At 49.5% G+C, this 57395-nt stretch carries 53 protein-coding genes, 1 pseudogene and 1 CRISPR repeat array (1 of these 55 running past the window's edge); of the genes and pseudogenes, 26 read left to right on the top strand and 28 right to left on the bottom strand.

The genetic code is table 11. The features are described 5' to 3' along the window. The 3 genes from ACJ2PR_RS13640 to ACJ2PR_RS13630 all read right to left on the bottom strand — a co-directional run. Positions 1 to 154: the beginning of a glycoside hydrolase family 10 protein gene (locus ACJ2PR_RS13640; protein ID WP_446877403.1), read on the bottom strand. It extends 1058 nt beyond the left edge of the window; 154 of the gene's 1212 nt are visible here — the first part of the coding sequence; the start codon lies at positions 152 to 154; its stop codon lies off the left edge, out of view. 312 nt (positions 155 to 466) lie between these two features. Beyond that, positions 467 to 1600, bottom strand: coding sequence for a cob(I)yrinic acid a,c-diamide adenosyltransferase (locus tag ACJ2PR_RS13635; RefSeq protein WP_446858074.1), 1134 nt, complete (start codon positions 1598 to 1600; stop codon positions 467 to 469). A 76-nt stretch (positions 1601 to 1676) separates the two neighbouring features. Continuing rightward, positions 1677 to 1859, bottom strand: coding sequence for a hypothetical protein (locus ACJ2PR_RS13630; RefSeq protein ID WP_446877402.1), 183 nt, complete (start codon positions 1857 to 1859; stop codon positions 1677 to 1679). Positions 1860 to 1889: 30 nt separating this feature from the next. Between ACJ2PR_RS13630 and fraC the strand changes: the two genes are divergently transcribed. The 7 genes from fraC to ACJ2PR_RS13595 all read left to right on the top strand — a co-directional run bounded on the left by fraC (position 1890) and on the right by ACJ2PR_RS13595 (position 8839). Continuing rightward, positions 1890 to 2423 carry a filament integrity protein FraC gene (gene fraC, locus ACJ2PR_RS13625; protein ID WP_446858072.1) on the top strand — a complete coding sequence of 178 codons (534 nt, stop codon included), beginning with the start codon at positions 1890 to 1892 and terminating at the stop codon, positions 2421 to 2423. Positions 2424 to 2483: 60 nt separating this feature from the next. Beyond that, complete coding sequence (locus ACJ2PR_RS13620) at positions 2484 to 3491, top strand: DUF5357 family protein (protein ID WP_446877401.1); 1008 nt, start codon at positions 2484 to 2486, stop codon at positions 3489 to 3491. A gap of 42 nt (positions 3492 to 3533) precedes the next feature. After that, positions 3534 to 4157, top strand: coding sequence for a transglutaminase-like domain-containing protein (locus ACJ2PR_RS13615; protein WP_446877400.1), 624 nt, complete (start codon positions 3534 to 3536; stop codon positions 4155 to 4157). A gap of 254 nt (positions 4158 to 4411) precedes the next feature. After that, positions 4412 to 5212, top strand: a complete 801-nt coding sequence (locus ACJ2PR_RS13610) for an ABC transporter permease (RefSeq protein WP_446858069.1) — start codon at positions 4412 to 4414, stop codon at positions 5210 to 5212. A 116-nt stretch (positions 5213 to 5328) separates the two neighbouring features. Beyond that, positions 5329 to 7266 (top strand): ATP-binding protein, encoded by a 1938-nt coding sequence (locus ACJ2PR_RS13605; protein WP_446877399.1) that lies wholly within the window; start codon positions 5329 to 5331, stop codon positions 7264 to 7266. A gap of 24 nt (positions 7267 to 7290) precedes the next feature. Then, entirely contained in the window at positions 7291 to 8157 is an 867-nt protein-coding gene (gene larE, locus ACJ2PR_RS13600; protein ID WP_446877398.1) for an ATP-dependent sacrificial sulfur transferase LarE, read from the top strand. A 31-nt stretch (positions 8158 to 8188) separates the two neighbouring features. Next, entirely contained in the window at positions 8189 to 8839 is a 651-nt protein-coding gene (locus ACJ2PR_RS13595) for a Uma2 family endonuclease (RefSeq protein ID WP_446877397.1), read from the top strand. Positions 8840 to 8841: 2 nt separating this feature from the next. On the opposite strand, the gene miaB is transcribed toward ACJ2PR_RS13595, so the two are convergent. Beyond that, positions 8842 to 10197: a tRNA (N6-isopentenyl adenosine(37)-C2)-methylthiotransferase MiaB gene (miaB, locus tag ACJ2PR_RS13590; RefSeq protein ID WP_446877396.1), complete on the bottom strand. Its 1356-nt coding sequence runs from the start codon at positions 10195 to 10197 to the stop codon at positions 8842 to 8844. A 797-nt stretch (positions 10198 to 10994) separates the two neighbouring features. Here miaB and ACJ2PR_RS13585 point away from each other — a divergent pair. From ACJ2PR_RS13585 to ACJ2PR_RS13555, 7 genes are all read left to right on the top strand, one after another. Beyond that, a complete protein-coding gene (locus ACJ2PR_RS13585; protein WP_446858064.1) occupies positions 10995 to 11513 on the top strand; it encodes a phycocyanin subunit beta in 519 nt (172 codons plus the stop codon). Between the two features lie 72 nt (positions 11514 to 11585). Beyond that, positions 11586 to 12074 carry a phycocyanin subunit alpha gene (gene cpcA, locus ACJ2PR_RS13580; RefSeq protein WP_446858063.1) on the top strand — a complete coding sequence of 163 codons (489 nt, stop codon included), beginning with the start codon at positions 11586 to 11588 and terminating at the stop codon, positions 12072 to 12074. 181 nt (positions 12075 to 12255) lie between these two features. Further along, entirely contained in the window at positions 12256 to 13119 is an 864-nt protein-coding gene (locus tag ACJ2PR_RS13575) for a phycobilisome rod-core linker polypeptide (protein WP_446869707.1), read from the top strand. Between the two features lie 159 nt (positions 13120 to 13278). Continuing rightward, positions 13279 to 13521 carry a phycobilisome linker polypeptide gene (locus ACJ2PR_RS13570; protein ID WP_446858060.1) on the top strand — a complete coding sequence of 81 codons (243 nt, stop codon included), beginning with the start codon at positions 13279 to 13281 and terminating at the stop codon, positions 13519 to 13521. A gap of 133 nt (positions 13522 to 13654) precedes the next feature. Beyond that, positions 13655 to 14497, top strand: a complete 843-nt coding sequence (locus ACJ2PR_RS13565) for a phycobilisome rod-core linker polypeptide (RefSeq protein WP_446877395.1) — start codon at positions 13655 to 13657, stop codon at positions 14495 to 14497. A 72-nt stretch (positions 14498 to 14569) separates the two neighbouring features. Continuing rightward, complete coding sequence (locus tag ACJ2PR_RS13560; RefSeq protein ID WP_446858058.1) at positions 14570 to 15313, top strand: phycobilisome rod-core linker polypeptide; 744 nt, start codon at positions 14570 to 14572, stop codon at positions 15311 to 15313. 125 nt (positions 15314 to 15438) lie between these two features. Continuing rightward, complete coding sequence (locus ACJ2PR_RS13555; protein ID WP_446877394.1) at positions 15439 to 16200, top strand: phycobilisome rod-core linker polypeptide; 762 nt, start codon at positions 15439 to 15441, stop codon at positions 16198 to 16200. A gap of 560 nt (positions 16201 to 16760) precedes the next feature. Here ACJ2PR_RS13555 and ACJ2PR_RS13550 read toward each other — a convergent pair. From ACJ2PR_RS13550 to ACJ2PR_RS13540, 3 genes are all read right to left on the bottom strand, one after another. Then, positions 16761 to 17810, bottom strand: a complete 1050-nt coding sequence (locus ACJ2PR_RS13550; protein WP_446877393.1) for an agmatinase family protein — start codon at positions 17808 to 17810, stop codon at positions 16761 to 16763. Between the two features lie 111 nt (positions 17811 to 17921). After that, positions 17922 to 18428 (bottom strand): universal stress protein, encoded by a 507-nt coding sequence (locus ACJ2PR_RS13545; RefSeq protein WP_446877392.1) that lies wholly within the window; start codon positions 18426 to 18428, stop codon positions 17922 to 17924. Between the two features lie 132 nt (positions 18429 to 18560). Continuing rightward, positions 18561 to 19088, bottom strand: coding sequence for a universal stress protein (locus ACJ2PR_RS13540; RefSeq protein WP_446858054.1), 528 nt, complete (start codon positions 19086 to 19088; stop codon positions 18561 to 18563). A 338-nt stretch (positions 19089 to 19426) separates the two neighbouring features. Here ACJ2PR_RS13540 and ACJ2PR_RS13535 point away from each other — a divergent pair, with 338 nt between their 5' ends. Next, entirely contained in the window at positions 19427 to 20752 is a 1326-nt protein-coding gene (locus tag ACJ2PR_RS13535) for a PhoH family protein (RefSeq protein WP_446877391.1), read from the top strand. 548 nt (positions 20753 to 21300) lie between these two features. Continuing rightward, positions 21301 to 21624 (top strand): toxin-antitoxin system HicB family antitoxin, encoded by a 324-nt coding sequence (locus ACJ2PR_RS13530; protein WP_446871728.1) that lies wholly within the window; start codon positions 21301 to 21303, stop codon positions 21622 to 21624. 267 nt (positions 21625 to 21891) lie between these two features. Here ACJ2PR_RS13530 and ACJ2PR_RS13525 read toward each other — a convergent pair whose 3' ends face one another. Then, positions 21892 to 22182, bottom strand: coding sequence for a hypothetical protein (locus ACJ2PR_RS13525; protein ID WP_446877390.1), 291 nt, complete (start codon positions 22180 to 22182; stop codon positions 21892 to 21894). Positions 22183 to 22373: 191 nt separating this feature from the next. Between ACJ2PR_RS13525 and ACJ2PR_RS13520 the strand changes: the two genes are divergently transcribed. From ACJ2PR_RS13520 to ACJ2PR_RS13500, 5 genes are all read left to right on the top strand, one after another. Continuing rightward, on the top strand, positions 22374 to 23480 hold the full coding sequence (locus ACJ2PR_RS13520) for a type IIL restriction-modification enzyme MmeI (protein ID WP_446877389.1): 1107 nt from the start codon (positions 22374 to 22376) through the stop codon (positions 23478 to 23480). A gap of 22 nt (positions 23481 to 23502) precedes the next feature. Beyond that, positions 23503 to 24378 carry a three-Cys-motif partner protein TcmP gene (gene tcmP / locus ACJ2PR_RS13515; protein WP_446877388.1) on the top strand — a complete coding sequence of 292 codons (876 nt, stop codon included), beginning with the start codon at positions 23503 to 23505 and terminating at the stop codon, positions 24376 to 24378. Then, positions 24375 to 25223 (top strand): DUF5131 family protein, encoded by an 849-nt coding sequence (locus ACJ2PR_RS13510; RefSeq protein WP_446877387.1) that lies wholly within the window; start codon positions 24375 to 24377, stop codon positions 25221 to 25223. The genes tcmP and ACJ2PR_RS13510 overlap by 4 nt, the downstream gene beginning before the upstream one ends. 68 nt (positions 25224 to 25291) lie before the next feature. Next, positions 25292 to 25861: a hypothetical protein gene (locus ACJ2PR_RS13505; protein ID WP_446877386.1), complete on the top strand. Its 570-nt coding sequence runs from the start codon at positions 25292 to 25294 to the stop codon at positions 25859 to 25861. Between the two features lie 199 nt (positions 25862 to 26060). Next, on the top strand, positions 26061 to 26282 hold the full coding sequence (locus tag ACJ2PR_RS13500; RefSeq protein WP_446877385.1) for a hypothetical protein: 222 nt from the start codon (positions 26061 to 26063) through the stop codon (positions 26280 to 26282). A 7-nt stretch (positions 26283 to 26289) separates the two neighbouring features. On the opposite strand, the gene bcsA is transcribed toward ACJ2PR_RS13500, so the two are convergent. The 5 genes from bcsA to ACJ2PR_RS13475 form a co-directional block, all read right to left on the bottom strand. Next, positions 26290 to 28860, bottom strand: a complete 2571-nt coding sequence (gene bcsA, locus ACJ2PR_RS13495) for a UDP-forming cellulose synthase catalytic subunit (RefSeq protein ID WP_446877384.1) — start codon at positions 28858 to 28860, stop codon at positions 26290 to 26292. A 6-nt stretch (positions 28861 to 28866) separates the two neighbouring features. Next, a complete protein-coding gene (locus ACJ2PR_RS13490) occupies positions 28867 to 31374 on the bottom strand; it encodes a cellulose biosynthesis cyclic di-GMP-binding regulatory protein BcsB (RefSeq protein WP_446877383.1) in 2508 nt (835 codons plus the stop codon). Further along, positions 31371 to 32594 carry a glycosyl hydrolase family 8 gene (locus ACJ2PR_RS13485; RefSeq protein ID WP_446877382.1) on the bottom strand — a complete coding sequence of 408 codons (1224 nt, stop codon included), beginning with the start codon at positions 32592 to 32594 and terminating at the stop codon, positions 31371 to 31373. Before ACJ2PR_RS13485 ends, ACJ2PR_RS13490 begins: the two co-directional genes overlap by 4 nt. Positions 32595 to 32724: 130 nt before the next feature. Then, positions 32725 to 35040 carry a tetratricopeptide repeat protein gene (locus tag ACJ2PR_RS13480; protein ID WP_446877381.1) on the bottom strand — a complete coding sequence of 772 codons (2316 nt, stop codon included), beginning with the start codon at positions 35038 to 35040 and terminating at the stop codon, positions 32725 to 32727. Further along, on the bottom strand, positions 35037 to 36674 hold the full coding sequence (locus ACJ2PR_RS13475; protein WP_446877380.1) for a carbohydrate porin: 1638 nt from the start codon (positions 36672 to 36674) through the stop codon (positions 35037 to 35039). The genes ACJ2PR_RS13480 and ACJ2PR_RS13475 overlap by 4 nt, the downstream gene beginning before the upstream one ends. A 504-nt stretch (positions 36675 to 37178) precedes the next feature. Here ACJ2PR_RS13475 and ACJ2PR_RS13470 point away from each other — a divergent pair. Next, on the top strand, positions 37179 to 37826 hold the full coding sequence (locus ACJ2PR_RS13470; RefSeq protein ID WP_446877379.1) for a hypothetical protein: 648 nt from the start codon (positions 37179 to 37181) through the stop codon (positions 37824 to 37826). Positions 37827 to 37983: 157 nt separating this feature from the next. On the opposite strand, the gene ACJ2PR_RS13465 is transcribed toward ACJ2PR_RS13470, so the two are convergent. Then, positions 37984 to 38817, bottom strand: a complete 834-nt coding sequence (locus ACJ2PR_RS13465) for a hypothetical protein (protein ID WP_446877378.1) — start codon at positions 38815 to 38817, stop codon at positions 37984 to 37986. Here ACJ2PR_RS13465 and ACJ2PR_RS13460 point away from each other — a divergent pair. Next, positions 38816 to 39028 (top strand): hypothetical protein, encoded by a 213-nt coding sequence (locus ACJ2PR_RS13460; RefSeq protein WP_446877377.1) that lies wholly within the window; start codon positions 38816 to 38818, stop codon positions 39026 to 39028. The two genes, ACJ2PR_RS13465 and ACJ2PR_RS13460, sit on opposite strands and share 2 nt — an antisense overlap. Positions 39029 to 39445: 417 nt before the next feature. Then, positions 39446 to 41200, top strand: coding sequence for a cellulase family glycosylhydrolase (locus tag ACJ2PR_RS13455; protein ID WP_446877376.1), 1755 nt, complete (start codon positions 39446 to 39448; stop codon positions 41198 to 41200). Between the two features lies 1 nt (position 41201). Here the strand turns inward: ACJ2PR_RS13455 and rpaB are convergent, their stop codons facing one another. Next, positions 41202 to 41933 (bottom strand): response regulator transcription factor RpaB, encoded by a 732-nt coding sequence (rpaB, locus tag ACJ2PR_RS13450; RefSeq protein ID WP_446858038.1) that lies wholly within the window; start codon positions 41931 to 41933, stop codon positions 41202 to 41204. A gap of 175 nt (positions 41934 to 42108) precedes the next feature. Here rpaB and radA point away from each other — a divergent pair, with 175 nt between their 5' ends. Continuing rightward, positions 42109 to 43575: a DNA repair protein RadA gene (gene radA / locus ACJ2PR_RS13445; RefSeq protein WP_446858104.1), complete on the top strand. Its 1467-nt coding sequence runs from the start codon at positions 42109 to 42111 to the stop codon at positions 43573 to 43575. 261 nt (positions 43576 to 43836) lie between these two features. Here radA and ACJ2PR_RS13440 read toward each other — a convergent pair whose 3' ends face one another. From ACJ2PR_RS13440 to ACJ2PR_RS13415, 6 genes are all read right to left on the bottom strand, one after another. Further along, positions 43837 to 44739, bottom strand: coding sequence for a carbohydrate ABC transporter permease (locus tag ACJ2PR_RS13440; RefSeq protein WP_446877375.1), 903 nt, complete (start codon positions 44737 to 44739; stop codon positions 43837 to 43839). Positions 44740 to 44917: 178 nt separating this feature from the next. Next, positions 44918 to 45544 carry a hypothetical protein gene (locus ACJ2PR_RS13435; protein ID WP_446877374.1) on the bottom strand — a complete coding sequence of 209 codons (627 nt, stop codon included), beginning with the start codon at positions 45542 to 45544 and terminating at the stop codon, positions 44918 to 44920. A 432-nt stretch (positions 45545 to 45976) separates the two neighbouring features. Beyond that, on the bottom strand, positions 45977 to 47044 hold the full coding sequence (egtD, locus tag ACJ2PR_RS13430) for an L-histidine N(alpha)-methyltransferase (RefSeq protein WP_446877373.1): 1068 nt from the start codon (positions 47042 to 47044) through the stop codon (positions 45977 to 45979). A gap of 138 nt (positions 47045 to 47182) precedes the next feature. Next, positions 47183 to 48472: an SUMF1/EgtB/PvdO family nonheme iron enzyme gene (locus ACJ2PR_RS13425; protein ID WP_446877372.1), complete on the bottom strand. Its 1290-nt coding sequence runs from the start codon at positions 48470 to 48472 to the stop codon at positions 47183 to 47185. Beyond that, positions 48441 to 49223, bottom strand: a complete 783-nt coding sequence (egtC, locus tag ACJ2PR_RS13420) for an ergothioneine biosynthesis protein EgtC (RefSeq protein WP_446858033.1) — start codon at positions 49221 to 49223, stop codon at positions 48441 to 48443. Before egtC ends, ACJ2PR_RS13425 begins: the two co-directional genes overlap by 32 nt. 228 nt (positions 49224 to 49451) lie before the next feature. Then, positions 49452 to 49823 carry a hypothetical protein gene (locus tag ACJ2PR_RS13415; protein ID WP_446858032.1) on the bottom strand — a complete coding sequence of 124 codons (372 nt, stop codon included), beginning with the start codon at positions 49821 to 49823 and terminating at the stop codon, positions 49452 to 49454. A 338-nt stretch (positions 49824 to 50161) separates the two neighbouring features. Here ACJ2PR_RS13415 and ACJ2PR_RS13410 point away from each other — a divergent pair, with 338 nt between their 5' ends. Further along, on the top strand, positions 50162 to 50404 hold the full coding sequence (locus tag ACJ2PR_RS13410) for an antitoxin family protein (protein WP_446869925.1): 243 nt from the start codon (positions 50162 to 50164) through the stop codon (positions 50402 to 50404). A 232-nt stretch (positions 50405 to 50636) separates the two neighbouring features. On the opposite strand, the gene ACJ2PR_RS13405 is transcribed toward ACJ2PR_RS13410, so the two are convergent. From ACJ2PR_RS13405 to ACJ2PR_RS13375, 7 genes and pseudogenes are all read right to left on the bottom strand, one after another. Next, positions 50637 to 51017, bottom strand: coding sequence for a DUF423 domain-containing protein (locus ACJ2PR_RS13405; RefSeq protein ID WP_446877371.1), 381 nt, complete (start codon positions 51015 to 51017; stop codon positions 50637 to 50639). 49 nt (positions 51018 to 51066) lie between these two features. After that, entirely contained in the window at positions 51067 to 51729 is a 663-nt protein-coding gene (locus ACJ2PR_RS13400) for a ribosomal protein L7/L12 (RefSeq protein ID WP_446877370.1), read from the bottom strand. 233 nt (positions 51730 to 51962) lie between these two features. After that, on the bottom strand, positions 51963 to 53309 hold the full coding sequence (locus tag ACJ2PR_RS13395; RefSeq protein WP_446877369.1) for a DUF3370 domain-containing protein: 1347 nt from the start codon (positions 53307 to 53309) through the stop codon (positions 51963 to 51965). A gap of 87 nt (positions 53310 to 53396) precedes the next feature. Further along, positions 53397 to 53972, bottom strand: a complete 576-nt coding sequence (locus ACJ2PR_RS13390) for a pyroglutamyl-peptidase I family protein (RefSeq protein ID WP_446877368.1) — start codon at positions 53970 to 53972, stop codon at positions 53397 to 53399. A gap of 354 nt (positions 53973 to 54326) precedes the next feature. Beyond that, on the bottom strand, positions 54327 to 55355 hold the full coding sequence (gene fni, locus ACJ2PR_RS13385) for a type 2 isopentenyl-diphosphate Delta-isomerase (protein ID WP_446877367.1): 1029 nt from the start codon (positions 55353 to 55355) through the stop codon (positions 54327 to 54329). A 298-nt stretch (positions 55356 to 55653) separates the two neighbouring features. After that, a CRISPR array of direct repeats spans positions 55654 to 56574; the repeat unit is 35 nt; unit sequence GTTTCCATCCCCTTGCGGGGAATAGGCTGTGAAAC. A 271-nt stretch (positions 56575 to 56845) separates the two neighbouring features. Beyond that, positions 56846 to 57157, bottom strand: a complete 312-nt coding sequence (cas2, locus tag ACJ2PR_RS13380; protein ID WP_446858025.1) for a CRISPR-associated endonuclease Cas2 — start codon at positions 57155 to 57157, stop codon at positions 56846 to 56848. Continuing rightward, positions 57132 to 57395 (bottom strand): annotated as a pseudogene (locus tag ACJ2PR_RS13375) (hypothetical protein); the annotation flags it as partial. The gene cas2 and the pseudogene ACJ2PR_RS13375, both read right to left, overlap by 26 nt.

The following is a 57395-nucleotide window of genomic DNA, read 5'->3' as shown; positions in this document are numbered from 1 at the left end:
TGAGCGTCATCCAAACCCCGCGAATTTCTGGGCGAGTTTCTTGGACGATGCCGGGATTACCCAGCGCGATCGAGGTGAAGATCGATCCCAAAAATAAAACAGGCAGCAGAAATCGAACGAATCGTCGCCAACCTCGATAGAGATGTCCATTCATAAGCGCGAAAGATTGAGAGAGCCAACTGCACCGATCGTCTATTTTTTGCACACAAATTCACTAGCACTACAGTCTACAGGTATTGATGCTCCCTAATCGAAGTTTGATCATTCCGGGAATGCAACTCTTTATCAAGTGCAATCAAAACCTGAAGCCAGCGAAATCCTTGACGTAGAAAATAATAATCAGTGCCCGAATCATCAACGTATGAGTCAGCCAGGTATTTCAATCACTTCGCGAAACGATCGCAATCATCCGGAAGATTAAATTCTCTGATTCACCAGTTTGTTCAGTTTGCTTTAGAAGACTGCTTTAGAAATCGACTCCTCGCTTGAGATCAATCCCCTTTTCTGCATAGTGTTTGTGGCAAACCATTTCTGAATGAACCGTTGCCAGATCGAAGTAAGCAGGCGGATTTTTGCAGCGTCCGGTGATAATGATTTCGGTGTCGCGAGGCTTCCGTAAGAGGGCCTGCACGATCGGTTCTTGAGGCAATAATTCTAGATCAACGGTCGGATTCAATTCATCTAGAATGATCGTTTTGTATAAGCCGGACGCGATCGCCGCTCGTGCAATTTCCCAGGCCCGCTCCGCTTCGACGTAATCTAACTCTTGCTGCTGACCTCGCCACACGATCGCATCTCGCCCCGATCGCTGATGGTCAACCAGATTAGGATAAATTTGCCGAAGGGCATCGATCGCCGCATCTTCGGTATAGCCCGCCCCCCCTTTGAGCCACTGCATGATCAAAACTCGGTGCGATTTGTCCTGTCCGATGCCTTTGCCGATCGCTTGCAGCGCTTTACCAAGGGCGCTGGTGGATTTGCCTTTTCCGGCCCCAGCGTAAATCTCGATTCCGGCGATGCCCTGTTCTTGGGCGATCGGGTGATACATCGGGCGCATTTCAGAATGCAGATCGGCGATATCGATCAATCCCTGGGGGGCCCCTCGTCCGGTGGCAATGATTTCCATGTGTTCGGGCTTGCGTTTGAGCGTGCTGACCACTTCATCGACGGGCAACAGTCCCAGGTCTAGCACCGGATTCAGTTCGTCCATGACCACGACAGAATAGAGTCCCGACGCGATCGCACCCTTGGCGACATCCCATCCCCGTTGCGCTTCTTGGCGATCGAACTTGGTGATTTCGTCTGCTCCAAAAAATTCGGCTCGTCCCGTTCGCACTTGGTCAATCAGATGAGGAAAGCCGCGCTGAAGGGCTTGGATCGCTGCATCTTCGTCATACGTGCGCCCCGGCCCTTTGAGAAATCGCAGCAACAGCACACGGGTTTGCGAGAAATTGTGAATGCCCAGCCCGATCGACCGCAGCACCACACCCAACGCCGCCTGAGACTTGCCCTTGCCAGCGCCATCATAGACGTGAATCTGACCGACCATCCGCTCCGATCGTGTCTGAGCCGTCCGAATGCCAATTCCCGTTCTGGCCATAACCTTGATTCCTGCCGTGCTGTTTCATTTTAGCGGAGTGACCCACTCAAGATAGCAGGTAAAGGGACGATCGACGCTAGATGTAGTAGCCAAGATCGTCAAGCGCCCAAACGAATGCTAGATTTATGGACTCAGATAAACGGGCGATCGAACTTTTGAGGTCAGCTTTCAAAATGAGCCGGGGCGATCGATTCCGTCTCAAAATCCCCCGCCAAACTTCCCGCTCAAATCGCGCCCGGCCACGTAAAATCTTTGTCATAACGGCTTTGTTGTCTCTTCTACGCGCCCCATGCCTTTATTTGATGTCTTGCCCCTGCGAATGATCATTTATCAGCTTCTATTTTTGGTGATGGCGATCGCGGTCGAATCACTGGTTCTACAAAGACGCTTGGGAATTGGTCGCAAAACGAGCATTCAATATGCTGCAACAGTCAACCTGTTATCTACAGTCGTCGGCTGGATGATTTTCTTTACAGTCGAACCCTGGCTGCCAGAAAACTTGCGATCGCAACTGATCAGCTATATCTTTTTTGACTCGCTCACCAATCCGCCCGTCCTGATCGGGCTAGCATTTGTTAGTTTTATCAGCACCTTTTTGCTCAAGCTAGAAGGGATCAACCTGCTGGAATTGCTGCTAGGGATCAAAAAAGATTCTGAAACCGAAGCCAAACAAGCGGCTAAATTTCAGGGTCAACGCGCCCGTCGAGCCAGCTTTGCGGTCGTTCCTAGTCGCGCTCTGGCAGTTTTGTGGGCAAACGCCTTTAGCTTTAGTGCCATTACCCTGATCATCGCTATCCGCCTCTTTTTTGAACAGCCGATTTAGACCGTTGTTTTTGCTGTATTCTCTACTTCCTTCGATCGAAGCGCTATGGGTTTATTTTCTATGAGAGAAGTTTTTAAGCAAGTTCGCGATCGAATGAACCCGCCCCAAGCCGCGTGCTGGCAGACCTTCATCTTGTTGAGCCTGTTCTCTGTGGTCGTCGCCGGGTTGACCTCCTCTCCGGTGCAAAACGTAATTGCCTCGTTGGGGTGGGTGTTTTTGATTGCGGGAGTCTGGTGGTTTACCTACGATCCGGCCGTCAAGAAAAAGCTCACCGTCAACACGCTGTTTCTCGGCCCGTGGATCACAGGCGCACTCGTCTCGATCTGGCTATTTGGCAGTCTGCAAGGAAGACCCACCGCGGCCTCTTATATTAGTTGGCCAGTCATCTCCTCGATAATCTGGTCGATCCGGCGGTTTATCAAGACTGACCCAGTGACCATTACACCGACCTATACGGCTCCGGCCCCGGCGGCTCGGCAAGAAATTGTGCTGGTGCTGCTGAGTAATCTGATTATTAGCTGCTGGTTTCAGTTTTACTTTTTGATGCAAGACTGGCTCAACAATTACCCTAGCCTCCGGGCAGATGACTTTAGCCGTAGTGCTTTTGTGTTTGAAGTGCAGCCCCAAAACAACATGGGATCGCGGGGAATTGAAGTGTTAGACACCGCCGAAAAAGTTTTGAAACTGCGTCTAGAAGGAAAGCCCTGGCCAGAAGTCGAGCGCTGGCTTAAAGATCTCGATCAGGAGATGCCTGCTTTTTCTGCGGATGTCCAACAACAATTGCCGCGAGTCACCGAAAACGACCTATGGGATATTCGAGGTCGAGTCACGTCTGATCAGTACACACTAGAGCTTCAAGCAGTTTGGGGAGGGCCAACGGCTCGATCGGGCGGTTACTCGGTCACCAAATCTTGTCAAATCACTCAAAGCCGCAAGATCGGCCCGCCTGCTCAGTTTGACTTCAGATCTCCTGCCCCGCCTGCGGTGTCTGCTCCAGTGACGCGATCGGTGGGAGTCGTCAACTGTGGTGCGCCCAATGTGCCAGAGCGGAGACGACGATCGCGCTAAAAGAAAGTCTAAGGAGATTGAAATTCAAATTCTATAACAGCCATGATGGAAGCGTATCTACAAGTCAGCGAAGTGATCGATTGGAAAGCGTCTGCAATCTTGGAGCTTGCTCAAAAACTGGCATTCAGACAACACACTTCGGAGGCGATCGCCGCCGCTTGTTTTGAGTGGGTTCGAGATGAGATTCGTCACAGCTACGACTATCAGATGAATCCGATTACCTGCCGCGCTTCGGATGTCCTGCAATACAAAACGGGATATTGCTTTGCCAAAAGTCATTTGTTAGCAGCGTTGTTGCGAGCCAACGGCATTCCGACTGGATTTTGCTATCAGCGATTGAGCATTGACGACAAGGGCGCACCCTACAGTTTGCATGGGTTTAATGCAGTCTATCTGTCTGACTGGGGTTGGTATCGCGTGGATGCTAGAGGCAATCGATCGGGAGTCAACGCTCAATTTACTCCCCCGTATGAAAGGCTGGCGTTTCAGATGCAATTGTCTGAGGAAGCAGATTTTCCAGCCATTCTCTCAGAGCCACTGCAAACCGTTGTAGAAGCGCTGCAAACTTACAAAACATGGGATGAAATGCTGGCCCATCCTCCAGACGTTTCCTTAGAGAGTGCAGAGAGTTTGGGTTTGAGGCAATCTGGACGATTGCGTTGCTGAATCAGGGAATGAATTGCCCCAAAGCGGCGGGAAGCCCAAGGTTCAAAGTTCCCCAATTTTGGGGGATTTAGGGGGCGAAAAGATGGACACTTCCCACAGATTCATCCCTCCAATCAGCAACGCCTGGACGACAAACAAAACAGGAATTTTTGTCTGAAAGTTTCCCAGAAGTTGGCAGCTTGGGGGGCAGAAGTACCAAGCAACGACGCGAAAAACCTGTGTTGAATTGACGGTAAAAAAGAGGATTAGGGAAGATGGCACATCGAGCGGGCAGTGTGGGAAGTACGATCGGACGCACCTGGACGATCGCCACCAATGTATTTCGAGAAGTGATTCGCGATCGAGTTCTTTATCTGGTGGGATTGTATGCGCTGGCGATGGTATTGGCAAATCGGCTCTTACCCGAAATCTCGGCTGCAACTGAGAAAAAGATTCTGCTAGATCTGGGACTGGCCGCCATGAATCTGCTAGGACTCGTGATCGCCGTCTTTGTCGGAACGGGACTCGTCAACAAAGAAATCGAGAAGCGTACCGTCTTTGTGCTGATTGCCAAACCCGTCAGCCGGACAGAATTTATCATCGGCAAGCATTTGGGATTGACGGCGGTGTTAGCCGTTTTGATTGGGGCGATGACCGCGATCGCGCTCACCCTTTTTCACTTTGCTCAGGTGCCTCATTCGCTGCGAGACATTGTGATTTCATCGGGCTTTTTGCTTTTGCAGCTTTCTCTCATTACGGCAGTGGCGATCGGTTTTGGGGTGTTTACGAGTTCTCTTTTGGCGGTGTTGTTTACCTTCGCCGTTTATTTAATGGGCAATCTTAGCCGCGATCTGGTCGCCTTCGGCAAGTTGGCCAAAAATCCCTCGATCGAAGCGGCCACACGAGGACTCTATTTAGTTCTTCCTGATTTAGCGCGTCTCGATCTCAAAAATCAAGCGGTCTACAATCTGATTCCTAGCCCCGAAATTTTACTGATTAATGTGGGCTACGGATTGCTCTACATCGGACTGGTGCTGGCGATCGCGTCTCTAATCTTTTCAGTGCGAGAATTCTAGTCTAGCCTCTCCTTTATTCTTCACCCGTTTTCGTGAGTTTTTGACGAAGCAAATCCGCTAAGAACGTTGCGATCTCCGTAGATTTGGGTAGGATAATCAACAAGAACCGTAAACCCTTGGCGGCTGCGGTCTCTACTGAGTCATCAGGCTGTCCGATCTCAATCTGCTTTATGCATTTGCATTTATCCGCTTTTCAGGAGACTGGCGGCGCGACTTCTCTATCGGGAGCTTTCGCCCAATCTGAGGGGCTGCCCTCTGTCGCAGAACTTTGGGTTGAGCGTTGTCTGAGTCACCTTCACTCCCGTCTCAATGAGTGTTTTGATGCGGTGATGCCATCGTCGTCAAGAGGCTCGCTCTCTTTGAGTTACCCGCAAGGGGTCGCGCCTCAGCTACTCCAAACCTTAGTCGATCACCTGGGTCAAGCTCTCAATGGTGAAATGGTGGCGATCGTAGAGCCAATTCTCACCCAGAGCGACCCGCTATTGTTTCAAGTCCAGTATCGAGCCTCGGTCTCATTGTCTCAGCCCGGTTCGACTTCTGAGCTTGCTGAGCTTGGTTTTGAGTACCCGATCGCGCAGTCTACTTTAACTCAATGGCAAACTCAAAATTGGCAAAGTGCTTGGCCGATGGGTGAGTCGTTTAAAACAGGTGGGCTGATTGCGCTTGCGTCGTCTTCTCAATTTGCTCGGTCTGACGGGCTGTATGAGCAACTGCGATCGACACTGGTAAAGCGGGCGATCGCGCAGACGATACAGGTCATTCATCGATCGCGACAAGTTGAGCAACTTCAACAGCACAATCATCAGCTACAGGCGCAAACGCAAGAACTGACGCAAGCCAATCGTCTCAAAAGTGAGTTTTTGGCTAACACCAGTCACGAAATTCGCACGCCGTTAAGCTCGATTTTGGGGTTTACTCATCTGCTGCGCGAACAGGGCTACAATCCCGGTAACGTACGCCATCAAGAATATCTCAGAATTATTCTCAGCAGCGGTCAGCATCTGTTGGCACTGATCAATGACATTCTCGACCTTTCTAAAATTGAAGCCAACCAGCTAGATCTGCAATGCGAAACGGTGGACGTTTTGAGCGTCTGTCAGATAGCGCTTAAGCTGGTTAAAGAAAAAGCCAACGATCGCGGTTTGACGCTCAAATTAGACGTGACGGATGAGGTGAAGACGATCGAGGTCGATCCGCTCCGACTCAAACAAATGCTGTTTAATCTGCTGTCCAATGCTCTGAAGTTTACTGCAAAAGGCACCGTTGGCTTAGAGGTAAACGTCGTTGCAAAAGCGCTAAACTTCACCGTCTGGGATACAGGAACAGGCATTTCTGAAGCACAACAGCAGCTTTTATTTCGCCCCTACACCCAACTGACGAATGCCGTTCAAGGCGAAGGAACTGGACTGGGATTGGCGCTAACCCAAAAGCTGGCAGAGTTGCACGGCGGCAAAGTTGAGGTGAAATCACAGTTAGGACAAGGCTCGCGGTTTACGATCGTTCTTCCGGTCGTCGCAGATGGAGGAAATTCTAAAAGTCAGCCCATCCCTCAAGGAGACACTCCCGTTTCGCCTGTCCTCAATGCTCAAAATCCGACTCCCCAATTTTTTACGCCACCTGCCAACAAGCGAGGATCTGCGATTCGGGCGCACAACGTTTTGTTGGTTGAGGATAACCTTCACAATGCTCGATTGCTGATTGCTTACCTGTGCAAATTGGGCTATGAGGTCACCTGGGCCAAAGATAGTAGTGAAATGTGGCAGTCGCTCACTCAGTCACTTCCGGCGCTGATTTTAATGGACATTCACCTCCCCGGAGCAGATGGTTTAGAGTTGACGCGACAACTTCAGACTCACGCCGACTACCGATCGATTCCCGTCATCGTGCAAACCGCGATGGCGATGAAGGGCGATCGAGAACGCTGTCTGGCATCCGGAGCCGTCGATTACATCTCAAAGCCGATCGACCTCAAAAATTTGGCTAACCTCGTCGCAAAGTACAGCCGCACGGACAGTCAAGAACAGGGGTCAACCGACTCAAAAAATAAAGTGTAGGGTGGAATAGTCAAGAGGTTTGAGTTGAAACGACTCCTCACTCCTCACCCCTCACTTCTCACGTCCCCCATGCAAAAACTCGATCGACTCAAAGCCCTGTTTGCCGAAATGGAGAATGCGTTAATTGCTTACTCTGGTGGCATTGACAGTACGCTCGTGGCCAAAATTGCTTTTGATGTGTTGGGCGATCGTGCCCTGGCTGTGACTGCCGAATCTCCGTCTCTATTACCCGAAGATCTGGAGGATGCCCAAATCCAGGCGGCCGAAATTGGCATTGCTCACAAGGTCGTTCAGACTCACGAAATGGACAATCCCAACTACAGCAGCAATCCGGTTAACCGATGCTACTTCTGTAAAAGTGAACTGCACGATACCTTAAAGCCGTTGGCGACGCAGTGGGGCTACCCTTATGTCGTGGATGGTGTGAATGCGGACGATCTGCACGACTATCGACCGGGAATCCAGGCGGCCAAAGAACGGGGAGCGCGATCGCCCTTAGCTGAAATCGGAGTTACCAAGGCTGAAGTTCGCGAAATCTCCAAGTATCTCGGTTTGCCCTGGTGGGATAAGCCTGCTCAACCCTGTTTGAGTTCTCGGTTTCCGTATGGTGAAGCGATTACGATCGCCAAACTTCAGCGAGTCGGACGGGCGGAAACTTATCTGCGAAAGTTGGGCTGGCGAGATTTGAGAGTGCGATCGGAAGGCGATACGGCCCGAATTGAAGTGTTGCCCGATCGGGTCAAAGAATTCGTAATTGAAACCGATTTACCAACGCTCGTTTCTGCCTTTCAATCTTACGGTTTTCTCTATGTAACGCTAGATCTAGAAGGCTACCGAAGCGGCAAACTCAATCAAGTTCTGCAATTTGCGTCCGCCAATTCAAAAGCGTAACTTAAGATAAAAAGCACTGGAGGTTTGCAAAATGGTAAATCCGTTACCTGTTTTAACGACTGTTCCAACTGATACCTGGGTAGAAGCAGACTGGGAAGGCTTCTTGACGTTTGCTGATGACCCAACTTTAGTCAGTGGCAGATTTTACTATGACCAAGGCTATATGAGGATTGAAATGGCTGCATTGGGTTCTTCTCACTGTCAAGACAACTCAATTGTCGCCACTGTCGTTCTAATGTTTGGAACCATTAAAAATATTCCTTTCAAAGAACTGATAAACGGTAGCTTTCGTAAGGTAGGAACACAAGAGGCTCAACCTGATGTTGCGTATTACATTGGTGAGTTTTTAAGATTTCCGCCTCGAAACAATTCACCCATTAATCTAGATGAGCTACCTCCTCCCACGCTGGTTATTGAGGTCGCTGCATCTTCTCTTCAAGATGACAAGGGGCGCAAGAAAAAGCTTTACCAGCGCATGGGCGTTCAAGAATATTGGGTTGTTGATGTGAAGGCCAGTCAAATTTTAGCGTTTACTTTATCTGCAAATGAAAGTGTTCCAATTCGAGTTTCTCAAGTGTTGCCGGGGTTGGAGATGGCGATCGTAGAAGAAGCGTTAAGACGATCGCAAACTGAAGATAATGGAACTATTGGTCGTTGGTTATTAAGGTCGTTTAGCCGGTAAACCTACAAACAAGCTTCGACTAAAGGTTGACCTGTGAGGCTAAAGGGACGGACTTCGGTGATTTTGACTTTGACGAGTTTGCCCTTGAGTTGGTGAACGTCGCCTGCAAAGAAAGTGAGCCGATTGCCGCGAGTCCGACCCATGACTTGAGTGGGATCTTTGAGGTTTTGATCTTCGACCAGAATCTCCTCAATGCGATCGCCATACCGTTGAGACCGTTCTTCTGCCTTGACGTTGACCAATCGATTCAGACGTTGCAAGCGATCGCTTTTCACTTCCTCACTCAACTGGTTGTCCCAAACAGCGGCAGGCGTACCCGGACGAGGCGAATAAGCTGCCGTGTTCACCAAATCGAAGCCAATATCATCCACCAGTTTCAGCGTGTTCTCAAATTGAGCTTCTGTCTCACCGGGGAAGCCGACGATCGCATCCGCACTGATCGACGCATCCGGCATGTAGGCGCGAATCGTGTCAATAATTCGCCGATATTTTTCTTGAGTGTAGCCGCGTGACATTGCCTTGAGCAGATCATTATCGCCCGACTGAAACGGGATGTGAAAATGTTCGCAAACCTTGGGCAACTCCGCACAGGCGCGAATCAGCCGTTCGGTGAAGTAGCGAGGATGGCTGGTTGCAAAGCGAATCCGCTCAACCCCAGAGACATCATGGACAAAGTAAAGCAGATCGGTCAACGTGTGTTTGTGCCGACCTTCGGGCGTGGCTCCAGGCAAATCGCGGCCGTATGCGTCAATGTTTTGTCCGAGCAGCGTGATTTCCTTAAAGCCTTGTCGTCCTAATTCTTCCATTTCAGCTCGAATCGCTTCGGGAGTGCGAGATTGCTCAACGCCGCGCACATTGGGCACGACACAATAAGTACAGCGTTCGTTACAGCCATAAATGACATTCACCCAGGCGGTCACACTGCTGTCTCGTCTCGGTTTTGTAATGTCTTCGACAATGTGAATCGCTTCGGTTGCGACAACCTGATTGCCACTAAAAACCTGTTCGAGCAGATCTTCTAGTCGATTGGCATGTTGGGGGCCCATGACGAGATCGAGTTCGGGCACCCGACGCAGGAGCGCTTCGCCTTCTTGTTGAGCAACACAGCCCGCAACCACGATCGTCAATTCTGGGTTTTTTTGTTTGCGCGCCGCCTGTCTGCCCAGGTAAGAATAAACCTTCTGTTCGGCGTTGTCTCGAATCGTGCAGGTGTTGTAGAGAATCAAATCTGCATCATTGGCTTCGTCTGCCCACTCAAAGCCCATCGTTTCCAGAATGCCAGCCATGCGTTCAGAGTCGGCTTTGTTCATCTGACAGCCGAAAGTGGTGATGTGGTAGCGGCGAGATTGAGCAGTCATGAGGTGTCACTTGTTGCGAGGAGCCAGCTATCTATTGTAGATCGCCCTTTCACGGTTCTTCCAGGTTCCATCCAGGCTTCTGAAATAATCGACAGATCCATTCGCTACAGACGGGAAAGCGATCGCAGGATAATCTGTAAGGCTGCTTGACTTTTGGAGCGATCGCTGCGTGCCCCTCCCTGACTCCATACCGCGATCAGGCATTCTTTACAAAACTTAAGAACTTATTTTGGTCAAAAGCTGCCTCTATAGATACAAAACGATACAAAAACTAAATTTTAAGAGACCGTCGAAGTCATTGCCAGATGTGGATTTCAGAGAATCTAAAGAAAAAATGAGTTAAGCACTCTTAACAAACTCTCTTAAAACGTTTTGATTAATTTTAGAAAAAACCTTCTAATATTCGCCGCAAGCCAATCAGAGAGGCAATTTCATTATTTGTTACGCTTGTCTTTACACAACTCAACAACTTGTAACAAACAATGGCTCTACCGCATTGTATAAAAAGACTCGAAGGGTAAAAACAACAGATGAAACCCATCTAAAACACTGATTTAACAAGACCTCCCGACCTCTCATATAAAAATGAAATTTTCTCAGATTTCTAAACTTCGCTTCATGAACTGGATTGTTACCTGGTGACATGAAACGACTTGTATGAAGAGCAAGAGGGCTTGGAAAATTTAAGTTGCGTTTTCTGCCCACCTGACTGGTAACGCAGTCTCCCAAATGGCTCGACGCACCTTCCCGTTTGAGCCAAACCCGAACTAAACCCAGATTATTAGGAGAAATATCCAATGCTAGACGCATTCGCTAAGGTTGTTTCACAAGCCGATGCCAAAGGTGAATTCCTCAGCAACTCCCAACTCGACGCTTTGTCGGGAATGGTGAAAGATGGCAGCAAGCGCCTGGATACCGTCAACCGCATCACCAGCAATGCTTCCACGATCGTTGCTAACGCTGCTCGCTCCCTGTTTGCCGAACAGCCCCAACTGATCGCTCCCGGTGGCAACGCTTACACCAACCGTCGGATGGCTGCTTGCCTGCGCGACATGGAAATCATCCTCCGCTACGTGACCTACGCAACCCTGGCTGGAGATGCAAGCGTTCTGGACGATCGCTGCCTCAACGGTCTGCGCGAAACCTACCAAGCTCTGGGCGTTCCCGGTGGTTCTGTGGCTGCTGGCGTTCAAAAAATGAAGGAAGCTGCGGTTGGCTTGGCAAATGACCCCAACGGTATCACCAAGGGTGACTGCTCGGCTCTGATGTCCGAAGTTTCTAGCTACTTCGATCGCGCTGCGGCTGCGGTTGCTTAATCGAGCGGCTAACAAGCTAACCGCTAACTTTTCTCTATAACAACACCACATCTTTTAGGGAGATATTTGACGATGAAGACCCCCATTACCGAAGCGATCGCATCTGCGGATACCCAAGGTCGTTTTCTGAGCAACACCGAACTGCAAGCCGTCAACGGTCGCTTTGAGCGCGCTGCTGCCAGCATGGAAGCTGCTCGTGCTTTGACCAACAACGCTCAAAAACTGATCGACGGCGCGGCTCAAGCAGTGTACTCCAAGTTCCCCTACACCACCCAGATGCAGGGCGCAAACTTTGCAGCGACTCCCGAAGGCAAAGCAAAGTGCTCTCGTGACATCGGCTACTACCTCCGCATGGTCACCTACTGCCTGGTTGCAGGTGGCACCGGCCCGATGGATGAGTACCTGGTTGCTGGCTTAGATGAAATCAACCGCACCTTCGACCTGTCTCCTAGCTGGTATGTTGAAGCGCTGAAGAACATCAAGTCCAGCCACGGTCTGAGCGGTCAAGCTGCTAACGAAGCAAACACCTACATCGACTATGCGATCAACGCCCTAAGCTAATCGCGCGTCTTGCCCGGAAGAGTATCGCGACTTGCTGGCTCTGGTCAGCCGTTGTTTACCCTTCCGGGCATTGTTTTATCTAAACCTGGTGGCGGTTGGCGGTCGGCAACTAGCGATTTGCTTTTTTTGCGCGATCGACTAACGGCTGACAGCAAATAAAACCGTTCATTTAGGAGAAATCATGGCTATCACAGCAGCAGCTTCGCGTTTAGGAACGTCCCCTTTTGCAGAAACGACTCGCGTCGAGTTGCGGAGTCCCTGGACAAAAGAAGATATTGAAAACGTCAGTCGTGCCGTTTATCGTCAGGTGTTGGGCAACGACTACATCATGAAGTCTGAGCGCTTGACGAGTGCAGAATCGCTTTTACGCGATGGCAAAATCACCGTTAGAGAGTTCGTGCGATTGGTCGCCAAGTCTGAGCTATATAAAAACAAGTTTCTCTACGGCAACTTTCAGACCAGAGTCATCGAACTCAACCACAAACATTTGCTGGGTCGTGCCCCCTTTGAAGAATCTGAAGTGGTGCGTCATCTAGATATCTACGAGACTCAGGGGTTTGACGCTGAAATCGACTCTTATCTGGACTCAGAAGAATATCAAGCCAGCTTTGGTGACAATGTGGTTCCCTTCTACAGAGGGTTCCAGTTTGAGACGGGAGCCAGAACGATCGGCTTTACCAATCTGTTTCGTCTCTATCGGGGCTACGCCAACAGCGATCGCTCTCAAGCTGAGGGCAATCGGTCTCGTCTGGCGCAAGGTCTAGCGCAGAACGTTGCTACCACGATTCGGCAGCCTTCTAGCACCGATGGCGGCTGGTCACACTACAGTCCTTCTAGCGACTCGGCTCCGAGCAAATGTTTGGGCGGCTCCTACGGAGAGAGCGGCCGCATTTATCGAGTCGAAGTAGCTGGCGTTCGGGGTAAAGGCTTCCCCAGTGTTCGTCGCAGCAGCACTGCGTTCTTGGTGCCCTACGAGCAGCTTTCACAAAAGATGCAGCAGATCCAACGCACGGGCGCAAAGATCGTGAGCATCACGACTGCTTAAGAAAGAATGAGGGATGAGGGATGAGTTAGCGAGGATTTCAGAAACTTTGTAGGATGAGCGGTTGCTTATTGTGCGGTTTTTGAGGGTGCTCACAGCGTCTTTCATCTCTTATCCCTGTTCTGACAAGTTTGTTTTCAACTATCACAGGAGATCTTAAGAATGCTTGGTCAAACCGCCGTTGGTAGCGCTGCCAATACGCCTTCTGGTAGCCGGATGTTTCGTTATGAAGTTGTGGGCTTGCGCCAAAATGACCAGACTGATTTACAAAACTATGACATTCGTCGCAGTGGGAGTATTTTTATTACGGTGCCCTACAGCCGTATGAATGAAGAGATGCAGCGGATCACTCGTATGGGTGGCAAAATCGTCAACATTGAGCCGATGACTTCTGAAGAAGGCTAACTCGATCGCAGGCTGAAACGGCTTTTATGGGTCGTTTTCAACCAGACGATTTTATTGAATCTAGCGTTTCTCTGAGTTTCAGCCTCTAGACAAAAGCGATTCTCTTTCCCATTCGTTGTTCTTGTTTATCCCTATGTCTCTCCCATTACTCAAAGTAACTCCCAAGACTCAAAACCAGCGTGTCGATGGATATGATGTTTTGGATGAAGATGATCCCCAGGCGTATCGATTGAGGGATGCCACCAGCGTTGCCGAAATTGATGAATTGATCTGGGCAGCCTATCGTCAAATCTTTGGCGAACACCTGATTCTCGAAAGCTATCGTCAAACCTTTTTGGAGTCTCAACTTCGCAATCGGATGATTTCGGTTGCAGACTTTATTCGCGGGTTGGGTAAGTCTGATGTCTACCGCGAACTGGTTTGGGATACTAACTCTAATTATCGAGTTGTAGATCTCACCTGCAAACGCTTTTTGGGACGGGCCAGCTATGGGCAAGATGAGCAGATCGCGCAGTCGATCGTCATCGCCACCAAAGGACTCCACGGATTTATTGACGCGATCGTCGATGGTGCAGAATATCGTCAGGCGTTTGGAGATGACATCGTACCTTATCAGCGTCGTCGTCTCGAAGGTCGTCCCTTTAACTTGACCAATCCCCGCTACAGTGATTTTTGGCGCGGACGCTTGCTCGAACGAGAGTTGGCAACGGGTTCTTACTATCGAGTGCGGACTTACAACGCGGCCGATCTCGATAAGCAGGTGATTCGTCAAGCTATTCCGTTTGCGTTCTTAAATATGGCCCAATCCATTTTGACACCACATCAAGATTCTCAGCGTCACGTTGCGAGAGCGACTTCGAGTGCAGTCAAGGTGCCTGATATGAGCCGTGAAGTGCAGCAAACAGGCAAGCCAACTGTAAAAAGAGTGGCCGTCTCGTTGCCCTATCGCTATATCCCTGGCAATCCCAAGGTCTAAATGATGATTGGCGAATGGGATCGGTTGATTCCTCTCGCTTCATTCTTCACCCCTCATTCTTGATTCACTCCTATGTCAATTCCTTTACTTGAGTACCAACCCTCTTCTCAAAATCAGCGCGTGGCTGGCTATGAGGTGCCGGGTGAAGATACGCCTTACCTCTATCGTCTCGAAGACTGCGCTGATCTGACGGACATTGAGCAGTTGATCTGGGCTGCTTATCGTCAGGTATTTAGTGAACATGTGATTCTCAAGAGCAGCCGTCAGGTAAATTTGGAATCACAACTGCGAAATCGGACGATCACCGTTCGAGATTTTGTGCGGGGTTTGGCTAAGTCAGACACCTACCGCAGACTGGTGGTAGAGACGAATTCTAACTACCGCATTGTCGAACTGACGTTGAAGCGGCTACTGGGTCGCGCTTCTTATAATAAAGAGGAAGAGCTGGCCTGGTCGATCAAAATCGCCACGCTGGGCTGGGATACGTTCATCGATACGCTGCTCGACAGTGAAGAGTACGATCGCACCTTTGGCGACAATACTGTTCCTTATCAACGTCGTCGGTTTAAAGATCGGCCGTTTAACCTCGTGACCCCTCGCTATGGCAACTACTGGCGCGATAAGTTAGAAACTGAGCGCTACAAGTGGGGCGCTGTGGCCAACTTTATGGATATGGCACGATCGATTAAGATCAAACCCGCCGAGTTTACTCCAGTGAAAACGGACAACATCCAAATTCCTGACATGACTCGTGAAACGGTCGCCAGTGGCACGGCCGCCTCAATCAGCAGTTCTTCGAGTTTCCCATTGCGGTAGTTCTGCATTCTCACAAACAAGATCTTGCAGACAAGACGCGGGATAATAGTTTCATCATGGATTTCACGATCGTTTCCTAAATCGAAAATCCAGCCTCATCTAACCACTACAAGAGGGATACTGGAATGGCATTGCCATTATTAGAGTACAAACCAACGACTCAAAATCATCGGGTGAGTAGTTTTGGAACTGCCGACCAGAACGAAGACACGCCCTATATCTATCGCATCGAAGACGTGAGCGACGCTAGTGAAGTGGAAGCCCTAATCTGGGCAGGCTACCGTCAGGTCTTTAGCGAACATGAAACGCTGAGATTTAACCGTCAAATTGCCTCAGAATCTCGGTTGAGAAATGGTGCCATTACGGTGCGTGATTTCATTCGTGAATTGGCAAAGTCTGAGCGGTTTTATAGCACCGTCGTCTCGGTCAACAACAACTATCGTCTGGTGCAAATTTGCCTCAAGCGGTTTTTGGGACGCGATTCTTACAACAAAGCTGAAGAGATCGCCTGGTCGATCGTCATTGGCACCAAAGGGTTTGGCGGTTTTGTAGACGCGCTGCTCGACAGTGAAGAGTACACCCTGGCGTTTGGGGACAATACCGTTCCTTATCAGCGTAAGCGGATGGAGGCTCGTCCCTTTAATCTGGTCACCCCTCGCTATGGTGAAGACTTCCAGGAAACAGCGGGTACGGTCAAGAACGACTGGCGCTTTACGATCGAGAAGTACTACACCAAGAAGTATCAAGATCGCAAGCTGGCCGAAGGCGACCCTCGCAGATACTCCGACATGGCCGCCTCGATCGCGCCCAAGGTCAACTATGCTCAAAAGCTCACGGCTTCGGGCATTGACTATATGAGTAAGGTGCCTTCGAGAGGAAAGCGTTAAAGAAGGGATGAGGGATGAGGGATGAGGGATGAGTTAGCTTAAAACTCAAAACTTAGAACTCAAAGCTTAGAACTCACAATCTAGAACTCGTGACTGGGTTTGATGGTCGGTTATGTTGCGGTGGTTGAAGGTGTTTTACTTTTGGCGATCGCTGGATAATCGGCTATCAGGCCCAGTGCTTGTTTTAAATTCAGTCCGATCGTCTTCGATTCGCTAAATCCCCCATTCTGGGGGACTTTGAGATCAAAAAAATTCTGGAATTGCAAAACGGGTTCGAGCTTCAAAGTCCCCCAAATTTGGGGGATTTAGGGGGCTGCAACCCATTAAAACGAAGCCAAAATCAACTGACCAAGCATATTTAGAGAATTTCAGGTTAATAAACTCGCGTTCCTTAGTGAAGTTCTTTCGTTGCGTTGTTTGAATCTTTTGCCCCAAGCTGCCAGTTTTGGGGGACTTTTAGTTCTGGCTTAAAGTCTTCCATCTAGGGGAGATTCAGGAAGCAAGGGGGCGAAGTCGCTTGGCAATAAACGATCTTATTTAATTCACGATCCTAACTTCAATTAATGAGATTCTTTGCTCAGGCTCATCAAATTACACAGCTTATAAACGGCTCTGGCGGCGACGTTGCCATCCCATTCTTGATTACCGACTTCTACCACATCAAAGCCAATAATTTCTCGCCCACTTCGCACCACTTCTCGAAATAGACAAATAGTTTGCTCTAGCTCCAAGCCGCCGGGGACAGGCGTTCCAGTGTTGGGACAAAGCTTGGGATCGAGTCCGTCAATATCAAAACTAATGTAAACCTGCTGAGGCAATTGAGCGACGATTTGTTGACAAAGATCTAACCAGGAAACCCCGGCATACAGCTTCTCTTTTAGCATCGGATCAAAGTAGGTAGAGACACGATCGCCCGACTGTTGAATTAACTCAATCTCATCGTGACAGACATCACGAATTCCCACCTGGACAAGTTTTGAGATTTGCGGCAGTTGCAGCGCATTAAACATGATCGAGGCGTGAGAAAACTGGAAGCCTTCGTAAGCGTCGCGCAGGTCAGCATGAGCATCAATGTGCAAAATGCCAAAGTCTGAATAGCGATCGCTCAACGCCCGAAAATAGCCCAAAGGAACACTGTGATCGCCGCCAATCACGACCACTTTTTTACCCAACTTCATCGCCGCTTGCGCCTGATCAAAGAGCCACTGGTTAACCGCTTCACATTCTCGGTTAATTGTTTGCAACACTTGGGACAGATCTGCATCGTCTGCCACTTGTTTGCCTTGCTCCAGATGCTCAATAATTCGCATCGCATCCTGTCTGAGCGCGTCGCTTTTTTGCTGAATCGACTGCGAAATCTCTGTCATAAAGATCCCTTGTTTCCAGCCGCTGGGATGATCAAAGTCAAAGATATCTAACTGACGAGACGCATCCAAAATCGTCTGAGGAGCGCCGGCCGTTCCAGCGCGATAAGAAACGGTGACTTCCCAGGGAACGCCAATCACAATAATATTGGCCGATTCGTAGTCAAAAGGCAGCCCCAATAGATTGCCATTATCAACGCCGATGTCGTTTGGGTTAAAAGTTTGCAGAATTTGTGCGGTTGCCATTGTGCAGTGAGAAAGAGAGAGAACAATCTCTTCGAGTTACCCGCAAGGGGTCGCTCACTTCAGTCTAGATCACGAGCCTAAATCCTGCTCAACCTAATCCGAAGCTCCCGTTCAGGATTGTGTTGCAAAAGCCATTTTAGACGTATTCATCACAAAATCCTCACACGATTGATTTTGCATAATCGCCGTTGAGCAAAAGCTATTCGCTGCTACGTATCGACTAACACTGCCAAGTGTAGTTTGATGGGTGTCTATTGCATCTCTTCTGCCCATCACAATTAAATCAGCGCCCCATTGATGAGCCAGTTCACAGATTTTTTGGCCCGGATCTCCGAGTGGTTGAGCAATATCAGCAGATACGCCCGCAGCATTGGCAGCTCTGTAGAGCGATCGCAGTTCTTCTAAGTCACTCTTTTGACAGCGTTGCCATTCCAGATTATTTTCTTCGACGTGGCTGATATCGTTTGCTTGGACATGGTTAGAGTGACGACCTTCCAGTGGCAAAACGTGTAGCAGCAGTAATCTTGCGTTTGTGGTTTTTGCCAGTACGATCGCCGCGTTAATCAACGACTCATTACGTTGGGGATTGTCTAATGCGACTAAGATTCGTTCAAACATCTGTCATCTCCATGATATTTTTGACGCGATAGTTTTGAATTGAATAAACTGACGTAAATTTGACAAGTTTTTTCGCTGCGATGTTCAGGTCTTTTGCCCCTCAAGCTGCTAATTCTGGAGAACTTAAACAGGTCAACCTTGTAACACAGCCTTGTCTTGCCGAATTTCAGACTCAATTGGGACAGGTTTCTGCACGGTCAAAACTGAACAAGGGGCATGATGAAGCACATAATTGCTGACACTGCCCAAGAAAAATTCACCCAGTCCGCTGCGACCTCGACGGCCCACCATAATCAAGTCAGCTCCCCAATTTCGAGACGCTTCACAAATCACACGACCCGGATCGCCAAGGCTCTGAGTAAATTCGGCTTTGACTCCCGCGCGGATGGCTTCTTCGGTTAGCGATCGCAGCAATTCTACGCCCTCTTGTTCTAACTTTTTCCACTGGTCGAGACACGCCTGCATCGTTGACTGATGAATGCCAGGGTAAACACCAGCGATACCGGGATACGCAATTCCAGGATACGCTTCGTCAAACGGAGAGAGAACGTGTAACAACATCAAAGCCGCATCATTGGATTTTGCAAGGGCGATCGCTTCTTCAAAAATCTGGCGATCAAATTCAGATTGAGCAACCGCAACCAACAATTTGTGAAACATTGCGTCCACCTCATTGAGTAAACTCATCCTCGTTATACAAAAACAATTTGAGAAACTTGTGAGGAACGGGCACTTGCAAAAAATAGCTATTTGCGAATCTCACGTAGAAAAATCTTCTGAATTTGTAGCGAATCATACTAATAATTGCAAACTCAGGCTGAAACTCATTTTTTATCGTCCCGCTTTTGTGTCACGATCGCTAAACGTCATTAAGTGCGATGTCTTTCAAGGTCTGCTGCACTGAGATCAAATGGCGCGATTAGACCCGATGCAGCGCAGATTCCATCTGTTCCCTGCGTTTCCTGTGAGATTGTCCGCTTATTTTTGAGAAGTGCTTCATGAAAAAAACCTTCGTCCTCGATACGAATGTCCTGCTTCACGACCCCAGTGCAATTTTGCGATTCGAGGATAACGATGTAGTATTGCCGATCACGATTATCGAAGAGTTAGACCGCTTCAAAAAACAACCCGAAGTGACGGGACGAAACGCTCGCCAAGCCTCCCGCACCCTCGACGAACTCCGCCAAAAAGGGCATCTCACTAAAGGTATTTCTCTCGACAATGGCGGCTCGATTCAAGTAGCGCTGTGCCATCGAGAAACGCTTCAAGAATTGCCGCCTGAGCTAGAAGGCGATCGGGCTGACAATGCCATTTTGGCCGTCGCGTTAGAACTGATGCGCCAGTGTGAATGTCCTGTCGTCATGGTCAGCAAAGACATTAATTTACGCATCAAAGCCGACGCATTAGGACTGATTGCCGAAGACTACAAAACCGACAAAGTGGATGTCGATGATCTCTACACAGGTATCACAGAAGTCGTGGTTGAAGGCGAAGACATCGATCGCCTCTTTCAACAGGGTGCGATCGGGCTGACTCAACCGTTTTTTCCTAATCAGGCGTTGACGCTAATCGATGCGGCTCGACCGAACCATACCGCTTTAGCGACGGTCGAGGGAAAAAGTGGCAAAGTGGTGCCGATCGCCAAGATTCCCCGCTCTGGCATTTCTCGAATTACGCCCCGCAACCGTGAACAAAATTTTGCCCTGGATCTGCTATTGCGCGACTCAGTTTCTCTGGTGACGCTGGTCGGTAAGGCTGGCACAGGGAAAACCTTGTTGGCGATCGCCGCTGGCTTACAAAAAGTTGCGGATGAGAGAATCTACAGTCGGCTGGTGATCTCTAGACCTGTGGTGCCGATGGGTAAGGACTTGGGCTATCTGCCGGGTGACATTGACGAAAAATTGAATCCCTGGATGCAGCCGCTCTACGACAATTTCGATCTGATTTTTGGCACTCAAGATCCGTCTGGCAAACCGAGCCACTGGCGACGCGGACACGAAGAACTGATCGAACGTGGACTGCTACAAATCGAGCCTCTGACTTACATTCGCGGTCGGACGATGCCCAATCAGTTTCTCATTGTCGATGAGGCGCAAAATCTGACTCCTCACGAGGTGAAAACGATTTTGACCCGCGCTGGCGAAGGGACGAAGGTAATTCTCACGGGCGACCCTGATCAGATTGACAATCCTTATGTAGACGCTGCCAGCAATGGCTTGACTTACGTGGTGGAGCGATTTAAAGAAGAAGCGATCGCAGGTCACATCACTTTATTGAAAGGAGAGCGATCGGACTTGGCCGATCGGGCCGCCATTTTGCTGTAAGCGGTGATGCAAAAAGATAGGTGACTTGAGTGTATGGAGCGATCTCTTCGAGTTACCCGCAAGGGGTCGTCGAGGCTCAGAGCTTGAAGGATAAAGTAATTTGCTCAACGTTCCGAGTTCTGAGCTTCGCTTGCTCAATACACGAATATTTATTTCTCTTGGCGACCGACTTCTCCAGATGCAGGTGACGATTTGGTCGTTGATTGTGCGATGAATGCAGGCGCGATCGTGGTTACGTCTAAGAGGATGTTTGAAAAGTATAAAAAGTTGCTTCGCTTCGCTGCTATTCCGCCCGTGATTCAAAATCACGGTCTATCAGGGAGAGTCCACTAAAGGGACTGAAGCGCTTGTCGTGATTGGTTCCAACCCGTTTAAACGGGTTTTGCTCTGCTAGCCCGGAATTGCATTCACGGGCGAGTGATGCCATGAACGACAACTTTTCAAACATCCTCTAATATTCGAGATTTTCAAAGTGCTAAAGAGTCGTTAGGGCTGCCTGTTTTGACCCCTGTACAATTTGTGAACCTGTTAGCATCAGGAGAAAAGCTATGAGCCGATTAACCTTGAGACTCCCTGAAACGTTGCATCAACAGCTTGCTCATCTCGCTGAGTGCGAAGGCGTATCGCTGAATCAGTACATTGTTTACGCATTGACTCGTCAGGCAGCGTTGGCTCATACGATTCAGGTGGTTTCTAAAGCGGATATTGAACGGCAGCAACAGGCATTTCAGTCATTAATAAAGCAGCTAGGGCAAGCTTCGTCTTCTGAGATTGAGTCTGTGTTGGCGACACGCGAACAAACTGAGCCAGAAGCAGAACTGAGTGCAGATGTCGCCGATCGCCTCCAAGAACGCATCCGAAAGCGGGCATGACCACCATCTTCCTGCAAGCCGTAATTTAGAAAATAGCGGGATGATTTGACTTGAAAGGTCGATCTCTTCGAGTTACCCGCAAGACGTGAATTCGATGAAATCTTTCGCTGCGGTTGTGAATCCAGGCAGCCCCCTAAATCCCCCACGAGTGAGGGACTTTGAACCCAAGATCTTGTCTGAAAGTCCCCCAATTTTGGGGGGTTGGGGGGCAGAAGCGCTGAAGAACGAAGCAAAAAAACCTCATCGAATTCACGTCGCAAGGGGTCGTTAAGGCTCAGAGCTTGAAGGATGGAGTAATTTGCTCAACGTTCCAGGTTCTGAGCTTCGTCTTTGGAGTTCTAAGGTCAAAGCTTCGAGTTCTGAAGTCAAATGATGGAGTTCTAAGGTCAAAGCTTCGAGTTCTGAAGTCAAATGATGGAGTTCTGAGGTCAAAGTTTCGAGTTCTGAGGTCAAAGTTTCGAGTTCTGAAGTCAAATGATAGAGTTCTGAGGTCGAAGTTTCGAGTTCTGAAGTCAAATGATGGAGTTCGGAAGTCAAAGTTTCGAGTTTTGAAGTCAAATGATGGAGTTTAAGGGTTGGGGCGTTGGCTTGAGAACTGGGTCAGTTGGGTCTGGAGGGCGGAATCTTTTGTAGAAAGCCTGATATTCCTGGTTTAGAGTCTTTAGGGTTAAGTTAGTAACCAGGGATACTGAGGAATATTGAACACCTAAACTCCGTAGCCTCGCTTGTCCCAAACCTAAATACTCGTGATGACTCCAACTGATACAGTCCGAATTGAGCAATTTATTAGCCGTTGGCAAAATTCGAGTGGCAATGAGCGCGCCAACTATCAAATGTTCTTTTCAGAACTGTGTGATGCGCTGGGAGTCGATCGCCCTGATGTAAAAGGCAGTGTAGAAGGCGATCGCTACTGTTTTGATAAGAACGTCACGATCTATCATCCCAGTGGGAAGAAGACACCGGGCTATATTGACTTCTATAAAGCGGATCATTTCTTAATTGAGGCAAAGCAGGGCAGCGATCGCTCTGGAAAGGGGACGGCAAAGCGGGGAACCACTTCTTATCTCAAGGCAATGGAAGCGGCGTTTGTGCAAGCGATCGCCTATACTCGCAATTTATCGAGCAAGCCTCCGTTTTTGTTGACCTGTGATATTGGCGATCACTTCGAGCTTTGGCTGGGGTTTGGTGGGGATTATGGGGGCTATGGGGCGCGTCAGGATGTTGGGCTGACGGATCTGCGAAAGCCAGAGATTTTTGATCTGTTTGTGGATATTTTTACTGATCCGCAGAAGCGTAATCCTGAAAAAATTGCGGCGCGGGTGACGCGAGAGGTGGCTGCTGATTTGGCGGAGTTGTCGAAGCGTCTGGAAGGGGTGCATGAGCCGCAAGAAGTTGCCGCGTTTTTGATGCGTTGTATCTTCACGATGTTTGCGGAAGACGTGGGACTGCTGAAGGAGCAGTTGTTTACGCAAGCGTTGGAGACGCGGTGGTTGCCGAATCCGACGAGTTTTTTGCCGGAGGTGGAGAGTCTCTGGCAGGCGATGAATGATGGGACGGCGTTTGGCTTTTATGGTCGGTTGTTGCGGTTTAATGGGGGGTTGTTTGCGGAGGCAACGGCGTTTGAGCTAAAGGCTGACCAGCTTCAGGTGTTGCTCACGGCGGCAAAGCGGGAATGGAAGGATGTGGAGCCTGCAATTTTTGGCACGTTGCTGGAGCGGGCGCTGGATTCGCAGGAGCGCAGTAAGTTGGGGGCGCATTATACGCCCAAGTTGAAGTTAGTAACAGTTTCAATGCTCACAAGCCTATCTTGCTCGAATTGGGATAGTATAAACGCACTGTCTAACAACAGAGTTTAAATTGTGTAAAGCACTAAAAATTATGCCGAAAGACACCACGCCCACGGGGCAGCAGTACTCTGCCTCTACTCCATTTAAGCTCAAAGGATTTCGCTATCTTATGGGCTACCACTCTCGTGTGTGCAAGTTAATTCTAAATAAAACTAACCAGCCCTACATCTATATCGATTTGAACTGTGGAGCTGGCTATCAACCTGATTACAGAAAATTTGGCGATCAAGCGCTGGGTTCACCCATCATTGCCTTACAAGAACTTAATGGACAAGGGATTGAGCCGATATGTCACTTCTGCGATTCCAGTCAAGAATCTTTAGAAATTTTAAGGAGGACAATAGAAGACTTAAAGCTAAAGTGTGAGCCTCATTACTGGTCAAGTGATAACAAAGATGCATTACTTAGCATATCTCAAGGTCTTGCCAATTCTCAGTTTCAGGGTTTGGTATATTCAGACCCTAATGGAAAACAAGACTTCCCAATTAAAGAAATTAAAGATGTTTTTCAACTTCCTCAAATGAGAAAGGTGGATCTCTTAATGAATGTAGCCACCACATATGTGAAGCGTTGGGAGTCTAATCCAAAGGCAAACTGGGAAGTTTACTCTCTAGAAGAGGTAATTACTGGACATGGGAAGGAGAAAATCTTTGTACGAAAGCCTGAAAATCCTGCTCTGAAGTGGACTTTCATCTATGCTACTAACTGGGCTAAACAAAAAGACTTGACTAAAATTCAGCTTTATAGTGTCGATGGTGATGTTGGTAAAGGAATCTTAGATCACCTATTTAATCCTAGATTTAATCCCTTGCCTGGTATTTATGATGATGGATCGGTTTCAATTCAAACTAGTTTAAATTTTGATGTGTCAAACTCCGATCTAGAAGAAAAGGGAGATGAATCATGAATAAAGTCTTACAACTTTCTCTTATTGAAGAACGAGAAAATACTCAAGTTATTCATTTAGAAGATGGACGCAAGTTGTATATCGTCCAGAGCGATACTAAAGCTCAATTCAACAGTACAAACGAGATGGTTGATTGGGCTTGGTGGACTTGGAACCCCGTCACTGGCTGTTGGCATGGGTGCCCATATTGCTATGCACGAGATATTGCCAATCGATTTTATGAAACTAAATTTGAGCCAACATTCTATCCAGGCAGACTTCGTGCACCTCAGAATATGAAGCCTATGTCACTTGAGCGAATAAAAACCGAAGCTCAAAAGAGACGAATTAAGCTTGAAGATGCTCATGTATTCGCCAAAAATGTGTTCACCTGCTCAATGGCTGATTTATTTGGCAAATGGGTTCCTGAAGAATGGATTTTTCAGGTCTTCCAAGCAGTTAAATCATCCCCAGAATGGAACTTTCTTTTTCTGACGAAGTTTCCGCAAAGATTGCAGGAAATCAATGATAAGTTAGGCGGCTTTCCAGATAACGTTTGGGTTGGCACAACCGTTGATACTCAATCAAGAGTCTCTCTCGCAGAAAAGTCATTCAAAAACATTCAAGCCAAGGTTAAATGGCTATCCATCGAACCGATGTTAGAACCATTGAATTTTGAGAGCTTGGATATGTTTGACTTGATTGCTATTGGTGGTCAAAGCCGTACTACTAAGGAGCCTGAATTTCAGCCTGAGTGGTTTTGGGTCGAGTCTTTAATGAAGCAAGCTAGAGAATCTAATACCTCTGTTTACTTTAAAGAAAACTTAAAAGCTCGTCCGAAGGAATTACCTTGGCAACACTTCTGATAGATGATCGACTCGACTCTCACCGCAAATGAGTCCAAGCCCAACATCCCGAAGTCACCATCACAGCAATGTACAACCTGCTAGAGAAGCTCCGCGCAGGACAAGAACTGACAGATAGCGATCGAGCCTTCAACCAAAAAGCCCTCGTTTCCACCCTCAAACAAATCCACGACGAACTCGACACCGCCGTTTTTGCCGCCTATGGATGGTCGATCGACCTCACCGACGATCAAATCCTCGAAAACCTCGTCACCCTCAACGCCCAACGCGCCCAAGAAGAACGCAACGGACTGATTCGCTGGTTGCGCCCAGACTATCAAGCCCCCGGTGAAACCCAAACCCAGCAACTCATCGCAGGCATCACCGAAGCCGAAACAGAAACCGCCATCGCCCCCCTCGAACAGCAAAAACTCCCCAAAGCCTTCAAAGACCAACTCGCCGCCATCCGCGATCTCCTCCGCACCCAAAGCGGCGAATGGACGATCGCCCAAATCACCGCCCAATTCAAAAACGCAACCCGCCAAAAACAAACCATTCTCACCTGTCTCGAAAGCCTCGAGGCCCTCGGAATCATCGCCAGACATCAAGAAGACGAAAGCGATCGCTGGTATCTAGCAGAACTGCAAAAAGTAAGCTAAAAACACGTGAATTCGATGAAATCTTTCGCTGCGGTTGTTAATCTAGGCAGCCCCCTAAATCCCCCACGAGTGAGGGACTTTGAACCCAAAATCTTGTCTTAAAGTCCCCCAATTTTGGGGGTTTGGGGGGCAGAAGCGCTGAAGAACGAAGCAAAAAGACTTCATCGAATTCACGTTAAAAACATCAGGGAAAATCATAATGAACAGCCCGATCATCGCAAAAGTCATCGAAGAGATGAATGATTTACCCGACGACTTACAACAAGAGGTTCTACAGTTTGTAGTAACTCTACGACAACAACATCTGCAACTCTCCGGTGATGCTTGGGATGTTCTGCAATCTCTGATCGGTACAGTCGAAGCCCCAGCCGATTGGTCAACCGAACACGATCGCTATCTCTACAGAACACCCAAACACTAACCATCCCTCAACTCAACGTCTTCACCAGTTCCTTGATCTTGCTTTCCTGACGCTCCATAATCTTGTCAGGGAAACTCAACTCAATCACAACTCGATTGCCATGCTGGTCAACCACCGACTCCACTTGCTCCACCTGAGCCAGCAACCGTTTGGGCAAAGGCTCATCAGCACTCTGACTCAACAACAACCCCACCAACGGCTGATTATTGCCCAACGCATCCAGGTCATAAATCAACCCCGTCGGCATTTCTAACTGCAAACTGCGCTGATTGATCTCGATCGCCACCGCCTCATAAAAGTGGCCCCGCCAATACAGTTGAGCATGAGCATGGATCGACTTGCGCGTCTTGAGACCACTCGGAGCCGCCTCTCGCTTGCGAAACGATCGCCCAATACTGCTGGCAATAAACCGAAACGACTCCATCGGATCATCCACCCCGTCGCGCTGTTGAGAATACCACTCGCGCACATCTGAGTAGATCACCACACTGATCGCATCCAGTTGAGAACGAGTCAGATTGATAAACTCGATCGACAACATCGACTGAGATTCATTGATCGGCACGATGCGAATAATCTGCCCCGTCACAAACGCCCTCGCCCCATAATCGCCAATCAGCTCGATCTCAACCTCATTCACCAGGTCAGACCAAGAATCTAAGATTAGCTGACATCCCGTTTCGCTGACGTTGGCCGTCGTACCTCTGAGGGTGCGATCGTCACTGTAGAGAAGGGCACTGAGTTTGCGATCGAGACGATGGGCCCGACGCAGTTGAGGCTGTTCAAAGGCGACCAAAATCGCAGACGCAATCAAAATCAGATTAAAAATACTCCAGACCAGGTTGACCAGCACGGCTTCTGAATCTTGGGGACGAAGGATCAGCCAAAAAGGAACGGCTGCGATCGCAGCGGCTACCAATACCCCTGTCATCACTAGTCCCCGCGCCGACCCCCAATCAAAGCTGCGTTTGGTCACCGAAAGTCCTTTGTCCGTAACATTAAACGAGCCTAATTTAGGATTAATCAACGCCAACAGTGTCACCAGTCCCGCATGAAACGACATCGCAAACTCGTAGATTTCGTTCCAAAACGAGAAGCGGACGTGCTTGTAGGTGATGTAGTTAGCGTAGGTCGAGATGAAAAAGTGAGGCAAGGCGTAGGCCAGCGTTTCTAGCCCCAGACCTCGGATCGGATTGATGCCAAACACCAGAAATAGAGCAGGTGCCAGCGCATACATTAGACGTGGAAATCCGTAGAAAAAGTGGGAAGTTGCGCTGAAATAGCAAATGCGTTGGGGAATGGACAGCTTTAACCTGGGATTAAATAAGGGATTTTCGAGTCGCAGAATCTGCGCCATGCCTCGCGCCCAGCGAATCTGTTGACCCACATAGGCAGAAAAGTTTTCGGGAGCCAGACCCGCCACCATGACGCGATCGTAGTACACCGATTCGTACCCCAATGAGTGCAGCCGCAAAGAGGTATGACAATCTTCGGTCACCGTCTCGACTGCGATGCCGCCCACTTCCAAGAGGTGAGATTTGCGAACGACCGCCGCCGACCCACAAAAGAAAGCCGCATTCCAAAAGTCGTTTCCTTTTTGCAGCACTTTGTAGAAAAGCTCGTTGCCGACCGGAATTTTGCCCCCAGTTTGCAGATTTCGCTCAAACGGATCAGGGTTGTAAAACCAGTGCGGAGTCTGCACTAGAGAGACTTTTGGACGGTAGAAAAATCCCACCGTTTCCATGAGAAAATTGCGAACTGGAATGTGGTCACAATCCAAAATCAGAATCAACTCGCCGCCCGTTTTTTTCAGCGCAGTGTTGATATTTCCCGCTTTGGCGTGTTCGTTGTTGTCGCGCGTCAGCATTGTGCAGCCCAGTTCGTCGCACATCTTTCTCAATGCGGCTCGTCGCGATTTGAACTTGTCAGCCCGACCATCATCGAGAATGTAGACGCGCTTTTTGTCTGCGGGATAGTCGATCGCCAGCGCCCCCAGGGTCGTTTTGCGAACAATTTCCACATCCTCGCTGTAAGTGGGAATGTAGATATCTACCGAAAACCATTGGTCAGGCGGAATATTGTCTAAATCAACGGGTTTGCGATTCTTAAGTTGCAGGGTTTGAAAGAACGCCAGCATCAGCGTCAAAATCGCATAAAGTTCTGCAATAAACAGCAAAATACTGCATGTTGCGTCCAGCCAGCCGCTCGTCAGATTAAGCGTGTAGTTGGTGCGGTAATAGAGATAGCGAAACGTCGTAATCAGACTCAGCCACACCATAAACAGATGCAAATATTGACTGGTGCTTTCTTGAGGCTGTTTTTGCTCCAGGGTCGCCACCAACCAACCGATCGCCACCAAAATAACGGCGACGATGCCCTGCTGCAAGACCGTCAGCGGCGTGATGATCAACGGCACAGACAGCACCAAAAGCACGACCATCAGCCAGATTAGCTGCGATCGTCCGACCCAACTAAGAGTGCGATCAAAAAAGTTGGGAATCAGGTCAGCCAGCCAAGCGACAAGTCGCTCACTTTTACTGCGACGCTTTGGCTCTAGATCAGAAGTTTGACTTGTCATGACGATCTATCCTGCAACACGTTTGAGATAAAGTTGGGCAACTCCGTAGAGCAACAGCGAGAGGGCGATAATGCCCGTGGGCAACAGATACCAGTGGTCTTGCAAAAAGCGACGAGCCTTGGCCAACGGATTCAAGTCTTCAACCCGGCGCGATCGTCCTTCTTGTAAAAACTGAAGCTGGTAGGCATTGGAATCAAACGGAGACAGCGTTGGCGCGTTGGCGCTAACCAAAACGGTGTCGTCCTTGAGTTGATAGAACCACAAGTCTTTGCTGAGAATGTCTTGAACTTGTTTTAGACCCGATTCGGTTTGACCGCTCAGACCTACGAGGACGCGATCGCCATTCCAGGGAGAGAGAATGCTCTTGATCACGCCGCCGTTGTCAGGCAGGGATTGGATGCGCGCCTGATCTGATTGACGAGTGAAAGCCCCAAACAGACGAAAGCCTTTCTCCGTCTCAAATATTTCTTTAATCGGGAAGCGATCGCGGGTGCCAATTCCCACGAGATTGCGCTCTTTTTTGATAGATTCTGGGAGCTTGCCAGATTCGTACACGTCGAGTTTGACCGAGTTGGCCTGGCTGAGTCGTCCCATGCGTTCGCTAAATCTCATCAACGTCATCAAGTCTGCATCATTGGGTTGGTCGGGGAGAACGATCGCCGTCTGAGACAAATCCTGGGGGGCGGTGAAAGGGTAGCCCGTCGTCAACAATTTGAGATCGGGCAGTTGGACGGAGGTCTCCCGCCGCAGATTAAAGTCGCTGTCGCTGTGAACCGTTCCCCAAAGCTGCTGGTCGCTCACCTGCCCACAATTGCCTGCTTCTTTGGGAGACAGCTTAAAGGCAACGTCGATCACCGAGTCTGACCGAATCAAATTTTCAGGCAGATTGACGTTAAACACTTCGTTCGTCGCGCCCGCATCAGAGGTAAGCTTTTTGCTGCCTACGCCCACTCCATCGATTCGCACTTCCACAGCCGAATTTTTGGGATTGACCTGAGCACTGTAGCTGTAGCGCAAATTCATCGAACTGCCGCGCAAAAAGCGATCGTCCGGTAATGCCCGAAACGCCACCTGAACGGGAGGAGCCGACGAACCCCGCACCGTCACATCCTTGAATGGCTTGTTGTCCAGCCCTTTTAGCTCACTCAATTTGAACGAATTCGCCACCGGGAGATAGCGCGACCAGGCGCGAGGATCGGGCGACGGCACATCGACAAGATCATTGACCAAAATCGACTGACCTGTGCCAATCTGACCGCTCTGAGGCTGCACCAAAAACTGAACCGCCTTGGCAACGCCCTCGGCACTGTTGCCAGACGCGATCAGAACAGGAACGCCCCCTTCTTGAGTCGTCGCCAACATCAACACGCCCACCTCTCCGGGCAGGGGCGCTTTGTTGCCGTCAAGGATCTGGTTGTTGGCAATTGGGAAAGGCAGTTTCAGCGTTTTTAGCGTTGGCTGTGATTCGGGAGTGCCGATGATCACGAGGCGATCGTTCCACGCAAATTTCTTTAAGTCTTTGACCAACTGCGTTTCGAGCGGGCGAAAATCGGCCATTCGTCCCAAATTGGTCTGAAATCGACTGGAAGCGGTCAGCCAGGATTCATCCAGTTTTGAGGGCACGAGGTAGCTGATGCGGCTGGCATCTAAGCCCAAATTGTCAAAGAAGGGAAAGGGATAGCGGCTAAAATCGAGGGCGATCGGCTGGCTCTGATAGTCAAACACCAGTTTTGAATCAGGCAGCACTTCTGACCAAAGGCTTTTGTCATCTGGGTTAGAGCAGGTCGGTGAATTTTGCTGCTGGGCGACGATCGCAATCTCGTTATAGTCCTGAAGCAGATTGATCGGAACGTTGACAACCGCTTCGCCCGTCTGAGCGTCCTTAAGGTTAAGCGGCACACTGCCCACACTCGTATCATTGACGCGCACAATCAGATTCGATTTGTTGGCCACCAGAGCCGGAGAATGCTGAAAATGCACGATCGCCTTCGCCGATTTGACCTGCCAATTTTTGGGACGAGTAAAGCCCAATCGCGCTTCTGAATACACGCCCTCTAGCCGAAATCGGTTGCCAATCACCGGACTGCGATTAAATTCTAAAACGTACTGACTGCGCGGGCCGGTATTTGCAAGCTGAGGTTCTGACGGCTTTTTCTCTGGCTGTGGGGTCGGAGCAGGGGTGGGAGCAGATTCAATCGGGGCCGATTCGGGAGCGGGAGCAGATTCAATCGGGGCAGGTTGGGGAGCAGCAGGAGCGGGTTCAGGTTGTGAAACGGGGGCTTGAGGTTGGTAGACCGGAGCGGGTTGAGCGGGTGGCAGCTTAAATTCTCGGATTAGCTGATCTTCTTGCTTTTGAACACCTTGAGCGGTGACGATCGCCGAGTGGTGTCCCTGAGCGAAGGTGATGATCAATCCGGTGATCAATCCAATGCTAGATAGCAACAATGACCGCAACACCGTCCGGGGTAGACGACGCAAATTTCGCCGGGAGTGACCTGAAAACCGATTGTTCATGGGTGAGTATCTTGGGCAGCTTTAGTAGGGGGTGAAAGGTAGGGCGCGATTGCCGTCGAGGGCAGAAGCCCAAACCAGGCGAGATTTTGCGTGTAATAGGCGGAGTCGTTGTCCCAGAAACCGTTTTGGTAGCGAGGCTTTAACTTTTTTTCGTAAATCTGCTGCGCGATCGCCGGATCGACGACCCGAAAGGCAGCGTACAGCATTCCATACTGAGAAGTCGCATCGTAGTCCACCATCGGTTTGCCCTGGAGGTCGATTTGAGCAGGAATTTTTTGCTGCGATCGCCACAGCTTTTCCATTGGTTCCAGATGTTTCTCTAGGTAGCGTTTGGCGCGTGGCTCATTAAACCACTTCCAATCGAGGGCAACCCGCCACCAGACTCGACTCGCATCAAATCCATAGCGACTGACGACCGTATTGGATTCGTCCAAAGCAACGTACTGTCCTGTTTTGGGATCTAGTGCCACCCAGTCACTCGGCAAGCCGATCGCGGAAACGGCCGCCGATCGTTCCAGCATTAGATAGCTACTTTCGACCAGACTGAGCCAATCGCGATCGGGGTCAACCTGAGCAAACAGCCGAAAGGAAGAAGGCGCGAGATAGGACGGATTGAACTTGAGCTTGCCTGCTTTTTGAAAGGCGGCGAGTGGGCCAGGCAGCAAATATCGGTCTGATCCGACGGTCACCGTGGAGTAAGTCCAGAGATCCTTTAATTTAGCCCGCGCCAAACTCAGGTATTCTGGCCGCTCCCATCGACGTGAGGCCAAAATCAGAGCGGTAATCGCATCAATGTCCGCATCACTGGCAAAGTTGCCGTCTAGAATGCCCCATCTTCCGGCGGGATCGCGCCCCCACTGCCAGGCCCAAAGCTGATCGAGTCGTCGCTTGTCGGCTGTTTGTCGCTGTAGGTTGTTTTGTGACCACTTGAGGGTTAGCGCAAAACTGTCGGGATCGTTCGCCAACACAGCCCGCAACATGGCATAGGCTTGACCTTCAGAAGTCGATCGTCCAGTCGCTTCCCAGTCAATCACTCGCCCATCGGTTTGAATAAATCGGTTACGGTAAGCCGTCCAACTTTCAGACAGGAGGGCGGAATGGTCGGGTGTAGCCGATTCTTCAACAGAAGGTCGATCAGAATTTTGGCGCATTAGCAAATCGCAGGCTGTCAAACTTCCGATCGACAGACTGACGAAAATCAGTAGCAAAAACCGCAGCATTCTGAAAATGGGCGCTCCTGGGAAATGGGGCAGTCGTGAAGTAATCTTCTGGGATCGAGGGGGGCAAGCGGGAACCGAGACAAAATAGACCACGAAAACTCAAACCAGATGCACCCAGTGTGATCGAACCTTAATAGCGCTCCCAGGGCGGTTGGAAGCCTCGCTGTCTGAGCATGTCTTCTTGCAACTGCTGAATGCGTCTGGACAAGTTGGGATCAGCGTTGCCCTGCACTTGGAGTTGCTCAAATCGTTCTAGCGCTTCTAGCGGATTGCCCTGAGCGGCGGTTAATTCGGCTAGCGATCTTTGAGCGATCAGATCATCGGGGTTTAGCTCCAAAACCTGGGAGTAGAGGCTGGCCGCCGAGTCAAACTGTCGCTGCTGAAATCGAATTCCTCCCAGAGCAGACAGCGCGTTGGTATTGTCGGGTTCAAGATTGACGATCGCCGCAAACGCATCTTCAGCGCGATCGAGGTTGCCCAAGGCCTGCTCTAGTTGGCCTTTGAGAAACAGCAGTTCGACGTTGTTGTTGCCGTTGGGGGAGGCTTTTCTGACTCTGGCGATCAGTCGATTTGCCTGGGCCCGCGCCTGATTGGGGCTTCGCACCGCCAACAGTTGAATCAGCCTCACCTGCACCGTCACATTGCTGGGATCAGCTTCGATCAGGGCGTTGTAGAGCGCTTCACGTCTGGGATTGCTGGGCAACAGTCCGACTAAGGTGTATAGCTCTTGGGGCGTTTCGGCGGGACGGGCTTGTAAAAGGCGATCGATGACAGCTTCCGCTTCTGTTTCGGTGATTTTCTTGCCCTGGTAGGCGATCGCCGCTCGTCCAAGCTGTAGCTGCTGGTCTTGGGGACTGCGAGAAATCAACTGATCGTAAAGCGTCAAAGCGTCCTCATATCGAGCCTGAGCCAACCGAATCCCTGCCAATCCTCGAATCGCGGCCGTCGTCACATCGCTGTCTCGCGAACTACTAGAAATCAGCGTTTCATAGCGTTTGGCGCTGGCTTCCAGGTTTCCCTGGCGGCGATCGAGTTCTGCCAATAGCAATTCTGGAGCCAGATCGCGCGACCCCACCGAAGTCGCCTGATAAGCCGCCAGGGCCGTCTTCGCCCCATCCAGATCGTTTCTCTCAATCAGCAATTGTGCCAATCGAAAGTTCAAAAACGGCTCATTCACACCCGCCTGAATCAGACTCTGATAGACCGGGAGAAATTCGGGATCGGGTTCCAGTCTCACTAGCGCTTGAGCGATCGCCGCCTGCTGTGCTGGAGAACTGGGCAAAGGTTGGAGAATCGATCGCAGTCGTTGCCGCACTTCAGCTTGAGGCAGAGTCCCTAACTGACTTTCGAGCGCCAACTGCTGAATGATCAACACTTTGTCACTGGGCTGCTGCTGGACGAGTTGACGATAAAGCTGCAAGGCGGTCTGTCGATCTTGAGGAATGGCACTCAGCACATCCGCCACTTCTCGCACCAGAGCCGGAGAGGGGTTGGGCGTAGAGTTGAGCACTTGCCGATAGAGATCAGACGCTTGCGCCGACAGATCTGGACGATTTTCTTGCTTGCCGATCTCATTGAGCGCTCTAGCCAGAGAGAGTCGAGAATCGCCACGATCGCGCAGCGGGTCAAGAATGGCCAAAGCCTGAGTCGGTTGTCGATTGGCTAAATAGGCTTGAGAAAGCTCCGATCGCACCTGCACCCCAAAGGCGTTGGTTTCTCTCGGAAGCTGCCCTTCTAAAATCCGAATCGCCTGAGCCGTGTTCCCCGTCGCCCTCAAGGCCCGCGCATAAGCGATCGCGGCATTTCCGACGATCGGTTTATTCGACGCAGACCGATAGCGCTCAAATAACTCCAGCCCTTTTTGAGGATTGCCGCCGTAGGTGTAGATCTGAGCCGCACCTAACAGAACGTCTGGCGTGGGACTGCCCTGTAGTGCAATCTCATAATCTGCCAGCGACTCGGCAAAGCGTCCTTGAAAGCCGTACAGTAAGCCTCTTTGGGCACGCGCTTCGTTATCTGCGGGACTAATTTTCAACAAAGTCGTCAGCGCCTCAATCCCTCGTGCCTGCCACTCAGTCCGAAAGCCGCCCAAAATCCCGATCGTCTTCAACGCCAACACATTGTTGGGATCTTGAACCAAAACCTGCTGATAGGCTTGAAACGCATCGGCATCCCGTCCGGCTCGACGAAAGGCGATCGCCAGCCCCAATTTTGCTTCCAGTGACTCCGGGTAGCGTTGAATGGCCCCGCGAAAGGTCGCGATCGCCTGATTCACCAATCCCTGTCCCAGTTCGGTATAGCCTCGACGCACTTCACTAGGAACCGTTTGAGCCTGCACCGTAGGAATGCTCACCGCAAACGAGAGAATCGGCGTTCCCGACAACAGAAGCCCCAGGCAAAAGGCAAGGGTGCGGTTTCTTTTACGCTGCTGTTTGGTCAAGTTCACTGAATCAGCCTTCCTCTAGGTGTGACATCAAACTCAGTTCTGACTCGGATGCCAGCGACGATCTCCGAAAATTGATTTCGCTCTTGCACCGAGAAGCCAAGTCGTAGATTGGGCAATAACCGAAAGTCGTAAAACAACTCCAACACATCGGGCGTGCGATCGTTGTTGCGGGCCCGCAGTTTATCGTTCGACAAGCCCCGACCATAGGCCAGCCCCAAGCGATCGTCTTTGGCAAACAGATCCAAAAAGGTAATCCCGCCGCTAAAGGTGTCGCCACCTTCGCCCAGATCGACGTTGTTGTAGCGACCGTATCGCCCAAAGATCCCCATTTTCAGATTGGGAATAAAAGCTTCGGCGTTGATCCCATAGGATTCTTCTCGATCGCCGCGCAAGGGGCCGGTCAGTCCGCCGCCTCGACTGATCTGAAAGATTTCTCTAAAGCCATCTTTGTTGCCAGAGTCGCGACCGGTTGCATACGTTCCCCGTACAATCAGATTGCCATAGCGAATTCCCAACTCGCCCGCAAACCCATCCAGCGCAAAGTCACTCAGCCCTCTCGACGAAGAAAACGCCGCCGCTTTCGCTTCGATATTGTCCGTCAGACTCCAATTCACCAACAAACCTGGACGAGAGCCAATTCCCGTCGCACTCAGGGCTGGATTGGTCTGAAACACAGGATTAAAAAAGTGAGTCGCGCCATCTTTGGCGAAACTGTTGCGATCGAAATAAGAAGTCAGATCCAGTTGCCCAACCACAAATCGCAAATTAGGAATGTCGCCCAGAGACGTGGCTAAATATAGCTCTGTGACGTTAAACCCATCATTAGGCGTGTCCGTAAACGCATTCCCCGTACTGATATCAAACGTAGCCCCAAACTGGACTCGCGGTGTCAGCGGATAGATCGTCGTCAACCTGGCCCGCGCCGAAGACTCATCTCCCTGATAGAGATAAACGCCCTGTAGCGTAAAGTTGGGCGGAGTCAAAGCAGTACTTCTGAGAAAAGGGCGACTGCGAGGAGACAGCGATCCGGCATCCTGATTAGAGGACTGTGACAACAAGCTATCTTTGGTCGTAGGTGACTCGATTGCGGTCGTCTGAGCCGTCGTTGTAAACGGAGCAGGATTAGGATTGATCGATCGCACCGCAGAAGTCGGAGCCGTAAACTTCATTTGAGGGACAGTTAGCAGCTTTAGCCCCTGATCAGAATTGGTCGTCGCCGTCACCAACACAGGTTCACGAGCAGGCATCGCTTCAGTCGTAGGCAAAACCGTCGGAGTCGGCGCAAAAACCGGAATCTGCTGGGAAACCTGCTGAGAACGTACGACTGGCGCACTCCCCGAAAGCTGACGAATCAAATCGTCTTCGCTGACAGACGCAGGAATCGGCTGCTGAAGTTGAGGAACATAAGATCGAGCAGGACTGACCGCCGCAACACTGGGCAACTGACGACTCGCCAAATCTGGATTAACCGACCTCAAATCATTTCGCGGGACAGCAATCTCTGGATTAGACGCAGGGGGATTTGCTTGAGCAGGATTATTTTGTAGCGAGACGATCGCGCCCACCGCCACCGACGAGACTGCTCCCCAAGACAGAAGAGACTTTAGAATGGAATACCTGGATAAGTCAGACATTGTTCACTCACACCATTGCTGATTGATGGACTAACCTTGGGATGTGCCGTCGCCGACAACGCTTCAAGGATATTGATCATTAACTTCACTCAGCCGAACTGTCACAAAGAATCAACTTCACACGTTACCATGACCCACTTTGACCTGACTCATTTTTTGGCATCGTGTGACAGTTTACACAATTAAAGCCCGATCCTATCTCCTAGCTTCTTCTCCCAATTCAGGACAAAACCGACTAGACTTGGCTTTTACTTCCAGCTTCTATTCCTCTGGCCCTCAATACTTTTACCTCACAATCAGAACCTCAAGACGCTGATCTCGCCATCAAGGCTCAAGGGGTGGTCTCGCAGGCTTTAGATAAAGTTAAGGGTTGACGATTCCGGATGAATGCGGAAAATTGAGCTTAACGAAGTAGGAGTCGCGTAAACAACCTGCAAATGACCTGCATTTGTTGTGACGTTCACTCTTTTCTAGAATTTCAAGTCAACTTAACTTTCTTCTTCCATGACGTTTACTGTTGCTCGATCGCGTTGCCTAGCGTTTTTGTCTCTGATTTGTGTGGGCTGTGTGCAAGTGCGCTCCTCGAAAACAGAATTAACGATGCAAGTCGAGCCTGCCCAACAGCGCGGAGCCTATACCGTGACTGGAAAAACAACCCTTCCCGATCGCACCCAAATCACCGTGCAGGCTCTCCGAACTTTACAGCCGGGCGATCGTCTGAGCAATCAGCAGCCAACCTACTCGATCTTGTCGCGCACTCAGGTCGAGGTAAAAGAAGGCAAGTGGGAAGCCACACTCAACCTGCTGCAAACTCCCCAGGGTCAGCCGCCGCAAGAGGTCTGGCAAACCGGTCGGGCAGGTCTAAATCTAGAGCCAGACACTAAAGTGACCTTTTTGGCGGTGACTGATCCTGTCGCTCGATCCCTGGACGTGGCACAAGGCACAGATAGTTTAGTCGTGCGCTTTACGGCGGATGGTAGAAGCTACCTGCAAGCGGATCAAGTGTTAACCATCAGTCCCCCAACTCCGCCTATTAGTCAACGTGACCTCACATCTCAGAGAGTCAGAGTGGCAGCCAAAGCAATTGAGAAATCAGACGATCTAAAGGGACAAACCGATGCGGCGATCGCCCCTCAAGCCGTTCTTCGATGACGGTAGCTTGAAAGCAAAGAGATCACTAAAGAGATCACTAAAGTTACCTCTCAGCAGTTCAACCCAGGGTCGCCGTTTCTTGCGAAGCAGGATCTTGGCTGTTTTGGCTGCCGAAACTCATCCTAAAAAGAAGGACACCCCGTAAGTGTCCCAAATTCTAGGAAGCAACAATTTGCATCACTCTCTGCGGCTCAAGTTGACGCTGTTTGGCTTGCGGAATTGAGGAGATCATCGAATCGATCGTGACTCTTGAGTTGACAGGCTGCGACTCGACCCAAGCGTTTGATTGCAGCGTCTCAATCTGCGCCATGATTTGCTGAAGCTGAGTTTGCAGTTCGCTGATTTGCGCGACCGTACTCTCAGAAGCAGGGGGCACTTGAGTCCAGGCAGGTTTGACCGCTGCTTTAGCTGAGGTTCCCGTTCGAGAGAAGCTGAGAAACGCTTGAGCAGCCTGTAAAGGAGATACCGCAGTTTGAACGCTGGGCTTGGCAGACAGAATAGACTGAGACGGCGCAGCGTAAACGATCGGCTGACTCACCTGAGCAGATGCCTGAACGATCGGCTGAGACGGAGCGGCTACTTCATCAGAAACTAGCTGAGACGATTCTTCATCCTCTAGAAAAAATTGGAGTCCAGTCGTTTCTAAACTTTTATCTGAGAGCAAAAGCTCTTGAAGCTGAACTTCTTTTTCCTGGAGTTGATTCTGCATTCCGGAGACCTGCTGTTCCAGTTTTCCTGACTGACGAGAGGACTGCCGCCATCCAGTCAATGCGAGGCTTGTGACTCCTACAGCCAAACTCAGGGCACCCGCAAACCCCAGATAAGGAGCAGCGACATCTTTAAGGCTGCCTTTAAAGACTTCCGTTCCCTTCATTTCGACGGTGATTGGCTCAGAGCCAAAGAGAGCAAGCGGGGCTGTAGAGATTGAGAAGACGGCTCCGGCAGCGAGGGCGGCAGGGACTAAAAACTTTCCGAGTGAAGGTACAGTCATGTTTGACAACTCTGAGTATCGGTTACTACAAAAAGACCGTGGGCAAGTGGCAGCAACTTCACAAGTTTCAATCTGTCTTGATGCGATCAATCACGCGATCGAGGCAGACAGAAAAGAATTGCTTACCTTTGATATCAAGATTAGTGGCTCTCCACTAAAAATGGAATATAAATCCCATGAAGAAGAGCGCTGGCACAAAAAGTTTATGTGAAATTTCGGAGACTACTTTTTCATGATGAGGTTTAATGCCCTGAGTGACTCAGTGGATTCCGTAGTACGGTCTCCCTTACGGTGTCTAGCGTACAAGCAGTCATTAGAGCACTGTTGTAGGCCTGAATAGCTTCATGAAAACTTTACAAAAACTTTATATAAAAGGCATCTTATCTTTAGACACCTTTTGCTGAAAAGCGCCGTCATTACCGAGATAGTAAGAGTAGCAAGCGGTTGATTAGAAGGATGAAGGGGCGAGATCGTTCATAGGTTTCTTCCGGATGCGACTGAGTTTTGCCCCCTTTGTATAGCTGTATTGAATTCTAAAATTTTGGGGCTTTACTGCTAAGAGTTTGACGGTGCAATTTTCTCAATTCTGATTTCTCTCAGCCAAGTAAACTCATTCAACGATTTAAATATGTCTAAATCTTTTGTCCTCCTACCCAGATTGCGGACTCGCTTTACACACACCTGGCTAATCACAACTTTAGCTATCTTGTGGCAGAAATACTCAGGGCAGGCTTTGAAACAACGGCGATCGCCACCGTATTTTTACCAAAGCGTCTGGTATTCATTACAAAACCTTGTTAATGGGCGATTTAGCCCTCGCCTTCAGATTCGACTCCTTCGGTTCTTCATAATTGGACTGGCGATCGGGCTGTATTTTTGGATACAAAACCTAATTTTTATAGCGGAGGCTGCGATCGTCATTCAGCCACCTTTATCGACGCGAGGGGCAAGCGTAGTGGATGCCACAGGGCGATCGGTGATGCTGCGGGGGGTCAACTGGTTTGGCATAGAATCTGACCTTCAGGCTCCTCATGGATTGTGGTTGCGAGACTATAAGGAGATGCTGACGCAGATCAAGAGCTTGGGCTACAACGTGATTCGCTTACCTTATTCGGTTCAGGCACTCCGAGGGACGAGCGTGAGCGGCATTAATTTCGACCTGGGCAGTAATCGTGAATTGCAGGGCAAAACGCCGATCGAAGTCATGGATTTGGTGATTCAAGAAGCGGGGCGGCAGGGCTTGCTGATTTTGCTTGATAGTCACCGTCTCAATAATCAACGCATTCCTGAACTGTGGTATGGAGATGGCTTCACCGAAGCGGATTGGATCGGAACCTGGACGATGCTGGCGGAGCGCTACAAAAATCAGCCAAATGTCATTGGGGCTGACCTCAAAAATGAGCCTCACGGTCGGGCAAGCTGGGGAACCAACAATAAAGCAACTGACTGGCGACTAGCAGCGGAGCGATCGGGCAATGCGATTCTCAAGATCAACAAAAATTGGCTGATCATCGTTGAAGGCGTGGAGAACAACGTCCCTGGGCAACGGCTCAAGCGGCACTGGATGGGCGGCAATCTAGAAGGAGTACGGCGGTTTCCAGTTCGGTTAGCGGTTCGCAATAAGCTGGTTTACTCGCCCCACGAATATGGCCCGGGTGTGTTTGATCAGCCCTGGTTTTCAGAGCGAAGTTTTCCCAAAAATCTGAGCGATCGCTGGGAGAAGGGTTTCTTTTTTATCGCAAGACAGAAGATTGCGCCTGTTCTGGTTGGTGAGTTTGGCGGACGCAAGGTGGATGCGACTTCCAAAGAAGGCATTTGGCAGCGTCAGTTTGTCAACTTTTTGCAGCGCAACAATCTCAGTTTTGCGTACTGGAGTTGGAACCCCAATAGTCAGGATACGGGGGGAATTTTGCTAGACGACTGGCAGGCGATCGACCAACCCAAACAACAGCTTCTCAATCAGCTTTTACCAGCCCCGACGATGCGTTCCTTTTCCACAACTCCCGTCGTGCGTCCCAGCCCCTCGCCCAGCAGTCCTTCGCCTATGTCAAGTCCAACGAAGTCAAATTCAGGCGCGATCGCTCAGTTGCAGCCCAAGCTGATCGTGCAGTCTGATTGGAATGAGGGCTTTTGTGTGAGTTTACCAGTCACCAACCAGGGCAAAACGCCTGTCGAAAATTGGCAGCTTCAGTTTCAAATGGAGCGATCGACCCTTGATCAACGCTGGAATGGAACGTTCCGCAATCAGGGTTCGCAGTACATCGTAACGCCTCCAGAGTGGGGTCGTGTCGTTCAGCCGGGTCAAACGATCGATGCAGGATTTTGTGCCAAAAAGCTAGGGTCAGACTATTTACCCAAACAACTCACTGTCACAAGACCCTGACCTACTCGGTTTCTCCAGGTTCGAGAATGCGCTGGAAGAGATAACCTGTGCCTCTGGCAGTGAGAATCAGTTCAGGATTGCTGGGATCGTCTTCGAGTTTGGCGCGGAGGCGGGAAATGTGAACGTCTACCACACGAGTATCGACGTGACGTTCGGGTGTGTAGCCCCAGACTTCTTGCAAAATTTCCGATCGCGAGAACGGATCGCCCGATTTGCTCACCAACAGTTCTAACAAGCTAAACTCCATGCCCGTCAGCCGAATTCGCTCGTCACCTTTGTAAACCTGGCGCTTGTTGGTGTCGATGCGAATCGTGTTGATGTGGATCACGCCGGAACTAGGGATTCCAGTCACTCCGACTTTATCGACTCGTCGCAAAACCGAACGGATGCGGGCTTCTAGCTCTTTGGGAGAGAAGGGTTTGACGACGTAATCATCCGCGCCGAGTTCTAGCCCTGTGATGCGATCGGCGACATCTCCTAGAGCAGTCAGCATGATGATCGGTACGTCAGATTCTTTGCGAAGCTCTTGACAAACCCCATAGCCGTCAAGCTTGGGCATCATTACATCAAGAACCACCAGATCAGGATCAGCGTTACGAAACGTATCGAGGGCTTCTTCCCCATCGGCAGCCGTGACGACATCATAGCCAATCATGGACAGACGGGTTTCAAGAATGCGTCGAATGCTGGCCTCGTCATCGACTACGAGTATTTTTTCTTTATGACTTTCCAACTTCTGTAACGCTCCTTAAGTCAAATCTTTAAAGCTTAATTTTTCCATACTTTATCATTAAAGATAGGGGCTGAATCTTTTATTTTCAGTTCGTCAAACCCTTTCTCTTACTCAATTTCAGACTTTCTTAAGGTTTGTCTGAAATGTTGCGAATCATTAACACTTATTTTTGTTCATGCCAAAACTGCGATCGCACTTTGTTTGTACCCAATGTGGGGCAGACTCTCCTCAATATTTTGGTCGGTGTCCTTCTTGTAGTACGTGGAATACGCTGGAAGAGCAGGTGGTTCGATCGACGCAGACGGCCGCCATTGGGCAGACCCGCACCTCTGGAAAAAGCCGTTCTAGCCGCAGTGCGCCCGTTGCGGTTTCTTCTCAAACCCTGACTCAGATTGAAGACCATCCTCAGTCTCGGCTAACTTCGGGGTATGTGGAACTCGATCGCGTCCTCGGTGGCGGCATTGTTCCTGGCTCCCTGGTGCTAATCGGCGGCGACCCTGGAATCGGTAAGTCAACGCTTTTACTCCAAACCGCAAATCGACTCGCCACAAGGTATCGAACGCTCTATGTCTGCGCCGAGGAGTCGGGACAGCAGGTGAAACTCAGAGCGCAACGGCTAGGAATCGGCAAAGACGACCGATCGCTGCTTCCCCAAGATGAACCCTCCGCACCCGATGCAGATTTGTATCTGTTGCCTGAGACCGATCTCGATACCATTTTAATGGAACTGGAGTCGCTAAAGCCCGCCGTGGCCGTGATTGACAGTATTCAAGCGCTCTTTTACAGTACGTTGACTTCGGCTCCGGGGTCAGTTTCTCAGGTACGCGAATGTACGTCGGTGCTGATGCAGGTGGCCAAACGCCAGAACATCACGCTGTTTATCGTCGGTCATGTGACCAAAGAAGGCGCGATCGCCGGCCCTAAAGTTCTAGAACACCTCGTCGATACGGTTTTGTATTTTGAGGGCGATCGCTTTGCCAGTCATCGTCTCCTACGCTCTGTGAAAAATCGCTTTGGAGCGACTCATGAGATTGGCGTGTTTGAAATGGTCGACCAAGGGCTGCAAGAAGTTCTCAATCCCTCAGAGCTTTTCTTGGGCAATCGAGATGAAGCCTCTACCGGAACCGCGACGATCGTGGCCTGCGAAGGCACCCGTCCCATTGTCGTAGAACTGCAAGCGTTGGTGAGTGCGACTAGCTACAGTTCTCCTCGGCGATCGACCACGGGCATCGAGTACAACCGTCTCCTTCAAATTTTGGCGGTTCTCGAAAAGCGGGTGGGAATTCCCTTATCAAAGCTGGATGCTTATGTCGCGTCTTCGGGCGGGCTAAATGTAGGAGAACCTGCGGCAGATTTAGGGGTAGCGGTCGCAGTAGCAGCTAGTTTTCGCGATCGCTCCGTTGATCCGCAAACCGTCATTATTGGCGAAGTGGGATTGGGCGGACAGGTACGATCGGTTTCTCAAATGGAACTCAGACTCAAGGAAGCGGCAAAGCTGGGATTCAAACGAGCGATCGTGCCCAAGGGCACTTATGGCGATGTGGGAATAGAGGTGATTCCGGTTTCGCGAGTCGTCGATGCGATGGCAGTTGCGCTGGCGGGCCGTCCCAAACAAACGGATACGCCGGAAGAAGAGGAGTGATTTTGGTCGGTTCTAAAATTTGTCTGTCCTAACTTGATGTCAATTCGATGAGAGTTTTTTCGCTTCGTTGTTCACGGCTTCTGCCCCTCAACCCCCGATTTTAGGGGACTTTAAGAGAGGAATTCTGGTTCAAAGTCCCTCACCCGTGGGGGATTTAGGGGGCGTTCCTGGATCTAAAAGCGAAGCGTTCATCAAGCTGACGTTAACTTGATGTCAATTTGATGAAATGTTTCGCGGCAAGGGCCAATCTGGAGATTGAACTCAGCTCAACGGTTGGTCAGAATCAGTCAGTCGTTGAACGCCTAATCGCACGATCGACAACACCAAAATCATCAAAAACATCACCAGTCCGATCGTGCAGGCGTAGCTAATTTCTAGATTCTGGAAGGCCTGTTCATAGACGTAATAGACGATCGTTTTAGAACTATTGAGCGGGCCGCCCTGGGTCATGATGTAAATTTCTTCAAAAACCTTGGTCGCAGAAATCGCTGAAATAACGGCAACCAACAATAGGTAAGGCTGCATTAAAGGAACGGTGATATCCCAATGTTTGCCAATGCCATCAGAGCCATCGATCGCCGCCGCTTCATACAGATCTTCTGGAATTGCTTGCAGCCCAGCCAGATAAATCACCATGTAATAGCCCAACCCTTTCCAGATGGTGACGACCATGACGCTAAAAATCGACCAACTCGGACTCGTCAACCAGGGAATCCCGTCAGAAATCCCCAACAGTTTGAGCAGTTGATTGAGTAATCCATTGTCCGCGTAGAGCCACTTCCAGGCAATGCCCGCAACCACCATTGAGATAATCACAGGCGTATAGTAAGCCACCCGAAACCAGCGAATTCCTCGAAGTTTTTGATTGACCAAAATCGCCAACCCCAGCGGAAAAGTGACCAGAATGGGAACCACTCCGACCAGATAAATCAGCGTATTTCTCAAGGTCTGCCAAAAAATCTGATCCGCCCACAGACGTTTGAGATTCGTCAGTCCCGTCCACTGGGCGGGCGTGAGCAAATCATAGCGAGTAAAGCTAAAATAAAACGCTTGCAGCGCTGGATAAAAAACCGTCAGCCCCAAAATCACCAACGCGGGAAGCAAAAACAAATAGGGAGTTAGCTGCTGCGGAAACTGCCAGTCTTTGAACAACGACTTGTGCATGAACGATCGAGCAAAATAGGCCAGCTTGAGGATTGTAATCCCAATTCTTTATGAGATTTGCGTCGATTAGATTCCTTTGTCCTGCTTAAAAAAGACACTTTACGTTCTCTCTTTTTAAGGAAATTAGAGAGGATCAAAAATGATGACGCGCTGCGAAGAATGGATGTAAACTCAAACCTTACTCAAAATCTTCGGCATCCATCCGTTTGATGACTCGACGAGGAGGCAACACCTGCGATCGCCGTCTCACTGCACCCGCCGGAAGATAGTTAGGGTTGTCGTCATGAATCACCTCGATCGTGCGAGACGGTCGTTGACGCGCAAGCAGCACAAATAGCCCTACCAGCGCGATTCCGCCCCCAAAGGCTAAAATCATTCCACCCAACGCCCAAAGCACACCCGTCATGAGGCTGGGTGACTCTAGCGGATTAACCTGTCCCTGGGGACTGCGGGTTGCAATCGCCGGGGGCATATTTTTGTTTTGGACATTTAGCGTTTCGATCAAGGCCTGCTGACTCTGAATTTGCGCCTTGAGTTGCTCGGTTTGCACGCGCTGCTGCTCTAGCTGGGCCTTGATCTGGTCAGTTTCGGCCCGCTGTTTTTCTAAATCGTAAGTGGTAGGGGGTTGAGTGACCCCAGGAGGCATCGTCCCGACTGGAGGCATTGTCGCAGTGGGCAATGGTTGAAGCGTCGGCATGGGCATCGTCCCGATCGGAGAAGTAGCGCTGACCCCTCCTCTCAAGAGAATGACGGCTGCCAGCCCTGCTAATGCGGCTCCTCCTAAAAATGAAGTTGTATCACTCATCCCCTACCACCTTAAATTTCTGGATTAGTTTCAATCGATCGCAGCTTGCTTTTCAAACTTATTTAAACGAGTGACGCAATCCAGGTAAACTCCGTATCCTTTTGCTTAACCTGATGGGGCTGAGATTTGAAATCTATGCCCTTTAAAGACATGGCTTCCCATTAGCCCACTCAAGTTTAGCGGGATTTTGCAAAAGTATCACAAATAATTTGCCGATCCAAACCCACTTTTTTGAAAACTTTTTTGGAGATGGTTCAAAAGTTTGTTCAACGCCATCTCAATTGCCTTTCACTATTCAGTTTTTCATTGCGATAGGAGCTTTACCCCCCACCGACGGCTTTAAAGGTTGGAATTAATTTTCTGGCTCCCCGCCTGACTGAGGAGAGGTTAGGGGAGGTCGAAGATCGATCGCAGTGCCAGATTAATTGAATATTACTCAGGCGATCGTAGTTGGCAGAGAAGCAATCCAAACCATTGATTGGGATCTGTCCAAACTTGTAGCAGGTTGAGCATTTTTGATTGAAGTTGTTGTTGAAGGTTGGTCAGATCAAACTTGCGCGAAATCTCACTTAAGATTGTCTCGCCTTGGGCAAAGTGAACCGTCAAATCTAAGGCGTTTAAGTGAACCGTCTGCGATGTTAAACTCCGCAAGTGCATTTCAATCTGGTGTTGAGTGTCGTTGTAATAAGCAACATGCTCAAACTGAGTCAGGTCAAAGTCTCCGTCAAAGCGGCGATTGAGATGGCGCAGCATGTTGAGATTAAAGTCGGCGGTGATGCCCTGGCGATCGTTGTAAGCGGCTTCTAACTGAGTTTTTGATTTCTGAAGGTCGATGCCGAGTAAAAAATATTCACCTGGCTGGAGCGCGTCGGTGACTTGCTGCAAAAATTCCTCACAGGCTTGGGGGCTGAGATTGCCCAACGTGCTGCCGATAAAGCAGATCATCCGTTTGGGAAGGTGAGTTGCTGAGAGTTTTTGCAGGGCCAGTTCATAGGTGCCGACGAGTCCCTGAACCTGGAGCGTGGGATAGTCGATCAGCAATTCTTGGGCGCTACTTTCGAGAATGCCTGCACTGATGTCGATCGGGCGATAGCACAAAGGATAGTCAGCCTGCTGATAAGCGTCTAATAAAATGCGCGTTTTGGTCGAGTTGCCACTGCCCAATTCAACTATTTCGCAAGCACCTGTGAGGTGGGCAATCTGATTGGCGCAGTCTTGCAAAATCGCCGTCTCAGTGCGGGTTAGATAATATTCTGGCAAATCGCAAATCTGCTCAAATAGCTGAGAGCCAAGATCGTCATAAAAATAGCGCGGCGGCAAAGATTTGGGGGTCTGGCTCAATCCACTCACCACGTCACTTCCGGGATGAAGTTCGTCTTCTGAGGGCTGAGTCTGGCTGACCAAATGATCGATCTTGAGGCGATCGACGACATTGAGACGATCGAAAACATCCCGACCTGCAAACTGAGTTGACATGCGTCCTCCGTTGATTTTCACCATGCTTGTCTGATTTGTTGGACTTGAGCCTGTGAGCGGCTTTTAAAGTCCCCGTCCAAAGTCCCTTGTCTAGCGTGAGGCGCGATCGTACTTTGGTCAACTACACATCAGACAGAATTTCATGACGATCGCGCTGAAGGTCTACGGTTCGGTATCGCGGACGGCTCGAAATCCAGCAAAAATTTCTCTCACATGGGGGTAATACCAGTTGCGAAAGGACGATCGGAGCGCCCAGGGATAGGTCGCCCAACTGCCACCTTTGAGGACGCGATGTTGACCGTCAAAATAGGCTTGAGAATAAGTAGGATAAGGATAACTCTCAAATCCTGGGTAACCGTCAAACCAGGAAGCTGTCCATTCCCAGACGTTGCCCAACAGATCGTGACAGCCTGCGTGACTTTGACCTTTGGGATGAGACCGAACGGGCGACGTTCCTACCATTTGAGCGTGATGACAGCGAGTTGGGTCAGGTGGCTCGTTGCCCCAGGGATAGGTTTTTGAGAGACCTGCACGACGTTGCTCTCCAGAATTCCAGCTTGCGGCTTTTTCCCATTCGGCTTCGGTTGGCAAGCGTTTGCCTACAAATCGAGTGTATGCGTCTGCTTCAAACCAATTCACACCGCAAACGGGATGGTCGTCGTAAGTTGGATCATTTCGCCAATAAAGCGGCTCAGTCAGAGAGGTTTTTTGCAGCCATTGCCAACCCGCGTCTGACCACCACTTTGCATTCTGATAGCCCCCTGACTGCATGAACGATCGATACGCGCCACAAGTCACCGGAAACTGATCGATCCAGTAAGTGTCTAAATAAACCTGTTGAGTCGGGCGTTCATTATCCATTGCTGCGATCGCTTCACTCCCCTGCTCAAAATAGCCTGCTGGAATGCAGATCATTGGAGCATTTTGATTTGAGAAGTTTATAAAATCTGTTATGAAATCTGTTTTATTTACATCTGTTTTATTTACATCTAGTCGCTGGTTTCTTTCCTGTAGTTTTAGAACGATCGCAACGGTTTCGGCATGTTGGCTTTCGTGTTGAAGTAACCATTTCCACAGGCGTTCTTCAGTTTCTAGCGGTGCCGTTTCTAAGTAGTCAAAAACCTGCGATCGTACCGCTTCCAAATAGTGCAAAACTTCACCAAGGGGAGGCAAATGGACGCGATCGCCCTTGGGCAAGCCACCCTGAGCAAACAAGCGATGATATTCAGGAAAGATGGGCGGCTGACCTGCACAGCGCTGTAAAAGCCACAGAGCCTCAGTGTAAGCAATGTGACCCAAGTGCCAACCGATCGGACTGAAATCAGCATGAGCTTGACAACAGAATGTTTCGTAATCCAGATTCTCAAACAGAGATAGGGTGAGCGATCGACAGTCCTGCATCCAGAATTTGAGACGGACTTTAGAGGGGGCAAATTTCGGGGTCGTGGTCATGTTTTAGAATTGCAACGCAGCGATCTGGCAAGGGGTGCCAGTTTCCTGGAAAAATCGGCTCAGAGGCCACCATCACCGACTGAGGAAAGCTGGGATGATCGCGCAGCCAATAAAGGGTCGGAACTTTGAGGCGATCGGCATAGCGAGACACCACCAATTGCTGACCATCACTAACCATTAGATTGGCAGAAAACGGCGTTTCTTGTTTGTCAGCGAGTTGAGCCACGAGTTTGATCGTTTGATTGAGGGCTTGGGCCAAACTATCGGTCGTTTGTAGTTCGTCAATCAGCAGCGCAAACAAGTGTTCTGAATCGGTATTACCTTTGATCAATTGATAAGCTAGATCACTGAGACGATCGCGAATCGGTCGATACAAAGTCTGCCGAAAGTTTTTAATAAAGCCATTGTGCATGGCCAAGATGAGAGAATGCTGAAAAGGCTGACAATTGCTCAAATCAACGGCCAGTCCAGCGGTGGCGCTCCGCACGTTTGCCAAAATACAGCCCGATTCGATATAGCGACTCAAACTGGGCAAGTTGATATCATTCCAGATCGGCAGAATGTTTTTGTAGAGAAACGGCTCTGTGTCGCGTTGAGGGTGATACCAACCCAAACCATAGCCATCGGCATTCATCGTTCCTGCGGTCATTTCGCGAGGTTGATAGCTCTGGACGATGAGAGAATGTTCGGGTTGAGTGAGTAAGCGATCGAGTTGGACGGGCGAACCAAGATAACCAAACAAGCGACACATAAGACTTTAGAAGATTTCACTTTTTGCATCTTGACACAATCGCCTTAGAGTTGGCTGAATGTCTGTCGATCGGATGATTTTAGAGAGCCGCAGACCACCAGGTTGACGTGAATGCGATGAGTTTTTCCGCTTTGTTGTCTAGCCCTTTAGCCCCTCATTCTAGGCGACTTTCAGAGAAGGAGTTATTGACGGCTCTCTAAACTTCTTTCTAAACTTCTTTCTAAACTTCTATAGTTGAATGGTCTTTTTGTCGTGCAATTCCTCCAGATGTATTAATGAACTGTCGCCGATCACGATATTGAACTTCACTAAAGAACGTTGGGCTTGATATCCGGGCAAGACGCGAATGATTTGATATTCAGTCGTCAAATCGCTCGTGCCATCCCATTTGAGAATTGCTAGTTTCGTCGAGGCAACCTCGCTGAGTTGTTCGACAAATTCGTCAACGAAGTCAATTACATCGGGAAGAATGCCAGAAGACATAAAAATCAGTCGCTCTTGCAAATCCAATGTGACCATGACTCGATAGCGTCTGACAGATGAGCATTGCAACTCAAAGCTAAACGAAACCGAGTCAGGAAGATGTTTCCTAACTGCCATATTGTTATCCTCCTCTATTTAGTGCAAAGAGGATGGGGAACTACAAAGCAGTTGCTCAGAGGTTCCCCAAAGATATGAACTGTATGCAGGATCTTGATTCCAACCTTTCAAGATCCCATCGCAAAGCAGACGTAGTACAATCATGAACGCCTCCAAAGTTAGTACCGATAACTTAGGTGGAAGTCCTCGGAGATCGGATCTGGTAAATCTGGTTTCCGGGGCGTGATATCCACCTGCGGAATATTCTACAAGAGTTCTTCGTTTTTTGGAATCCTGAATTTTTGAGAGAGGAACGATCGGCTATGCTTGAAGGATAGCAACTAGCGAGGAGTTTCCTGATGCCTCAAGCTCTAAAAGCAACTTATCATAATGGTGCATTCATTCTTCAAACAGACTTTGAGTTACCTGAAGGCACTGAAGTTGAGTTGTTGATTCAAGCCCCTCAAGTTATTTCGCCATCTATTTCTGATATAGAAGTTAAGCAACAGTTTCTCAAAACCCTCATTGAGCGAATGCAGCAAAATCCAATTCCACTTGATGCTCCTCGGTTTACACGAGAAATGCTGCATGAACGCCGTTGATACCAATATTTTGATCTACATCACTGATCCTCGTGATCTCGCCAAGCAGAGCATTGCAGCATCTCTCATATCTGATTTAGCATGAGTTCGACGAGTTTTTCCGCTTCGTTAATCAGCCCTTATGCCCCCCAACCCCCCAACTCTGGGGGACTTTGAACGGAAGATTAGCTTTAAGTTCTCAGATCCGCAAGCGATCGTACTATCTATGTGTTGATTGAAGAACTTTGAGGAATTATTTATAACTCCAGGCAGCGATTGCTAGACAAGCCCACCCAACTATGAATGCTAATCCGCCTAAAGGAGCCACTGCGCCCAAAATCTTGATGCCAGTGAAACTCAGGGCGTAGAGACTGCCACAAAATAGAAAAATTCCAATGAGAAAGGCTGACCCTGTAACGGTTAGAAGGGTTTGATCCGTTTCAGCGCGACTCATTAGCACCGCAACCAGCAGTAAGGCCAAAGCGTGATACATCTGATAGCGGGCCCCTGTTTCAAAAATTTCGAGAGAGCGATCGCTCAATTTGTCCTTTAACGCATGGGCACCAAACGCACCGAAGGCAACCGAGAGTCCGGCTAGAATGGGAGCGATCGTCAGAAAAATTCGCGTCATCATAAGATTCTAAATCTGTGCAAAAGGGTCACTGTCTCTAGTTTAAAGTCTTCTATCTCAACACGACTAAAACCTTTGCGCCTGCTGCTTCTAGCTTGCCTCGCATCTGGTCGGCCGTCGCCTTATTGACGTTTTGAGCGATCGTCCAGGGACAATTTCTTTTGACACCTGTCTTTACATTTTTCCAATCCAATCCCGTCAACTCATGGATTACTTGAATAACACTTCGACGATTGCTATCTGCAACATATTCAACAATGACATCATAGGTTTCTGACAATTGGCTATAGCTCAAACCAGGCTGACCAAAATCGCCGTCAAAGTAGTAAGAAAGTTTGCCCTCTTCACTGATGTTGTAGGAAGCGTTGAATTCTTTGGCACGATCGTCTAAGTAGGCTTTTGCCTCAGAGCCGCTCAACTTAGACTCCATCGAAAAGCGCAGCGCATTAATGTGCCCGTTGCCTTCTTTGAGTAGTTGATAGAAAAGCGCTTGAAGTCGATCGCGTTCTGCCTGCTTACTGCCTCGCTGGTTACTAAATATCAACCAACTACCCAGCGCAAGCGGCGGCAACCCCAGTATAATCAACGCCCCAAAAGCGCCTTTTTTAGTTTCGGGAGGTGTTTTTTGATCCAACAAAGGAATGGCCATTAGAAGGCTAATCGGAAGCCCAATGCCTAACAGAATGCCTGCTGCGATCGTTTTAGCGCGCCCCATATCAACGACTCATGAGTTTCACTGCAATCTTAGCCGTTGAGGCCTATCAAAGTGCAAGGCCGTGCTAATTCGGGCGTTGCTGAATTCGGGTGTGAATTCCTAAATCTGCCCTTGCTAACCCTCCTACAAAAGGAGATAGGACAGGATTTCTCGCTCCTTTCTCCTTGGGGAGACGGGTTGGGGATGAGGGCAAATCATCTCGCTATTCAGCAACGCTGTTCATCAAACTGGCATTAATCCAATGTTCTGACGGTCAAAACCTGTGGCGGCGTGGCATCTGGGGGATAGATCACATCAAACTCGACCAGACGGCGTTCTCCCGGTTTCAGATTTAGAGTGACTAGCGGATCGCCCTGCTGACCACGACGCAACACTAAATGCACAGAGCGAGTTTGAGGCAACCCAGCATCGTCTTTATAGCGAATTCTCACGGTGCCGCGAAAGAAGACCGATCGCGCTGGCGGCTCAAAAAATCGCAGTCCCTGCTGAGTATCTTCTCGCTTTAAAGGATTCTCTACAGCCAGCGTTACGGTTTGGTTTTGGTTGGTGGGATTGTACAACGGCATGGCTAAATCGTACTCAATCCCATAGTTGCCATGTGCCTCATAAGCCGTATCAGGATAGCGTTTGATGACTTTGGCATTCTGATTTTGCCCCGTGCCCATTGTCCCTCGATACAGCAAACTAAATCCGTAGGAAAAAGCCTGACCCGGATTGGGAATATTCAAGCGATCGCTGCCTTGATCCACGACCTGACTAATCCACTGAGACCCGACAGCGACTCCCGCAACTCGCCCATAAGCAAAGGCATTTTTGGTTGCCGAAAGCGGTGTCGGAGGCTTATCACGAGGAGTCACCAAATCGCCCGTATCCAGCAAAGTTTGCCATTCTTCTAGAGTGGGAGCGCGTTCGTTACCGCTGGCATCCGTTTTAGCAAACATTCCCAGACTAGCCAGATAGACCTTACCCGAACTGTGAAGGCGCATCAGTGTCGATCGTCCATTTAGCGGCGGAGTCAACGGCTTAACGGGAATCGGCAAATTCAAAATCATCCGGCTCTCCCCTGGCGGAATCACCAACTGAGGCGGAAATTCTGCTTGCCGTCGTCCCCGCATCACTTCATTGACTGCTCGACTGCCAGGGCCCGCAAACACCTTTCCGATCGGGTTGTCCACAAAAGAAGGAATGTCTAAGAACGGCGCATCCGGTTGACTCAGATAGCTTGCAGCTTGCAGAGTATCCACTGTCACAGGCACTTGACCCGGATTATGCACAATGATTCCCAGGTACAACGTTCTCAAATCTTCGGGAGTCAGCGCCTTGGCAATGTGATGAGCAAAAATGTCAAAGCGACCTTCAAAGGTTTGGTCAAGATGAGCGGCAGGCAGTCGTTTGGCGATCGCAGGAAAGGTCGAAAGCAAAATACCGTCTTGTTGAACCACTTCGGGACTGTTGCTATTGAAGACCAAAACCGAGTCAAGCTGTCCGGGTAGCGCGCGAACTTCTTGAGGTTTGATAATCTCTTTGGGGGGCAGGTTGGGGGTGGCTTGTGCGAGCAAAATCGGCAAAAATGACAACATTATTCAGCGTGAAAGCATCAAGTAGTGAGGGGATTTTACCATACAGATTATCATTAGCAATTTAGAAGGTTATTCGCTGCGATCGCGCTATTTAAGAAGAAATTTCCCGGCATTCAGGCGATCGACGATCATCAAAAAATCTTCTACGATCGTTCTAAAGTTTCGCCCATTCAACACAGGAACATGCACAAAGATACACTGACATTTGAAATCTCGATTCTGTAAGTATTTGAGAACTGAATAATAAAGATGATTACAAACAAAGTTTCCAGCATCGTGACTGATCTGAGTAGCGATCGTTCCCTCAGTCAGGTGGTTTAAGTCGATTTTAGTCTCAAGGATTTCAGTCTGAGATTTACCGTTTGACTCTACAGTTAAGTTGTCTCGATTTTCGGCCATGCCGCAGCAAATCAGAATTTCTGGCTTCAGCAGATCAATCATTGAAATCACTTGACGGGGCGCTAATTCAAAATCAACGGTTACTTTTCTTAGAAGATAAGTGTTGGAATTAGAAAGATGGACAGGAGCAACCTCTTGTAGGTATCTCGGAGCGACCCCTTGCGGGTAATTCGAAGAGATCGCCCCCAACAAATCATCTGAAGAATTAGAAACATGATGCGCTTTCCAGGTGGCAAAAGAGGTAGCGAGAATTTTACAGTTCATAAGTTAATTCATAGGCGATGGGCAACCTTAAATTCATGTTCTACCCTTTTAGAAGAGAACTAAAACTTTTATTTTCTCCTCTTTTTAAGGAAGGTTAATACCAGATTGATTTTTGAACGCTACAGATCTTGCAGCCCCCTAAATCCCCCACGAGTGGGGGACTTTGAATGTAGGAGTTCCCCAGAGGTCAAGACTTTTCTAGGTTTCAAAGTCCCCCAGAATGGGGGATTTAGGGGGCGAAGGATCTGTAGCATTAACAGATTGATTCGGTATAAGGGATCAAAAGACGTGCAGCTTAACGAACAACTGGTATTAGCAAAGGGTATTAGCAAAGACAAAGCGTTTAGAAATCATTCACAACTTTTTTTGTAAGGCATTCGATCGCCGCAGTTCCGCCAAATTTGCATTCCCTGTGCAGAACAGCACCGTCGTAATTTCTGCGGTCAAAATTTCTACTAACTGATGCAGCGCCTCTTCTGAATCATTGGCCGCTTTGAGAAAAGGCAGCGCTAACCCGGCTAAATCTGCCCCCAGCGCGATCGCTTTAGCAATCTCCAATCCGTTTCTCAAGCCACCCGACGCAATCAGAGGAATCTCAGACGCACACGACCGCACCGCCGTAATGCACTCAGCCGTCGGAATCCCCCAATCTGCAAAAACCCTGCCCAATCTGCGCTGTTTGGCATCTTCTGCCCGTTCACTCTCGACCTTTGCCCAAGAAGTGCCGCCTGCTCCCGCCACGTCGATCGCGTCCACGCCGACCTCGATCAGTTTCTGTGCCATCTGAGCCGATATACCGTTGCCGACTTCCTTGGCGATTACAGGAACGGGCAGCTTCTCGCACAAACCGCCAATCTTATCCAACAACCCTCGAAAATTGGTATCGCCTCTCGTTTGCACCGCTTCTTGAAGGGGATTGAGATGCAAAATCAGCGCGTCAGCTTCGAGCAAATCGACCACGCGCAAACATTCCTCAATCCCATAGCGATAGTTGAGTTGCACCGCGCCCAAATTGGCAAACAGCAGAGCATCTGGCGCGATCGCTCTAATCGCAAACGTGTCTTCTACCTGAGGATTTTCGACCGCGACTCGCTGCGACCCAACCCCCATCGCCAGTCGGTAATGTTGAGCGATCGCCGCCAATCGATAATTAATCGTTTTTGCTAAATCCGTTCCGCCCGTCATCGAAGAAATCAGAATCGGGGCACTCAGTGTTTTATGTAAAAAGGGCGTGGTTAAATCAATCTCAGCGCGATCGAGGTTTGGTAAACAACAGTGCGTGAACCGATAATTCTCTAGTCCACTGGTCGTTTCTTGACACTGCACATCTTCTTCCAGGCAAATACGAAGATGATCGGCTTTACGATTTTGGGTTTCAGACATAAGGGGTGAGGGATGAATTACTAAGTTTGAACGGGCAGTGCTGACACAGACAACCCTCTCAATTTTCTACGATTCCGTCTCTCTTCCACACCTTACACCTCACACCTCATCCACTCAGAAGGATAGAAGGGCATTCTCAAACGATCTAAAATTCCACATCCTATCCAGATGAGGTCTACAGGATTTTTTATTCGTAAGAATAGGCTCAGGCGAGATTTGAACTTGCGACCTTGGGCTTATGAGTCCCCAGGTAAAGTCAGACAGGGTAAGGGTTTCAGTCGTTGTTAAATTTTATTACGTTTCCATCCCCTTGCGGGGAATAGGCTGTGAAACAATGTGCCATCTCCCGATGCAGCGAGTTCCTTAACCTGTTTCCATCCCCTTGCGGGGAATAGGCTGTGAAACGAATTGGTTGAACCAACTGAAACTGTTGAACAACTCGTGTTTCCATCCCCTTGTGGGGAATAGGCTGTGAAACCAGTTGACAGAAATGCACTCTCGATAAGTGTTCAAAAGGTTTCCATCCCCTTGCGGGGAATAGGCTGTGAAACATCATGCGTAAACTTACTTTGTCCGCTTTGGTTTTGTGTTTCCATCCCCTTGCGGGGAATAGGCTGTGAAACTAGCGTATTTTAAATATGGAAGTGCCTTTGACTGTAGCGGGTTTCCATCCCCTTGCGGGGAATAGGCTGTGAAACCTCAGCGAAACTGCTGAAGGGTTTGAATGGGATCGTTTCCATCCCCTTGCGGGGAATAGGCTGTGAAACTGCTCCAACTGCTTCTCGCAGGAGAAACTAGTGGAAAAAAGTTTCCATCCCCTTGCGGGGAATAGGCTGTGAAACTATGGAACACGAAAGGACTCAACTTTAATGATTCCTTTGCGGGGTTTCCATCCCCTTGCGGGGAATAGGCTGTGAAACAGGTGCTTATGTTTTCACAAGGCGACCACATAGCGAAGTTTCCATCCCCTTGCGGGGAATAGGCTGTGAAACAATTGGCGAGCGGTGTATAGCATGGAATTATGTTCCCTTGTTTCCATCCCCTTGCGGGGAATAGGCTGTGAAACAACCCTAGCCTCAAAGCGTGGGCTATAAATCTAAATGGTTCAAGTTTCCATCCCCTTGCGGGGAATAGGCTGTGAAACTCGGAGGCATAAATTATGCTTGCTTTTTTTAATTCGTCGGGTTTCCATCCCCTTGCGGGGAATAGGCTGTGAAACCCTTCGTTCAGGAAGGCAAGCCCTGACTCAATCCTAGAAGCCAAATCGACGCAGGTCATTTTAAGTGTCAATAAACTCCGATTTATTGTCAACAAGGTAGAGGTCAAGCTACCTGAAACCCTTACCCAGACAGGCATCGACGCAGGTCAACGAAACTATGCGGCTTTCAAGGTTCAGCAGGGGGTGGGACAACCACACCCAAGACAATAAACTACTCAGGAAAAAAGATCAACCCAAACTCTTTAACCTTAAGAAATTCTTCAAAAAATCATCAGAGAATATACACCGATGGAGGAGGTTCTGGTGGAGAACTTCCCAGCGTAATTGTCCGACCCATCGCATCCGATGAGATCCAGTAAAACCTCACGTTATCTTCCTCTAACTTGATTTTCTTCCGAACCTGTTCAGCCATTTTCTGCATCTGATCAAGCGTCAAAAAACACTCAAAAACAGAATACTGAACCCTTCTGCCATACCCCTCCAAAAAGTTTGCCAGCTTTGTGCGCCTCTTATCATTCGGAATGTCATAAACCACCACAACCAACATCGCCTTTGCCTCACGTCGATCGTAGAAACGGCTCATAGGGCACAGAATCCAGCAAACAGCGCTTATACTTCTGAATCTGCAACTGAATTACTCGTCGATAAGACACCTTATCCGCCAATCCTGGATAGGTCACAGCCTCAGAAATCCGCTCCTCAAAATACTTCAGAAAAACCCGTCGCCCCGCATCCTCCAAATAAATCCCACCATCCTGATTCGCCCACTTAGTGCCTATCCGAAAACTTGAATTGCCCTGACGACAATACAAGCACAGGAT

This window comes from Phormidesmis sp. 146-33 (genome assembly GCF_052939515.1).
This window is presented reverse-complemented; position numbering and strand designations above follow the sequence as displayed.

Excerpts from the sequence above, each read along its gene's own strand:
- fraC (WP_446858072.1), top strand. The coding sequence starts at position 1,890 with ATGCCTTTATTTGATGTCTTGCCCCTGCGAATGATCATTTATCAGCTT.
- cpcA (WP_446858063.1), top strand. The coding sequence starts at position 11,586 with ATGAAGACCCCCATTACCGAAGCGATCGCATCTGCGGATACCCAAGGT.
- ACJ2PR_RS13545 (WP_446877392.1), bottom strand. The coding sequence starts at position 18,428 with ATGTTTGAACGAATCTTAGTCGCATTAGACAATCCCCAACGTAATGAG.
- ACJ2PR_RS13555 (WP_446877394.1), top strand. The coding sequence starts at position 15,439 with ATGGCATTGCCATTATTAGAGTACAAACCAACGACTCAAAATCATCGG.
- ACJ2PR_RS13425 (WP_446877372.1), bottom strand. The coding sequence starts at position 48,472 with ATGACCACGACCCCGAAATTTGCCCCCTCTAAAGTCCGTCTCAAATTC.
- ACJ2PR_RS13540 (WP_446858054.1), bottom strand. The coding sequence starts at position 19,088 with ATGTTTCACAAATTGTTGGTTGCGGTTGCTCAATCTGAATTTGATCGC.
- ACJ2PR_RS13460 (WP_446877377.1), top strand. The coding sequence starts at position 38,816 with ATGTTTGACAACTCTGAGTATCGGTTACTACAAAAAGACCGTGGGCAA.
- egtC (WP_446858033.1), bottom strand. The coding sequence starts at position 49,223 with ATGTGTCGCTTGTTTGGTTATCTTGGTTCGCCCGTCCAACTCGATCGC.
- ACJ2PR_RS13410 (WP_446869925.1), top strand. The coding sequence starts at position 50,162 with ATGCCTCAAGCTCTAAAAGCAACTTATCATAATGGTGCATTCATTCTT.
- ACJ2PR_RS13485 (WP_446877382.1), bottom strand. The coding sequence starts at position 32,594 with ATGCTGCGGTTTTTGCTACTGATTTTCGTCAGTCTGTCGATCGGAAGT.
- ACJ2PR_RS13490 (WP_446877383.1), bottom strand. The coding sequence starts at position 31,374 with ATGAACAATCGGTTTTCAGGTCACTCCCGGCGAAATTTGCGTCGTCTA.
- ACJ2PR_RS13520 (WP_446877389.1), top strand. The coding sequence starts at position 22,374 with ATGACTCCAACTGATACAGTCCGAATTGAGCAATTTATTAGCCGTTGG.
- ACJ2PR_RS13595 (WP_446877397.1), top strand. The coding sequence starts at position 8,189 with ATGGTAAATCCGTTACCTGTTTTAACGACTGTTCCAACTGATACCTGG.
- ACJ2PR_RS13390 (WP_446877368.1), bottom strand. The coding sequence starts at position 53,972 with ATGAACTGTAAAATTCTCGCTACCTCTTTTGCCACCTGGAAAGCGCAT.
- ACJ2PR_RS13465 (WP_446877378.1), bottom strand. The coding sequence starts at position 38,817 with ATGACTGTACCTTCACTCGGAAAGTTTTTAGTCCCTGCCGCCCTCGCT.
- ACJ2PR_RS13510 (WP_446877387.1), top strand. The coding sequence starts at position 24,375 with ATGAATAAAGTCTTACAACTTTCTCTTATTGAAGAACGAGAAAATACT.
- ACJ2PR_RS13565 (WP_446877395.1), top strand. The coding sequence starts at position 13,655 with ATGTCTCTCCCATTACTCAAAGTAACTCCCAAGACTCAAAACCAGCGT.
- ACJ2PR_RS13500 (WP_446877385.1), top strand. The coding sequence starts at position 26,061 with ATGAACAGCCCGATCATCGCAAAAGTCATCGAAGAGATGAATGATTTA.
- ACJ2PR_RS13610 (WP_446858069.1), top strand. The coding sequence starts at position 4,412 with ATGGCACATCGAGCGGGCAGTGTGGGAAGTACGATCGGACGCACCTGG.
- ACJ2PR_RS13550 (WP_446877393.1), bottom strand. The coding sequence starts at position 17,810 with ATGGCAACCGCACAAATTCTGCAAACTTTTAACCCAAACGACATCGGC.
- tcmP (WP_446877388.1), top strand. The coding sequence starts at position 23,503 with ATGCCGAAAGACACCACGCCCACGGGGCAGCAGTACTCTGCCTCTACT.
- ACJ2PR_RS13405 (WP_446877371.1), bottom strand. The coding sequence starts at position 51,017 with ATGATGACGCGAATTTTTCTGACGATCGCTCCCATTCTAGCCGGACTC.
- ACJ2PR_RS13575 (WP_446869707.1), top strand. The coding sequence starts at position 12,256 with ATGGCTATCACAGCAGCAGCTTCGCGTTTAGGAACGTCCCCTTTTGCA.
- ACJ2PR_RS13570 (WP_446858060.1), top strand. The coding sequence starts at position 13,279 with ATGCTTGGTCAAACCGCCGTTGGTAGCGCTGCCAATACGCCTTCTGGT.
- ACJ2PR_RS13635 (WP_446858074.1), bottom strand. The coding sequence starts at position 1,600 with ATGGCCAGAACGGGAATTGGCATTCGGACGGCTCAGACACGATCGGAG.
- ACJ2PR_RS13630 (WP_446877402.1), bottom strand. The coding sequence starts at position 1,859 with ATGACAAAGATTTTACGTGGCCGGGCGCGATTTGAGCGGGAAGTTTGG.
- ACJ2PR_RS13435 (WP_446877374.1), bottom strand. The coding sequence starts at position 45,544 with ATGAGTGATACAACTTCATTTTTAGGAGGAGCCGCATTAGCAGGGCTG.
- radA (WP_446858104.1), top strand. The coding sequence starts at position 42,109 with ATGCCAAAACTGCGATCGCACTTTGTTTGTACCCAATGTGGGGCAGAC.
- ACJ2PR_RS13505 (WP_446877386.1), top strand. The coding sequence starts at position 25,292 with ATGTACAACCTGCTAGAGAAGCTCCGCGCAGGACAAGAACTGACAGAT.
- ACJ2PR_RS13530 (WP_446871728.1), top strand. The coding sequence starts at position 21,301 with ATGAGCCGATTAACCTTGAGACTCCCTGAAACGTTGCATCAACAGCTT.
- ACJ2PR_RS13535 (WP_446877391.1), top strand. The coding sequence starts at position 19,427 with ATGAAAAAAACCTTCGTCCTCGATACGAATGTCCTGCTTCACGACCCC.
- egtD (WP_446877373.1), bottom strand. The coding sequence starts at position 47,044 with ATGGTGAAAATCAACGGAGGACGCATGTCAACTCAGTTTGCAGGTCGG.
- ACJ2PR_RS13440 (WP_446877375.1), bottom strand. The coding sequence starts at position 44,739 with ATGCACAAGTCGTTGTTCAAAGACTGGCAGTTTCCGCAGCAGCTAACT.
- ACJ2PR_RS13455 (WP_446877376.1), top strand. The coding sequence starts at position 39,446 with ATGTCTAAATCTTTTGTCCTCCTACCCAGATTGCGGACTCGCTTTACA.
- ACJ2PR_RS13400 (WP_446877370.1), bottom strand. The coding sequence starts at position 51,729 with ATGGGGCGCGCTAAAACGATCGCAGCAGGCATTCTGTTAGGCATTGGG.
- ACJ2PR_RS13620 (WP_446877401.1), top strand. The coding sequence starts at position 2,484 with ATGAGAGAAGTTTTTAAGCAAGTTCGCGATCGAATGAACCCGCCCCAA.
- bcsA (WP_446877384.1), bottom strand. The coding sequence starts at position 28,860 with ATGACAAGTCAAACTTCTGATCTAGAGCCAAAGCGTCGCAGTAAAAGT.
- ACJ2PR_RS13475 (WP_446877380.1), bottom strand. The coding sequence starts at position 36,674 with ATGTCTGACTTATCCAGGTATTCCATTCTAAAGTCTCTTCTGTCTTGG.
- fni (WP_446877367.1), bottom strand. The coding sequence starts at position 55,355 with ATGTCTGAAACCCAAAATCGTAAAGCCGATCATCTTCGTATTTGCCTG.
- ACJ2PR_RS13560 (WP_446858058.1), top strand. The coding sequence starts at position 14,570 with ATGTCAATTCCTTTACTTGAGTACCAACCCTCTTCTCAAAATCAGCGC.
- ACJ2PR_RS13470 (WP_446877379.1), top strand. The coding sequence starts at position 37,179 with ATGACGTTTACTGTTGCTCGATCGCGTTGCCTAGCGTTTTTGTCTCTG.
- ACJ2PR_RS13585 (WP_446858064.1), top strand. The coding sequence starts at position 10,995 with ATGCTAGACGCATTCGCTAAGGTTGTTTCACAAGCCGATGCCAAAGGT.
- ACJ2PR_RS13415 (WP_446858032.1), bottom strand. The coding sequence starts at position 49,823 with ATGGCAGTTAGGAAACATCTTCCTGACTCGGTTTCGTTTAGCTTTGAG.
- ACJ2PR_RS13395 (WP_446877369.1), bottom strand. The coding sequence starts at position 53,309 with ATGTTGTCATTTTTGCCGATTTTGCTCGCACAAGCCACCCCCAACCTG.
- miaB (WP_446877396.1), bottom strand. The coding sequence starts at position 10,197 with ATGACTGCTCAATCTCGCCGCTACCACATCACCACTTTCGGCTGTCAG.
- ACJ2PR_RS13615 (WP_446877400.1), top strand. The coding sequence starts at position 3,534 with ATGATGGAAGCGTATCTACAAGTCAGCGAAGTGATCGATTGGAAAGCG.
- cas2 (WP_446858025.1), bottom strand. The coding sequence starts at position 57,157 with ATGAGCCGTTTCTACGATCGACGTGAGGCAAAGGCGATGTTGGTTGTG.